General features: G+C 47.4%; 55 protein-coding genes and 1 tRNA gene. 21 read left to right on the top strand and 35 right to left on the bottom strand.

Features of this window, described 5'->3' with window-relative positions:
* The first annotated feature begins 517 nt into the window (after nt 1-517).
* Nucleotides 518-2149: a chemotaxis protein CheB gene (locus NC997_RS00280; RefSeq protein ID WP_190524242.1), complete on the top strand. Its 1632-nt coding sequence runs from the start codon at nt 518-520 to the stop codon at nt 2147-2149.
* An 82-nt stretch (nt 2150-2231) separates the two neighbouring features.
* On the opposite strand, the gene NC997_RS00275 is transcribed toward NC997_RS00280, so the two are convergent.
* Nucleotides 2232-3821, bottom strand: a complete 1590-nt coding sequence (locus NC997_RS00275) for a DUF1565 domain-containing protein (protein WP_190524238.1) — start codon at nt 3819-3821, stop codon at nt 2232-2234.
* Nucleotides 3822-3989: 168 nt separating this feature from the next.
* Nucleotides 3990-4538 (bottom strand): DUF2808 domain-containing protein, encoded by a 549-nt coding sequence (locus tag NC997_RS00270; protein WP_190524236.1) that lies wholly within the window; start codon nt 4536-4538, stop codon nt 3990-3992.
* Between the two features lie 294 nt (nt 4539-4832).
* Here NC997_RS00270 and NC997_RS00265 point away from each other — a divergent pair, with 294 nt between their 5' ends.
* The 3 genes from NC997_RS00265 (at nt 4833) to NC997_RS00255 (ending at nt 6699) form a co-directional block, all read left to right on the top strand.
* Nucleotides 4833-5642: a hypothetical protein gene (locus NC997_RS00265; RefSeq protein ID WP_190524232.1), complete on the top strand. Its 810-nt coding sequence runs from the start codon at nt 4833-4835 to the stop codon at nt 5640-5642.
* Nucleotides 5643-5807: 165 nt separating this feature from the next.
* Nucleotides 5808-5981 carry a 50S ribosomal protein L32 gene (rpmF, locus tag NC997_RS00260; protein ID WP_190410231.1) on the top strand — a complete coding sequence of 58 codons (174 nt, stop codon included), beginning with the start codon at nt 5808-5810 and terminating at the stop codon, nt 5979-5981.
* 124 nt (nt 5982-6105) lie between these two features.
* Nucleotides 6106-6699 (top strand): sulfite oxidase-like oxidoreductase, encoded by a 594-nt coding sequence (locus NC997_RS00255; protein WP_190440199.1) that lies wholly within the window; start codon nt 6106-6108, stop codon nt 6697-6699.
* 112 nt (nt 6700-6811) lie between these two features.
* On the opposite strand, the gene NC997_RS00250 is transcribed toward NC997_RS00255, so the two are convergent.
* Nucleotides 6812-8188, bottom strand: a complete 1377-nt coding sequence (locus tag NC997_RS00250; protein WP_190524229.1) for an aldehyde dehydrogenase — start codon at nt 8186-8188, stop codon at nt 6812-6814.
* Nucleotides 8189-8266: 78 nt separating this feature from the next.
* The gene (locus NC997_RS00245) at nt 8267-9406 is read right to left on the bottom strand and encodes a hybrid sensor histidine kinase/response regulator (RefSeq protein ID WP_190410228.1); all 1140 of its coding nucleotides are present in this window, start codon (nt 9404-9406) and stop codon (nt 8267-8269) included.
* 610 nt (nt 9407-10016) lie between these two features.
* On the opposite strand from NC997_RS00245, the gene NC997_RS00240 reads away from it, so the two are divergent.
* A complete protein-coding gene (locus NC997_RS00240) occupies nt 10017-10451 on the top strand; it encodes a hypothetical protein (protein WP_190426776.1) in 435 nt (144 codons plus the stop codon).
* 59 nt (nt 10452-10510) lie between these two features.
* Here the strand turns inward: NC997_RS00240 and ureC are convergent, their stop codons facing one another.
* The 7 genes from ureC to NC997_RS00205 form a co-directional block, all read right to left on the bottom strand.
* Entirely contained in the window at nt 10511-12235 is a 1725-nt protein-coding gene (gene ureC, locus NC997_RS00235; protein ID WP_190410226.1) for an urease subunit alpha, read from the bottom strand.
* A 98-nt stretch (nt 12236-12333) separates the two neighbouring features.
* Entirely contained in the window at nt 12334-12870 is a 537-nt protein-coding gene (locus NC997_RS00230; protein ID WP_190410271.1) for a DUF1349 domain-containing protein, read from the bottom strand.
* A 12-nt stretch (nt 12871-12882) separates the two neighbouring features.
* Nucleotides 12883-13347: a cupin domain-containing protein gene (locus tag NC997_RS00225; RefSeq protein WP_190410225.1), complete on the bottom strand. Its 465-nt coding sequence runs from the start codon at nt 13345-13347 to the stop codon at nt 12883-12885.
* 20 nt (nt 13348-13367) lie between these two features.
* Complete coding sequence (locus tag NC997_RS00220; protein ID WP_190524225.1) at nt 13368-13673, bottom strand: urease subunit beta; 306 nt, start codon at nt 13671-13673, stop codon at nt 13368-13370.
* A gap of 137 nt (nt 13674-13810) precedes the next feature.
* Nucleotides 13811-14368, bottom strand: coding sequence for a DJ-1/PfpI family protein (locus NC997_RS00215; RefSeq protein WP_190410223.1), 558 nt, complete (start codon nt 14366-14368; stop codon nt 13811-13813).
* A gap of 27 nt (nt 14369-14395) precedes the next feature.
* The gene (gene ureA / locus NC997_RS00210) at nt 14396-14698 is read right to left on the bottom strand and encodes an urease subunit gamma (RefSeq protein WP_190410222.1); all 303 of its coding nucleotides are present in this window, start codon (nt 14696-14698) and stop codon (nt 14396-14398) included.
* A 49-nt stretch (nt 14699-14747) separates the two neighbouring features.
* Entirely contained in the window at nt 14748-15635 is an 888-nt protein-coding gene (locus NC997_RS00205) for an urease accessory protein UreD (protein ID WP_190410221.1), read from the bottom strand.
* A gap of 112 nt (nt 15636-15747) precedes the next feature.
* Between NC997_RS00205 and NC997_RS00200 the strand changes: the two genes are divergently transcribed.
* Nucleotides 15748-16569 carry a hypothetical protein gene (locus NC997_RS00200; RefSeq protein ID WP_190524222.1) on the top strand — a complete coding sequence of 274 codons (822 nt, stop codon included), beginning with the start codon at nt 15748-15750 and terminating at the stop codon, nt 16567-16569.
* A 123-nt stretch (nt 16570-16692) separates the two neighbouring features.
* Here the strand turns inward: NC997_RS00200 and NC997_RS00195 are convergent, their stop codons facing one another.
* From NC997_RS00195 to holA, 11 genes are all read right to left on the bottom strand, one after another.
* A complete protein-coding gene (locus tag NC997_RS00195) occupies nt 16693-18813 on the bottom strand; it encodes an ATP-binding protein (protein ID WP_190524219.1) in 2121 nt (706 codons plus the stop codon).
* 175 nt (nt 18814-18988) lie between these two features.
* Complete coding sequence (gene urtE, locus NC997_RS00190; RefSeq protein ID WP_190410218.1) at nt 18989-19690, bottom strand: urea ABC transporter ATP-binding subunit UrtE; 702 nt, start codon at nt 19688-19690, stop codon at nt 18989-18991.
* A 62-nt stretch (nt 19691-19752) separates the two neighbouring features.
* Nucleotides 19753-20532 carry an urea ABC transporter ATP-binding protein UrtD gene (gene urtD / locus NC997_RS00185; protein ID WP_190410217.1) on the bottom strand — a complete coding sequence of 260 codons (780 nt, stop codon included), beginning with the start codon at nt 20530-20532 and terminating at the stop codon, nt 19753-19755.
* Nucleotides 20507-21637, bottom strand: a complete 1131-nt coding sequence (gene urtC, locus NC997_RS00180; RefSeq protein ID WP_190410216.1) for an urea ABC transporter permease subunit UrtC — start codon at nt 21635-21637, stop codon at nt 20507-20509. Before urtC ends, urtD begins: the two co-directional genes overlap by 26 nt.
* Before the next feature lie 63 nt (nt 21638-21700).
* Complete coding sequence (gene urtB / locus NC997_RS00175; protein ID WP_190410215.1) at nt 21701-22861, bottom strand: urea ABC transporter permease subunit UrtB; 1161 nt, start codon at nt 22859-22861, stop codon at nt 21701-21703.
* Between the two features lie 295 nt (nt 22862-23156).
* Entirely contained in the window at nt 23157-24494 is a 1338-nt protein-coding gene (gene urtA / locus NC997_RS00170) for an urea ABC transporter substrate-binding protein (protein ID WP_190524216.1), read from the bottom strand.
* A gap of 141 nt (nt 24495-24635) precedes the next feature.
* On the bottom strand, nt 24636-25253 hold the full coding sequence (gene ureG / locus NC997_RS00165) for an urease accessory protein UreG (RefSeq protein WP_190524213.1): 618 nt from the start codon (nt 25251-25253) through the stop codon (nt 24636-24638).
* A gap of 92 nt (nt 25254-25345) precedes the next feature.
* A complete protein-coding gene (locus NC997_RS00160; RefSeq protein WP_190524210.1) occupies nt 25346-26047 on the bottom strand; it encodes an urease accessory protein UreF in 702 nt (233 codons plus the stop codon).
* Between the two features lie 146 nt (nt 26048-26193).
* Complete coding sequence (gene ureE, locus NC997_RS00155) at nt 26194-26637, bottom strand: urease accessory protein UreE (protein ID WP_190410211.1); 444 nt, start codon at nt 26635-26637, stop codon at nt 26194-26196.
* 98 nt (nt 26638-26735) lie between these two features.
* Nucleotides 26736-27215 carry a DUF4168 domain-containing protein gene (locus NC997_RS00150; RefSeq protein ID WP_190410210.1) on the bottom strand — a complete coding sequence of 160 codons (480 nt, stop codon included), beginning with the start codon at nt 27213-27215 and terminating at the stop codon, nt 26736-26738.
* A 339-nt stretch (nt 27216-27554) separates the two neighbouring features.
* Nucleotides 27555-28574: a DNA polymerase III subunit delta gene (gene holA / locus NC997_RS00145; RefSeq protein ID WP_190524208.1), complete on the bottom strand. Its 1020-nt coding sequence runs from the start codon at nt 28572-28574 to the stop codon at nt 27555-27557.
* Nucleotides 28575-28608: 34 nt separating this feature from the next.
* On the opposite strand from holA, the gene NC997_RS00140 reads away from it, so the two are divergent.
* The 3 genes from NC997_RS00140 (at nt 28609) to cbiE (ending at nt 31436) form a co-directional block, all read left to right on the top strand.
* Entirely contained in the window at nt 28609-29394 is a 786-nt protein-coding gene (locus NC997_RS00140; RefSeq protein WP_190410208.1) for a DUF1868 domain-containing protein, read from the top strand.
* A gap of 52 nt (nt 29395-29446) precedes the next feature.
* Nucleotides 29447-30064, top strand: coding sequence for a cobalt-precorrin-8X methylmutase (locus NC997_RS00135; protein WP_190524205.1), 618 nt, complete (start codon nt 29447-29449; stop codon nt 30062-30064).
* A gap of 94 nt (nt 30065-30158) precedes the next feature.
* Nucleotides 30159-31436 carry a precorrin-6y C5,15-methyltransferase (decarboxylating) subunit CbiE gene (gene cbiE, locus NC997_RS00130; RefSeq protein ID WP_190524202.1) on the top strand — a complete coding sequence of 426 codons (1278 nt, stop codon included), beginning with the start codon at nt 30159-30161 and terminating at the stop codon, nt 31434-31436.
* A 17-nt stretch (nt 31437-31453) separates the two neighbouring features.
* Here the strand turns inward: cbiE and NC997_RS00125 are convergent, their stop codons facing one another.
* Together NC997_RS00125 and NC997_RS00120 are read right to left on the bottom strand one after the other, a co-directional pair.
* The gene (locus tag NC997_RS00125; protein ID WP_190524199.1) at nt 31454-32335 is read right to left on the bottom strand and encodes a type II CAAX endopeptidase family protein; all 882 of its coding nucleotides are present in this window, start codon (nt 32333-32335) and stop codon (nt 31454-31456) included.
* Between the two features lie 225 nt (nt 32336-32560).
* A complete protein-coding gene (locus tag NC997_RS00120; RefSeq protein ID WP_190524196.1) occupies nt 32561-32989 on the bottom strand; it encodes an AbrB family transcriptional regulator in 429 nt (142 codons plus the stop codon).
* 453 nt (nt 32990-33442) lie between these two features.
* Here NC997_RS00120 and NC997_RS00115 point away from each other — a divergent pair, with 453 nt between their 5' ends.
* Complete coding sequence (locus tag NC997_RS00115) at nt 33443-34462, top strand: succinate dehydrogenase/fumarate reductase iron-sulfur subunit (RefSeq protein ID WP_190524192.1); 1020 nt, start codon at nt 33443-33445, stop codon at nt 34460-34462.
* 30 nt (nt 34463-34492) lie between these two features.
* Nucleotides 34493-34693 carry a chlorophyll a/b-binding protein gene (locus tag NC997_RS00110; RefSeq protein ID WP_190524190.1) on the top strand — a complete coding sequence of 67 codons (201 nt, stop codon included), beginning with the start codon at nt 34493-34495 and terminating at the stop codon, nt 34691-34693.
* 148 nt (nt 34694-34841) lie between these two features.
* Here the strand turns inward: NC997_RS00110 and NC997_RS00105 are convergent, their stop codons facing one another.
* From NC997_RS00105 to NC997_RS00080, 6 genes are all read right to left on the bottom strand, one after another.
* On the bottom strand, nt 34842-36029 hold the full coding sequence (locus NC997_RS00105) for a TRC40/GET3/ArsA family transport-energizing ATPase (RefSeq protein WP_190524187.1): 1188 nt from the start codon (nt 36027-36029) through the stop codon (nt 34842-34844).
* Between the two features lie 33 nt (nt 36030-36062).
* Nucleotides 36063-36464 (bottom strand): DUF2358 domain-containing protein, encoded by a 402-nt coding sequence (locus tag NC997_RS00100; RefSeq protein ID WP_190524184.1) that lies wholly within the window; start codon nt 36462-36464, stop codon nt 36063-36065.
* A gap of 23 nt (nt 36465-36487) precedes the next feature.
* Nucleotides 36488-37057, bottom strand: a complete 570-nt coding sequence (locus NC997_RS00095; protein ID WP_190524181.1) for a hypothetical protein — start codon at nt 37055-37057, stop codon at nt 36488-36490.
* A 99-nt stretch (nt 37058-37156) separates the two neighbouring features.
* Nucleotides 37157-38425: a DUF4912 domain-containing protein gene (locus NC997_RS00090; protein WP_190426891.1), complete on the bottom strand. Its 1269-nt coding sequence runs from the start codon at nt 38423-38425 to the stop codon at nt 37157-37159.
* A 731-nt stretch (nt 38426-39156) separates the two neighbouring features.
* Nucleotides 39157-40119 (bottom strand): AEC family transporter, encoded by a 963-nt coding sequence (locus tag NC997_RS00085; protein WP_190524178.1) that lies wholly within the window; start codon nt 40117-40119, stop codon nt 39157-39159.
* Nucleotides 40120-40207: 88 nt separating this feature from the next.
* On the bottom strand, nt 40208-42646 hold the full coding sequence (locus NC997_RS00080) for an IMS domain-containing protein (RefSeq protein WP_190524174.1): 2439 nt from the start codon (nt 42644-42646) through the stop codon (nt 40208-40210).
* Between the two features lie 169 nt (nt 42647-42815).
* On the opposite strand from NC997_RS00080, the gene pdhA reads away from it, so the two are divergent.
* The 3 genes from pdhA (at nt 42816) to purF (ending at nt 48051) form a co-directional block, all read left to right on the top strand.
* On the top strand, nt 42816-43850 hold the full coding sequence (gene pdhA, locus NC997_RS00075; RefSeq protein ID WP_190410195.1) for a pyruvate dehydrogenase (acetyl-transferring) E1 component subunit alpha: 1035 nt from the start codon (nt 42816-42818) through the stop codon (nt 43848-43850).
* A gap of 185 nt (nt 43851-44035) precedes the next feature.
* Nucleotides 44036-46393, top strand: coding sequence for a phosphoribosylformylglycinamidine synthase subunit PurL (gene purL / locus NC997_RS00070; RefSeq protein ID WP_190524170.1), 2358 nt, complete (start codon nt 44036-44038; stop codon nt 46391-46393).
* A gap of 164 nt (nt 46394-46557) precedes the next feature.
* Entirely contained in the window at nt 46558-48051 is a 1494-nt protein-coding gene (gene purF / locus NC997_RS00065) for an amidophosphoribosyltransferase (RefSeq protein WP_190410193.1), read from the top strand.
* A 260-nt stretch (nt 48052-48311) separates the two neighbouring features.
* On the opposite strand, the gene NC997_RS00060 is transcribed toward purF, so the two are convergent.
* Both NC997_RS00060 and NC997_RS00055 read right to left on the bottom strand, forming a co-directional pair.
* Nucleotides 48312-48935, bottom strand: coding sequence for a chorismate lyase (locus tag NC997_RS00060; protein ID WP_190410192.1), 624 nt, complete (start codon nt 48933-48935; stop codon nt 48312-48314).
* A 173-nt stretch (nt 48936-49108) separates the two neighbouring features.
* A tRNA-Leu gene (locus NC997_RS00055) sits at nt 49109-49189 on the bottom strand.
* 192 nt (nt 49190-49381) lie between these two features.
* On the opposite strand from NC997_RS00055, the gene accC reads away from it, so the two are divergent.
* The gene (accC, locus tag NC997_RS00050) at nt 49382-50734 is read left to right on the top strand and encodes an acetyl-CoA carboxylase biotin carboxylase subunit (RefSeq protein ID WP_190410191.1); all 1353 of its coding nucleotides are present in this window, start codon (nt 49382-49384) and stop codon (nt 50732-50734) included.
* Nucleotides 50735-50795: 61 nt separating this feature from the next.
* Here accC and NC997_RS00045 read toward each other — a convergent pair whose 3' ends face one another.
* On the bottom strand, nt 50796-51089 hold the full coding sequence (locus NC997_RS00045; protein WP_190410190.1) for a YggT family protein: 294 nt from the start codon (nt 51087-51089) through the stop codon (nt 50796-50798).
* Nucleotides 51090-51360: 271 nt separating this feature from the next.
* Between NC997_RS00045 and NC997_RS00040 the strand changes: the two genes are divergently transcribed.
* From NC997_RS00040 to NC997_RS00015, 6 genes are all read left to right on the top strand, one after another.
* Nucleotides 51361-51480 carry a photosystem II reaction center X protein gene (locus NC997_RS00040; protein WP_190410189.1) on the top strand — a complete coding sequence of 40 codons (120 nt, stop codon included), beginning with the start codon at nt 51361-51363 and terminating at the stop codon, nt 51478-51480.
* 238 nt (nt 51481-51718) lie between these two features.
* Nucleotides 51719-52537: a Ycf66 family protein gene (locus tag NC997_RS00035; protein ID WP_190524167.1), complete on the top strand. Its 819-nt coding sequence runs from the start codon at nt 51719-51721 to the stop codon at nt 52535-52537.
* A 163-nt stretch (nt 52538-52700) separates the two neighbouring features.
* Nucleotides 52701-53195, top strand: a complete 495-nt coding sequence (locus tag NC997_RS00030) for a PD40 domain-containing protein (RefSeq protein ID WP_199292210.1) — start codon at nt 52701-52703, stop codon at nt 53193-53195.
* Between the two features lie 2 nt (nt 53196-53197).
* Nucleotides 53198-53722, top strand: coding sequence for a PD40 domain-containing protein (locus tag NC997_RS00025; RefSeq protein ID WP_190524164.1), 525 nt, complete (start codon nt 53198-53200; stop codon nt 53720-53722).
* A 214-nt stretch (nt 53723-53936) separates the two neighbouring features.
* Nucleotides 53937-54422, top strand: coding sequence for a PD40 domain-containing protein (locus NC997_RS00020; protein ID WP_190524445.1), 486 nt, complete (start codon nt 53937-53939; stop codon nt 54420-54422).
* 128 nt (nt 54423-54550) lie between these two features.
* Nucleotides 54551-55990, top strand: coding sequence for a trypsin-like peptidase domain-containing protein (locus NC997_RS00015; RefSeq protein WP_190524162.1), 1440 nt, complete (start codon nt 54551-54553; stop codon nt 55988-55990).
* Here the strand turns inward: NC997_RS00015 and dnaN are convergent.
* Both dnaN and NC997_RS00005 read right to left on the bottom strand, forming a co-directional pair.
* Nucleotides 55987-57159, bottom strand: a complete 1173-nt coding sequence (dnaN, locus tag NC997_RS00010) for a DNA polymerase III subunit beta (protein WP_190524159.1) — start codon at nt 57157-57159, stop codon at nt 55987-55989. The genes NC997_RS00015 and dnaN overlap by 4 nt on opposite strands.
* A 412-nt stretch (nt 57160-57571) precedes the next feature.
* The coding region (locus NC997_RS00005) for a transposase (RefSeq protein WP_190524156.1) at nt 57572-57671 on the bottom strand (100 nt) is incomplete at its 5' end.

Here is a 57671-nt window from a genome sequence, read left to right as displayed (position 1 = left end):
CCTCTTCTAGGGTAATGGAACTTTCCCGATCTCATCAAAGAGAAAGCAAAGAGAAAGCGATCGCTTGTGCAAAAACTTATAAATTATTTATTTTGAATCCGCAGCAACGTCTGCTGGCTGCTTCAAGACGCAATTTAATAAAAAGCAGCCGCTAGTACCAAGCTTCTAGTGCTGTAAATCATCAAGGCTTTTTGTATTTATGGTCACTTATAAAGTTCATAGTGAACTCATTCCCCAGCTAGAAGATGGGTGCAACACGAGTAGTTACATTAGTTATAAGTAAGCCAAAGCTTTAAAAATTCCACTGCCTTGCAAGCTTTACAGGAAAGGCAGAAAATAGTGGTTCTCTCAAGAAGATGCTTGGCGAGAGAAGGATAGAGCTTCTCGCCAAGCACATTTTCCTTGTAGAAATTCAGCTAAAACCGCCGTAGGTACAATCATCACTAATTGAGCAGAGTTTTCACCCCATTCCATCAATCGGATGGATTTTTCCGCAGTGTTCCATCAGGAGAGGCAAATGCCTGGTCACGACATTATCGTTATTGGAGCTTCCGCCGGGGGGGTAGAAGCCTTGACTCAATTGGTCGCTGATTTGCCGTCGGATCTTCCGGCTGCGATTTTCGTCGTCGTTCACTTTCCAGCGTGGGGTAAGAGTATTCTGCCGCAGCTTTTGAATGGTTCCTTGCACGCAGACCATGCTAAAAACAATGAGAAGATTGAGTATGGGCGAATCTATGTAGCACCGCCAGATTATCACCTGCTGGTGAAGCGCGGATATATCCGCTTGGTGCAGGGGCCAAAAGAGAACAACGCTCGTCCGGCAGTCGATCCCCTGTTTCGCACCGCAGGGAGGGCGTATAAACGCCGGGTAGTCGGGGTGGTATTGTCGGGTACCCTCGACGATGGCACGGCGGGACTGATCGATTTAAAGCGGCAAGGGGGCGTGGCAGTCGTTCAAGACCCAACGGACGCTTTTTTCTCAGGGATGCCAAAGAGCGCCATCGAACACGCAGATGTTGATTTTATCCTGCCGCTGTCGTCAATCGCCCCTGCTTTAGTGCGTCTAGCCCATGAAACTGTGGCAGAGGAAGGAGCCAGCACTGTGTCTAGCGAAAGCGAATTTGATACGGATACCGATATTGTGGAAGTGGATGGAGCCGCTTTACGGGAACGGGGAAAGCCTGGAACCCACTCAAGCTTCACTTGTCCAGATTGTGGCGGGAGTTTGTTCCAACTGAATGAGAGAGGATTGCTCCAGTACCGCTGTCGCGTGGGGCACGCTTATTCAGCAGAGACTCTGGTAGCGGGGCAGTCCCAGGCTCAGGAGGAGGCGCTGTGGGCCGCAATCCGTTCTCTAGAAGAGCGTGCGGAGCTGATGTATAAGATGGCGAAGTATTCGCGAGATCGCAACAAAACTTTGTCAGCACAGCGTTATGAAGCAAAAGCTAAAGAAGCGGAACAACGCTCTGATTTCATCCGGCAGGGGCTTTTCCAAGGTCAATTGCCTGCGACAGTACCCCTAGCCCAGAGTGAGGAATCAGGCGAGAGTGCAGACGGAAATGGAAATTCGCACTCCCCTTTCAAAGTAGTGGTGCTAGCGGCATCTGAGGGGGGGCTGAGAGCCTTAAGCCACATCCTGCCTGCCTTCCCCTCGGACTTTCCGGCAGCGATTATTGTGGTGCAAAAACCCGACATTCAGTCTGCCTCCAGTTTGATAACCGACGCTTTAAATCGCCCTACGACCTTGCCACTCAAGCAGGCACAAGAAGGAGAGCTATTAAAACCGGGGATGGTCTACGTGGCTCCTCCAAATCAGCATCTACTCGTCACCCCGGAGGGGACTTTTTGCCTGTCTGGGGCGGTACTCGTTGACTTTGCACGCCCCTCTGCTGACTTGCTATTGCAGTCACTGGCGGCGAGTTTTAAAGAACGGGCGATCGCGGTTATTCTCTCTGGAATTGGCAGCGATGGTGCAACCGGGGTGCAGGCAATTCATAAGATGGGTGGATTAGCGATCGCCCAAGATGAAAGTACATCGGAATTTTTTGAGATGCCTCGCGCCGCCATTGAGACGGAAAGTGTAGATTTCGTTCTCCCCCTCCACGAGATCGGGTCTACCCTCGTAAATCTCGTGGTTTCTCCAGTGTAGATTTGAGAAGTAGAGGCGAACAACTGTTCGCCCCTAAAGGCGGTCGAAACATTTAATCAAGGTGAAGCAGTTTCAGCCTCGATCAAGCCGTCACGATATAGGGTGAGTTGATAGCTGAGACTCGGTTAGCATTCACCAAGGCTTGATAAACGATTGCCGCTACTTCCGCCCGCGTCGCATCGCGGGTGGGGTTAAGTTTTTTGAGCGTTGGATGATTGACAACCAGCTGCTTTTGAGCGGCTGTTGCGACCTCATCTTTGGCATAGTCTGGAATGCCCGTGCGGTCATCGAAGAAGTTTAACGCGGTGAGAGCGCCCCCGGTTAACTTCAGTCCATTAACCAAAGAGACAATCACTTGGACGCGCTGGACATTGTCGTTTGGTTTGAAGGTTTTGTCGGGGAAACCAGAGAGAAATTCGCCGCGATAGGCTTGTTGAATCGCAGCGTAACCCCAGAAACTGTTTGCCACATCTTTGAAAGCGATCGCTTCTCTTTTGGCAGGTGGAGTAAAGGCTTTGGTCAATAAGGCAGCATATTGCGCCCGCGTCAGACTCGCATCAGGTCTAAAGGTTTTGTCAGGAAACCCGCTGATAATCTCTTGCTTCACTAATTCCTGAATAAAAGTCTCTGCCCAATGACCTTTAATATCGGTTAGCTCAACGACTGTACCACCGCCGCCACCAGTACCGCCGCCGCCAGTGCCACCGCCACCAGTACCGCCGCCGGTACCACCGCCGCCAGTACCGCCACCAGTACCGCCGCCAGTACCACCGCCACCTGCCGTGTCAGTCGGAGGAAGCTGATTATCGAGCAAGTTTACGCTTCCCTTTACTTTGTCCGGATTTATTTGATTTCCCGCTACAATTAGCTGGTTTGAGCTGCTATTTTGTAAATCAAATTTAGTGTTATACCGCAGGATATTTTTGCCTGCGTCGTTGGCACTGCCCAGATCCGGTAAAGCATTGCCAATTATCGTCACACCATCGTCAGTGTTTCGTTCGCTCAGATTATTCCGCAGCTTGGGACGCGCATTTCCAGAGATGACAATGCCCGAACGGTTCCCAGAAATTTGGTTATCTACCACCAATGGAGAAGCACTCTCCGCAATGCTGATACCATAACCCGTATTTTGGCAGGTATTGCCTCGAATCTCGCCTTTGGCATTTCCCGCTAGCGAGATGCCATTACCCAGATTTTTAGTAAATACATTATTGGTAATGACCGGGTTGCCATCACCAGTCACAAAGACTCCCTCGCGCTTGCTATTGGTGAAGGTGCAATTGGCAACCGTGGAGCCGTTCGATTCTATCCAGACGGCAGTTCCGCGTGTAGCCAGATTGGTCGCAGTTACGCCCCGGAGTTGAGCATTATTGGCTAAAGTGACTGTCACATTTTGACCCCCAGAAGAGTTAGGGCTACTGTAGGTTCCACTTCCTTCAATCAAAATGCCGCTGCCTTTATTGGCTTCATTCCCCACAACCTTGACCCCAGTTGGCACCTTGAGGGGAAAGACTTCACCGCTGGCTGTATTGTAGTTCCCAGCTGTTAGTTGAATTGTCGTATCGGATTGTGCTTGCTGGAGAGCTTTGGTAATTGTCTTGAACGGCGCTGACTGGCTGCCAGCAGCGCTATCATTTCCGGTCGCTGGATTGATAAAAAAAGTTTGAGCCATAGTGATATTGAAACAGAGTAATTCGGGGGTGTGGCAACAAAAATCTGCAACCAGAGTAGCGATCGCTTGCAAATTTACTTGTTTTATGCAAGCAATTCAGACGCCTACATCCCCTATAAGAGCCTATCCGGAAAATTCAGCAATGATGTTTAAGAGAAAGACAAGCTTTTAAAAGGGCGAATAGAAGTGCAGGCGTCCCACGCCCAAATCTAAACCATAAGCTTTCTCTCCGGCGGGAAAAGCTTTGATTCGGAACAGGTAGACGCCGCTGCTGAAGGGGTTACGTACTGGATCGAGACCAATCGTAACGGTTTTACCTGGAGGTATCGGAGGATCAAACATGACTGAAATGGTGTTTGTCTGGCTATCTCTTGTGACTTTTCCCAGCGCTAACTTCTCGCCTTTGTTTCCCGGCTTCCCTTCAAATGCCTCGCTGTCGTCAAGTTTAAACCGAATTTTATCTAATCCCTCGTTTTGGGTAATCGTCACTTGCCCAAGCGGTTCACCAGCATTTTCTGGCAGACTAACAGTGAAATAATAGGTAGCTCCCCAGACATTAATCCGGTCAAAGGTAGTCGTAGCATTTACTAAGCGAGGCGGTTTTTCAAAGGAAACAGTTCCATCTGCTAGCTGAATCGCCCTAGTTGAAGGACTGAAGACTCCCCAAATGCTAGCTATTACCGCTAGGGTTGAGCTGAAAACTAAAAAAGAACGCATAGCTAAGTACCAACGACAAGAAAAGATTCATTTACTCGGAACTATTTTGAATTCAATTTTGTCGTGATCTATGGCAAAATCCCTCTACAGTGGGAGGTAATTCTCAGCCATGATGTAGATGAACTACATTTTTGTTGGGCATTATCTTCAAAGTAGGAAGGCTAAAATCGGTGATTCTTAGGGCGGGGCAAAAACCGGGTGGCAACTATGCACGAATTAGGTTCTGATGGTTTGAACGTTGTATCAGCAATCGAGTTTCAAAGGAGATGCTGGAGTCAGAGGACTGCTAATTTGATGAAGTCTTTTGCAGCTAAGCGAATTGCACCCATTAGTTTAGTGACATTGCTCGGTTGTGGGGGAGCAACTTGGCTGGCAACGGCTGCTTTTGTACCGCAGATTGCCCAAGCTTACACTGCTCGCTCTGAAGTTGCCTTGGTTCGTCAGCCAGCAGAAACTTACGAAGGTTTTGTCCGCAGAGCCGAGGTAGTAGCTAGGGCGGCGGCGCAGCGTAGCTTTGACCGCGACATCTTAGTGACTGATGTTGCCGTGATGATTCTAGGGCAAAATCAGGGAGCGATCGCGCCGATTCTTTCTTTAAAAGTAACTCGTGGAGCCTGGAGAAGCCGCCCCGATACCCCCCGCTGGGCAACCTACTTCCCCAATACTAAGTCTTTACTCGGTTTTGTGGATGACGTGACGCCTTCCGATCAGCCCGTTCCCGCTACTGCCGAACCCCCCCCAGCACCAGCACAGGGTGCACCTGCTACGCCTCCCCCACCAACCGCAGTGCCCGGTAACATTAGGGATGTCGCGCCCGGAGCGGCTACAGGGACTCCTCAGAACCAGACACCGGGAACAGCCGCTCCCGCAGCCCCCGGTACTCCTCAGAACCAGGCACCCGGAACCGCAGCCCCAACTGCACCAAATGCACCAACTGCTCCCACCTCGCCAACGATTCCCTCTTCACCAGCATTTCCTGGCGGTAATGTAAATCCCACGGAAACGATTCCCAATCCAACAGAAAACATTCCCAATCCAACAGAGAACATTCCCAATCCCACTACGCCAACCACTGGAACGGGAACCACCGGACAGGGGCGATAAAAACCGCGCAAACCAGCGTGTGAACTACCGCGCACACCTCTCTGCTCACTGCCTCATCGGGAACGAACAAGGGTGAGACAGTCGAGAAATTCGCCCGACTAGATGGAACTGGTCAAGGGATCTCTTAGAATAGGAAGGCTGTAAACGATTGCTGGAGTTACGATCATGGCGGTTCCTAAGAAGAAAACATCAAAATCCAAGCGCGATAAGCGCAAAGCCACCTGGAAGCACAAGGCGACAATTCAAGCTCAGAAAGCTCTGTCTTTGGGCAAATCGATTCTGACTGGGCGTTCTAAGTTTGTGTATCCAACCCAGGAAGAAGAAGCCGAAGAAGAATAATTATCCTAGAGGTTGCTTTTCGTCTCAGCCTCCTAGAATTTCCGAGCGCCTTTGGGCGCTATTTTTTTGGATATAAGTGCATATTAAGAATTAGAGTACACAAAACGCCATCTCTACTAGACTCATGCTAGGAAAATTTTTCAAAAAACCAGAATCGGAGCAGAGCGAACGGGTTCCTCCCGGTCAATATCTGACGAAAGGCTTCCCGGTGCTGACCTACGGCAACACTCCGCAGATCGATACTGACAACTGGCAATTTCGCGTCTGGGGTTTGGCAACCGAAAAGACTTTCAGCTTGGCAGATTTTATGGCTCTGCCCCAACATAACTTTACTGCCGATTTCCATTGCGTCACCCGCTGGTCTAAACTCGACGTGCAGTGGACTGGCGTTAAGGTGACAGACTTTATGAAGCTGGTGGAAGTTGACCCGAAAGCTGTTCATGTTATGGAACACTGTTACGGCGACTACACCACGAATATTCCTTTAGAAGACTTTCTGCGAGAAGAAAATTTTTTTGCTCACACTCTATTTGGGGAACCGCTACCGGCGGAACATGGCGGACCGATGCGGCTAGTTGTCCCTCACCTTTATGCCTGGAAAAGCGCCAAATGGATTAACGGCTTAGAATTTCTCCCGCAAGAGGAATCGGGTTTTTGGGAGCGCAATGGCTACCACCGGCGGGGAGAACCGTGGGCAGAAGAGCGATATAGCTATTAAGGGACTAGGAAAAGAGAGTTTTGAGTTTTGAGTTATAAAAGAATTCTTTAATTCAAAACTCAGACGCAATAAATCGCGCCTCTACAATTTAAAACTTTTTTCTCATTACTAATTATTTCATTAGCCACTTCAGGATCTTGAGCTTGTCTTTATAGGGAGCGTATCTCAACTTCATATCAACGAGAAAAGATTTGTTGAGTACGCTTTTTTGATGGGAGAATGTCTCAAAACTTGCCTTGCCGTGATAACGACCGATGCCGCTCTCTCCGACGCCACCGAAGGGTAAATCTAGGACACCAACCTGCATAACGGTATCGTTGATGCAAACACCGCCTGAAGAGGTTTGTTGCAAGACGGTTTGTTGCTTTTGTTTGTCTTTCGAGAAGAAGTAGAGGGCTAAGGGTTTCGGTTTGGCGTTGACAAGCGCGATCGCTTCGTTCAACTCTGTATATTCTAGGACTGGCAGAATTGGACCAAAGATTTCTTCTTGCATGACTGGATCTTCCCAGCCAACGCGATCGATGACGGTAGGAGCAATGTATCGCTCAGATGGATTAGTCTCTCCACCAATCAAAACATCCCCATCTAGATATTTACAAAGACGGTTAAAGTGTTTTTGATTAATAATTCTGCCATAATCAGGGCTTTTTTCCGGTTCATCCCCATAAAAATCGTGAATACAATTTTTGATTTGTGCGAGTAAATCTCTTTTAATTTTTTTATCTACTAAAAGATAATCTGGGGCAATACAAGTTTGACCTGCATTCATGAATTTACCCCAAACAATCCTTTTGGCAGTGTATTCCAGATGAGTATCGGCATCTACAATACAAGGACTTTTGCCACCCAATTCCAGGGTAACGGGCGTCAGATGTTTGGCTGCTGCCGCCATAACAATTTTTCCGACTTCGCTACCGCCTGTAAAAAAGATATAGTCAAACTTTTCTTCGAGTAACTGTTGGCTAGTTTCAATACCGCCTTCTACAACAGCCACTACTTCAGGATTAAAGTATTTAGGGATAATCTCAGCTAACAGATGGGATGTATTTGCAGCTATTTCTGAAGGTTTTAAAATCGCACAGTTACCGGCTGCGATCGCACCCACTAGAGGGGAAATTAGTAGCTGCAAGGGATAGTTCCAAGCTCCCACGATTAGAACTACACCCAACGGCTCAGAATAAACCTGAGCGGAGGCTATAAATTGGGTAATTGGTGCCTTTATTTTCTTGGGTTTTGTCCAGGTATTAATATTTTTTAACGCATAATTAATTTCTTCTAAGCAAACTCCTATTTCTGATAAAGCAGCTTCAAACACTGATTTGTTTAGGTCGGTTTGCAAAGCCTTAAAAATAGCGGCTTCATTCTCTAATAATGCTCTTTTTAAAAGCTTTAAATGTTGAATTCTAAACGATATGTCTTTAGTTTTTCCGGTTGCAAAAAACGTTTTTTGCTGAGATACGATATTACTAACTTTTTGTGGTACTAGCATTTTTTCTCCAATGTTGGATTTTAAATTTTAGACTCTATACCCTTTGAAATCCAAAATCTAAAATCCAACAATAAAATTTCATATTTGAGCAGGCAAGCGAACTCTAAATAAACTACCTTTACCCAACTCGGATTTGACTTCTATTTCACCTTGATGAGCTTCCACAATTCTACGCGATAGATGCAGCCCTAAACCGCTGCCAGAACGCTTGTGGTTCCCTTGGCGAAACCGCTCAAATAAAACTTTCTGGTCTTCTAAGGTGATGCCAGGACCTGTGTCGTTAACGTCAATCACGATGGCGGGATTAGCGGAGTTACTTGTATGGGAACCTACCGACGCATGGACAGCAACTGAACCGTTATCTGTAAATTTGATAGCATTTCCGATTAAGTTCGTTAAAACCCGATGGATTTCCATGCGATCGCCGACTACTTTGAAATCAAGCGGATGATTGTCGGCGCTGTCCCCTAAATCCAGCTTCAGGGTGAGGTTCTTTTCCTCTGCTAAGGGAGAAAGTTCTTGAACTACTTCCTGAAGTAGTTTCCGCAGGTCAATTGGTGAGAAGCTCAGGGTTTTACGACCGGCTTCATAGCGATAGACTTCTAATAAAGTATTCACCATCGCCAGCAAGTTGCGGTTGCTGCGATCCATTGTAGCGATCGCTTCTTGCATTCCTGGTGAGAGTTCTCCTAAGGCTCCTTGCCTAAATAAAGCCAGCATCCGCTCTGCGGCGACGATCGGCGTCCGCAAGTCGTGGGTGAGCCAGGAAACGAAATCTTCTCGCTGACGGGCAATTTGATCGCGTTCGTCCACACTATGCTTGAGCCGCAGAAGCGATCGCACCCGCGCCAGCAATTCGTCAACTTGCACTGGCTTGCGAATAAAATCATCTGCTCCAGTATCTAATCCCTCTACCACGCTGGCGTGATCGTGGGCTGTGATCAGTAAAATCGGGATAAATGGCAACTTAGTATTATCACGGACTCGCCTCGTGACTTCATATCCATCCATCCCCGGCATCATCACATCCAACAAGACCAAGTCTGGTGGAGATTGTTCAATCTCGTTTAAGGCAGAACGACCATTTTCCGCCAAGGTAATTTGATATCCCTCTTCTTCTAAAATGGTTTGAACCAAAAACAAGTTATCGGGAGAATCATCCACAACGAGAATGCGGTCAGTTTTAGAAGGTTGATTGAGACTCGAATGATTCTTCATGGAAGCGATAGGTTAACAACTCAAGTTTATTGAAATTAATTTTTGTAAATTAATCGTGCATCACGTAACATTCTTTACGCCTAAGGTATCATTTTGCCTCATTCTACAGAAGGATTGTTGGCGATCTTTACCGAATCTTTGCTTCTTTGGCTTCTATCCAGTGTCTGGACTAGCCAAATGACCTTAGCAACAGAAAATTAATTATAAACCTTTAGGATGACGGTCATACTTTTCTGCCATCTGATACATCTGGCTGCTCATTGCTGGAAAGAAAAAATCGCAGATATCTAGTTTATTTACATCTATAAATTAAGCAAAACGGGAAAGATAGGCAGTAGCGAAGTCAATTTCCTCGTGCGGATGGATAGGTAAAAGAGGTCTTTTGGGCGATCGCGCTCAAGATAAAAATTTGAGTGGTTGGTAATGAGACAGCTTTATCTACAGGATGGACGTGGAAGCGATCGCTTTAAACGCTCCGCTACTTAGCGGTCTGCGTTCTATGTTGACTGCGTTGTTTCCCCACTCTTTAAATTTTTACGCCTCCGGATAGATTGACCGACCCCCCCAATTTCAGTCATCAATTGAAGAGAAGATTCTAAAGTTGGAAAGTATGGGTCGCTTAGCACCTGAATCTAGTCGAACCATTCGCAAACAACAACGCCCTGATTACCGTCCTTCGCCTAAAGTTCCTGTAAAACTGATCGCGGGCATCTACTTTTCTATACTTTTATCTATCTTTCTAGGGGTGCTACTGCTGAGCAGTGGCAGGATGACGATTGGCGGGGTTCCGTTGCCAATCTTGATGAGCTTCTTGAGCGATGATGCGGCACGAAATGCTTATTTAGCAGGAGAACCCGCAGCACTTCACGACCGTCTTGAGGTGATGGGCATCGAGGAGCAAATCAAAGAATATTATCGACCTCAAATTTCTGATGAAGCAAAACTAGACCAACACATTCACCAAATTCTGTATGACCGCACTGGTTATGTGGGGGCACAATACGAGGTGAATCCGGAAGGGGTATTAGTTTTGAAAAATAGATAAGTAGAGAAGCGATTAGTTGCATCTCTAGCAAGTTAATCGCTTCTCTACTACCAATTTAATCAGAATAAAAAGTAGCGTTGTGCTAATGGGAGAACGGTTGCCGGTTCGCAAGTCAGCAATTCCCCATCGGCTCGCACTTCGTAGGTTTCCGGATTTACTTCCATGTGAGGCAGGGCATCGTTTAATTTCATGTCTCGCTTACTGAGCTGCCGCGTACCGCTGACGGCAACGGCTGGCTTTTGTAGCTTAAGCTGGCTGGGAATCTCTTGTTCGAGTGCCGCTTGGGAAATAAAAGTTAGAGAAGTGGCAGCGATCGCGCCTCCAAAACTGCCGAACATTGGGCGCATATGCACTGGTTGCGGTGTGGGGATACTAGCGTTGGCATCGCCCATTTGAGCGTAAGCGATCGCACCCCCTTTGATGACTATCTCTGGCTTGACGCCAAAAAATGCCGGACGCCAGAGGCACAAATCCGCCAATTTCCCCACTTCTACCGAACCAACATACTGCGAAATCCCGTGGGTAATGGCTGGATTGATTGTATATTTAGCAACGTAGCGCTTTGCCCGGAAATTATCCGCCCTCTCTTGCCCCTCTCCTGGTAGCAATGGGGAAAGGTTTCCCCGCTGCACTTTCATTTTGTGTGCCGTTTGCCAGGTGCGAATGATTACCTCGCCGACCCGCCCCATCGCCTGAGAATCAGAGGAAATCATGCTGAATGCGCCCAAATCGTGCAGGATATCTTCAGCGGCAATGGTTTCCCGGCGAATCCGGGACTCGGCAAAGGCGACATCTTCGGGAATGCTGGGGTCGAGGTGATGACACACCATTAGCATATCCAGGTGTTCGTCTAGGGTATTGACGGTATAAGGGCGCGTCGGGTTGGTGGAAGAGGGCAGGACGTTCGCTTCGCCGCATACTTTGATAATGTCCGGCGCGTGACCTCCACCGGCTCCCTCGGTGTGGTAAGTGTGAATAACGCGATTCTTAAATGCGGCGATGGTGGTTTCTACAAAACCGGCCTCGTTCAAGGTATCGGTATGAATGGCTACCTGCACATCATAATTATCCGCAACGCTCAAGCAAGTATCAATCGTCGCGGGTGTGGTGCCCCAGTCTTCGTGCAGTTTTAAACCTATCGCCCCAGCTAAGACTTGTTCGATTAGTCCTTGGGGTTGGCTGCTATTGCCTTTCCCTAAGAAGCCTAGATTTACCGGGAAGGCGTCAGCGGCTTGCAGCATCCGGTACATATTCCACGGGCCAGGAGTGCAAGTGGTCGCATTTGTACCCGTAGCGGGGCCAGTACCACCGCCGATCATGGTGGTGATGCCGGATGCGATCGCGACTTCAATTTGTTGCGGACAAATAAAGTGAATGTGGCTGTCAATCCCGCCAGCGGTGAGAATCATTCCTTCCCCGGCAACGACCTCAGTTCCAGGGCCAATAATAATCTCTACGTTGTCTTGAATGTAAGGATTTCCAGCTTTCCCAATTTTAAAAATATTGCCATTTTTAATACCAATATCGGCTTTGACAATCCCCCACCAGTCGAGGATTAAGGCGTTGGTAATTACCAGATCGACGGCACCGTCGGCATTAGAAATAGGAGATTGTCCCATGCCATCTCGGATGACTTTGCCGCCACCGAATTTCACTTCATCGCCGTAGGTCGTGAAGTCTTGTTCGACTTCGATGAATAATTCGGTATCAGCAAGACGAACGCGATCGCCGACTGTCGGACCATAGGTTTCGGCGTAAGCGCGGCGATCCATTCTGTAACTCATCCTTGACTCCTCTAGAGTGGTATATTTTTAACGCAAAGGTACGCAAAGGGAAGCGCAAAGGTACGCAAAGTTTTGGGCTATTCTTGGCGTTTTTTGGGTTACAAGCGATTAATTTTGAATCCCTCAAATTTCATTGAGAAGCCATTTCCCTCTGGAGAAGCACACATTATCCCTACATTCACCGTCTCAACTGGCGTGAGATAACCAAGGCGTAGCATCGTGTACTGGGTGCCATCCAGAGAGTATTGCACCTCTACAGCAGTGCCACGTCGATGTACGCGCATCCAAAGAGAAGTCGGGTTATCTGGTAGCGGGACAACAGACCAATCTGAGTAATCTCTTGTTACCACAGCGCTGACTTGTTGTACACCCTCGACAAATTCAATGCCACATTTTAACCAATTCGCCTCATCTAAGCGCAGCATCAATCCGGCTTGATCGTACAAATCTCGATACTCACCACTAACTTTCACCTCAACCATGAAGTCTTTGTTCGCTGGCTGATAAAAAAAGTGACCGTTATCTCGAATAAAGCCGTAGTGAGTTTCTCGCCAAAAATCAGTTTTCCCAGCGGCTGTAATGATAATTGTATTGCCTTGGACATTCCAAGTTGGCGGTTCGTTATACCATTCCATCGCCATTCTTTTCTAAATTTCTACTGGTTCCTGGTCGAATCCTCGCATTAACTCAAGCAAAGCTTCCCGATCGGGTTTTTGCCCGTCTTTCATCAGTTCAGCTAGTCCCTCAAAATATTTTTCGCGTTCTCCCCCCGGACAAAACATTATTAACAGCTTCGCTGGCTTTGTACTGTGGTTAGCGAACCCGTGAGGTGTACCGCGAGGGACAAGCACAAATGCCCCTGGTTGTCCTTTTACTGTTCTATCCCCGACGAGGATTTCCACTTCCCCTTCCAGGACATAAAACATCTCCTCCATCTGGCGATGGATGTGTGGTTGCGCCCCGGTTCCATCCGGTTCTAGGCTAAACTCAAACAGCCCTAAGTTCCCGTGAGTATCGGCACCAACCGCTTTAAATGTAGCTTCGCTGTTACCAATAGTAAGATGCCTGCCTTCTCCAGGCGCTAGTACAATTTCTTTTATCGGTAAAGTCATTTAATTATCCTCATTAATTGCTATAGCGAACCATTTATTTTGCCATTAAAGCCATATACTTGATGGCTACCAACAAATGGTACTAATTCCACTTCTTTTTCATCTCCAGGTTCAAAGCGCACGGCTGTACCTGCTGGAATGTTCAGGCGCATTCCCTTTGCTTGTTCTCTATCGAAATCTAAAGATTCGTTCACCTCATAGAAGTGAAAATGAGAACCAACTTGAATCGGGCGATCGCCTGTATTGGCTACTTGCAGTTTTATACTAGGGCGACCGGCATTCAGTTCTATTTCCCCTGCTTGTACAAGCATTTCTCCAGGAATCATTTCAACTTCCTCTTTGAGTTTTTTATAAAAACGGCTAACTATTGTATAAATTCACCCATAGGAACCGGCTCAGTGTCGTAAAATGCTGAATATAATTGGCTCCGTAAATTGCTCACACTTACCTAATTTTTCTAAGATTATGTTTGATAATCCATTTGTTTACGGATTTTCTCTTTAATCTCGTATCCGGCGAACTTTTCACAAAGATATAAACCCAAATCAATTGCCGAAGTAACGCCTCTGGCGGTAATTACGTCACCTTCATCAACCACTCTTTTGTCTACGACCGACTTACAATATTTTTGAAGGTCGTGGAAAGCATTGGGATGGGTTGTTGCTGTCTTTCCTTCTAAAAATCCCGCTGCACCGAGTAGTAAAGAACCTGTACACACAGAAACTTTGAACTTGCAAGGTGCTGAGGTTTTCAGCCATGTTATTAACTCAAGGTCGTTAACTAATTTTCTGGTGCCAATTCCACCCGGCATGATAATCATGTCATAGGATTGAAGAGATTCGCCTACTTTGTTCGGAGTAAAACGAAGTCCAGCGTTATCGCTTACTTCTTGAGAAGGGGCGCAAATATCCCATTCCAAATCGGGCATAAAATCCATTGTCTTGAGACGAGTAACTGGATCGTAAACTCCGATAAAATCTAAGGCGGTCATTCCGGTGTAAACGATAAATGCAACCTTCATAAACAATCCTTCAATCTACGGGATTCTCTAACGAATTGGGTTGTGAACTGTAACCAATTTTGTCCCATCGGGAAATGTCGCTTCTACCTGGACTTCATGCACCATCTCTGGCACACCTTCCATCACTTCTTCCCGTGACAGTAGCGTTGTCCCATAACTCATTAAATCGGCAACAGTACGTCCATCTCTAGCGCCTTCCAAAATACCAGCGGAAATATAAGCGATCGCTTCTGGGTAATTCAGCTTTAAACCTCTTTCCTTACGGCGTTCCGCTAACAGTGCCGCCGTAAAAATTAATAGCTTATCTTTTTCCTGTGGCGTCAGTTGCATTGATAACCTCTTAAACTCCTTCGTGTTCTCCGTGTTCTTTGCGGTTTGTTCAAATTTGCCATACTCTCGGTGGACAAGCAGGGCGTTCTAAAAAGTGCAATCGCAGCAAATTCCAAATATCTATAAACCAGTTTCGCACCTGGGAAGTAGAAGAACCGCGATAGCGACACAATAGCCCAGAAGGAAGACGAGTAATGCCTGCTTGGTGAATATTCCCCCCTGTTCCTTTCTTGAAAAAGGGTGAATGATTCCCTAGATTTCGTGCTTTTTCCACAATCTCCGGTGACACCGCTTGCCCAATCCAGACTAAACTCGCTACAACGGATTGCCCAGCTAAACCGTGAGGACTGTCGAGGATTTCTGTCCCGCCAGGTAGCCATTGCCTGTCAATCCACAGAGGGCGTCCTTGCTGCCAGATTTCGGTATGCGATCGCCACTCTCCGTGTAAGAATCTCTCCCCTCTGGCACTGCGTCCAAAGCGTGTAATTTCCCAACCCAGCCAACTTGCTTCTGGAGCTAATTCTACCCGCAAGTCTTGTCGATACATCGCACCGTCAAAAATAATTGTTTCCTGCGGTAGCCACTCCAAAGTAGCACCCGCGTTCACCTCGATTTCAATCGTTTGACTCGCTGGCAATCCATTACTGCGATAAACCTTACCGGCGGCAGCGGTAGTGATTAAGGCTTGGGCGTTGGGTTGGAGGTGGAAATTAAGCGATAAGCGATCGCCCCCCACAACACCCCCCGCTGTATGCAAAATTACACTATGACAAATCTCCGACCCTTCTGGATAAAATGGGCGCTGTACCTTCAGCGGTGCTTTTACGCGATCGCTAATCACCTGGGTTTTGCTTTGGGTTTTAGAAAACTCCAAGTTAAGAATGCCGTGCCATCCAGAGGATGAGGGATTTGCTACTGCCGGATCGAGGTCTTTCATTAAATTTGGTGTATAAATTGTTAATTTTTTACTCCGGAAAATCATCTTAAACAAAAATACCATTAAACTCGATTCAACCGAATATTCTTAAGTCTTTATACTGGAGATTCTTATGGCGGCTATCAGCTTTGAAAGCTTAAAAAACGAATACCAGCAACTCTTTGATAGCTGCAAAATCACTAAAAATAAAATTGAGCAAGTAAATAATATTTTAGATACCATTGATACAAATCGGGCTAGGTATGATGCGGTAGGGAAAAGACTGGCGATTCCCTGGTATGTGATAGCCATTATTCACAACATGGAATCTTCCTTAAATTTCAATACTCACCTGCATAATGGAGATCCGCTGACAAAAAGAACCGTACACGAACCAAAAAATCGCCCCTCTAATGGCGATCCTCCCTTTACATGGGAAGAAAGTGCTATTGATGCTTTAACTTTTGATAAATTTGACCAATGGAAAGAGTGGAGTCTTCCGAGCATTCTTTTTAAGTTAGAAGGCTACAACGGTTGGGGTTATCGCCTCTACCATTCTGATGTTCTTTCACCTTATTTGTGGAGTGCTTCAAACCACTATACTAAAGGAAAATACGTTGACGATGGCACCTGGTCAAATACAGCCGTATCGCAGCAATACGGTGCCGCCGTACTTCTGCGCCGAATGATCGATCGAGGAACCATTACTTGGGATAATCCAGAAACCAGTGAGGTTGGAGAAAAAGATGTAGATATCCAACCTGGCGAAAAGCAACCTTTGGTATATTATTCCCCAGATTCTAAGATTGATAACGGCAAAGAACTGCAACAGTTTTTAAATCAATTTTCAGGAATTTATTTAAGTGTAGATGGTTGCCTTGGTGATAAAACTTCCGAGGCTTTTAAAAAAGTTACTGGTTACTATCTCTTTGGAGATCCTAGAAATCAAAATTAATTTTAAATAGCAAATAAAATAGTAATTTTCTAATTGGTAAGTATTGCTTATCAAGTGCAAAAAATCCGATAAATTAAAACTTACTAGCTTGTTGATTGCTAAGAAAAAGGCAATCAGCACCTTTTAGGGATTACCAATTGGATTGTTTAACTTAATGGGTAATTCAATGATAACTTCTGTTCCCTGCCCCGGTTCGGAGATAATAGCAATACGTCCTTGATGATGTTCTAATATTTGATAACATACAGTTAGTCCTAAACCTATGCCTTTTCCGACAGGCTTGGTTGTAAAAAAAGGGTCAAATATTTTTGATTTAATCGCTGTTGCAATCCCGGAACCGTTATCTTTAATTTTGATAATTATTTGCTTAGCTGCACTAAATTCAGTTTTAATGTAAATCCGTTTTTCGGGTTGCTCTTTGAAAGTTTCCAGAGCATCAATTGCATTGCTGAAAATATTCATAAATACCTGGTTAAGCTGCGCCGGATAGCATTCAACGGGTGGCAGAACGCCGTACTGCTTAACTACCTGAATCTCTGGATTTCCCTCCGCCTTCCAGTCTCCGCCTGATTGCAAGCGATGCTGCACAATTAGCAAACTGCTATCAATTCCTTCATGAATGTTGACGCGCTTCCTTTCAGCTTCATCGAGTCGGGAAAAGTTTCGCAGTAATAGAATAATTTGACGAATGCGATCGCTGCCAGCCCTCATTGAAGTAATAATTTTAGGCAGATCGCCCGTCAAAAAATCGAGATCGATGTCCTCAATATATTGCTGTATTTCAGCATCAGGATAACTTTTTTGATAGCGTTGTACGAGGTTCAGTAGATTTTTTGTGTAGTCACTGATATGGGGAAGATTACCATAAATAAAATTAATCGGATTGTTAATTTCGTGGGCAATGCCAGCAACAAGTTGACCCAAACTAGACATTTTTTCAGTTTGAATGAGTTGCGCCTGCGCCCTTCCCAAATTGCGTAATGCTTGACTTAGCTGTTGAGCGTTGGTAGTTAATTCAGTATTCAGTTGCTGTAGTTGGTCGTGGGCTTGCTGTAATTGCTGGTTTTTTTGCGAAAGCTCTTCAGTACGCTGTTGCACCCGTTCTTCAAGAGTCTGACGCGCCTGTTCTAGTTCCTCAGTACGCTTTGCAACTCGTTGCTCTAGGTTTCCGATGAGGGCTTTTAGCGCCTGAGCCATTTCTTGATAAGCATGAGCAAGTTGACCGATTTCACCACCCGCGCCGATACCGGGAATGGGGGTAGTCAAATCGCCTGCGGCTAAGGTTTTACTGCGTTCAGAGAGCTGGATAATCGGGTTGCCGATTTGTTTGGCTAGCAAATGTGCGATCGCAATCGATAACAAGGTAGCCAATCCCAGTCCTAGCCAAATCACACGGTTTAGGTTGATGGAAGCTTGATTAAAATACTTTGAGACAATTTGAATTTTGGCAATGGCAATAGGCTGATTGCGGGAAGTAATCGGAGCATATATCGTATTCAAACCAGATTTTGGTTCGATCCGATAAACTGTTTTACCTTTTTGAATCTTGCGTAACACCTGCGACTTTAAATTTACTTGTTCCCAAGGCTCAATGCTGGATTTGGTATTGCTAGAAATGATTGATTTGCCATCTAGAGAAATAACTTGCAGTTTAGTGGTAGGTTGAGAGAAATTAAGAAAGTTACGCAACCAAGTTTCATCTAAATTTTGCCCTAAAATCAAAGTTCCGGGTGACTTCCCCGTACCATCGCTGTTGTAAACAGGCGCTGTTGAAAAGAGCAATATCTGAGGCAAGCCGCTATCAATCAACATCGTCGTTGGCTTGTTGGTAGCGATCGCATCTGTTATCCGCTCAGCTACATTCGGAATTCGCAAAGCGTCACCCCGCTCTCCCAAAATCTCTCCCCTACGATCCACCACTTTCACATGATCGACATCGGTAGAAAGAACAAGTTGCTCGGAGACTTCCTTTTTTATCCAAGCCTCATCTCGCTTCCCAATTGCGTTGTATAAATCTGTCCAGATTGCATAGCTAGAGGATAAATTTTGCAATCCTTTCTCAGTAGCCGCAGTGTATCCCCGAAAGGCTAAAACTTGATCGTCGAGCCGAGTCTTTTCTAAGTCGATGAGCGGCTGCTGCACAAACCGCCACGCTACAGCACTCAGGAACATCACGGGTAGCAAAGATGCCCCAAAGGTAAAAATTAGCAGCTTGGGTTGAAGCTGTTGCAGCCGCTTGAACATCTCTGAGTTAATATAGATGCGGTGTTTCGTCCTCCAGACAGATAATCTGTCATAAGGCTCTCCACAGTTTAGCGGCTGTGAGAGTAAACTGACCGCTCTATTTTCGGAGGCGTAAAAGCGCCTACCTTGGTTGCAAGTTCTACGGTTTATTCGCAAAGATTTTTAGCTATGTGCGTCAGACAGCCAGAAACCGTTGAATTACATCCTGACTGAGTTCGCTAGTCGAGCCAGACGCGACGATACCGCCTTTTTGCATCGCGTAGTACCGATCTGCTTGTCGGACAAAATGCAAGTGTTGCTCGACCAATAAAACAGAAATGCCGGTAGATTCAATAATGCGGCGCACTGCTGCTTCTATTTCTAAAATAATCGAGGGTTGAATACCTTCTGTGGGTTCATCCAGTACAAGTAACCGCGGCTTCCCCATCAAAGCGCGAGCGATCGCGAGTTGCTGTTGTTGTCCTCCACTTAAATCGCCACCCATCCGAGACAGCATCGTTTTTAAAACGGGAAAGAGGGAAAAGATTTCTTCTGGGATTTCTTCCTTACCATTTCTACCCTCCCGTCGCGCCTCCAAACCCAGCAACAAATTTTCTTTCACTGTCAATCGCGAGATAATTTCCCGTCCTTGAGGAACATAACCAATTCCTAGCCGCGCCCGTCGATCTGGAGATTTGTCTATTATTATCTCATCAGCAAAAGTAATCGTGCCGCTACGGGGTTTAAGTAGCCCCATAATTGTTTTGAGTAGAGTGGTTTTGCCAACACCATTACGTCCAATTAGACACACCATTTGCCCTAAGGGGACGCTCAAATCTACATTGCGGAGGATATGGCTTTCACCGTAATAGACATTTAAATTAGAAATTTTTAGCATTTTATTGTGCTTGGTTGAATAAGACGCGATCGTTTTTTAATTGCTTAATTTAGCGCTTCTTTTTACTCCTCAATTTCTTTAAGCGGTTCTCCCTGAGGATCTAACTGCTCTCCTAAATAAACTTCTATAACGCGAGGGTCATTTTGTACTTCCTCAATCGTGCCTTCACACAACACCGAGCCTTCATGCAACACAGTTACTTTACGAGCAATTTGGCGCACAAATTCCATGTCATGTTCAATGACCAAAATAGAATGACTGTGAGCTAAAGCGATCAGTAGTTCCCCAATATTGTCAGTTTCTTCATCAGTTAGCCCTGCAACGGGTTCATCCACCAACAATAAATCGGGCGACTGAGCAACTAACATTCCAATTTCTAAGCGTTGTTTCTCCCCGTGAGAAAGTAAACCAGCGCGGATATCTGCTTTTGCACTTAAACCAATCGTTTCGAGCAAACTCATTACTTTACTACGTTCGCCAGTAGCAGGACGCCCAAACAGTGTTGCTAAGACATTTTTATTACGATTGCAGCTAAGTTCTAGGTTTTCGCGGGGCGTCAGGTTGAGGTAAATGCGGGGGGTTTGGAACTTTCGCCCAATTCCCAATCGGGCGATTTGATGTTCGGAGAGTGCTTTCACGTTTCTCCCCTTAAATAATACCCGTCCCTCAGTTGGTTGTACTTTGCCAGTAATGACATCCAAAAAGGTTGTTTTCCCGGCACCGTTTGGACCAATTACGACCCGTAATTCTCCGACATCCATGCTGAAATTCAGATGGTTCAGTGCTTTAAAACCATCAAAATTAACCGTTAAATTTTCAGTTTCTAATATTTTCGCGTTCATGCTGTACCTCTGGATCTTCTTCAAGGCTGGGATAGGTTGCTACCTGCTTCCGTCCTAGAAGTGTCAGCAGGTGCTGGAAACCCTGATAGCGCAGCCAGCCGACTACACCATCGGGAAGAACTGTTACCACAATTAGGAATAATGCTCCCTGGAAAAATACCCAAATGCCCGGAAATTGTTCGCTCAAAAGACTTTTGGCAAAGTTGACTAATAGCGCTCCAAATATGGCTCCGATTAAGCTGGCACGACCTCCCACGGCTACCCAAATTACCATTTCAATAGAAAAGGCAATATCCATTGCTTTCGGTGAAATTAAACCAGATTGAAGGGTGAATAAAGCACCCCCAATTCCAGCCAAAGCAGCGGAAATCGCAAACACTACGACTTTAAATCCCGTGGGATTATAGCCAGAGAAGCGCATCCGGCTCTCATCATCCCGAATCGCAACCAGAACTCGTCCAAAGCGATCGCTAGTCAGCCACCGGCACAAAGCATAAGCACCTGCCAAAAATAAGACTGTTAGGGCGTAGAAAACAAATTGTGTCTGACTATTACTGACTGTTGCCCCTAATAATGTTTTGAAGTTTGTTAAACCATTGGTGCCATTAAAGAAGCCCTGCTGCCCGTTAAAGAAATTAAAAAATACAATCGTCGCTGCTTGGGTCAAAATTGAGAAGTAAACGCCCCGAATCCGGTTGCGAAATACTAAATAACCCAATATTGCGGCTAATACAGCCGGAATTATCACAACGGCTGCGGCGGCAAAACTAAACGAATAAAACGGCTTCCAGAACCAAGGTAGGTCTGTAATGCCGAAGAGGCTCATAAATTCTGGTAAACCGTTCTTGAGAGGAGCTAATTGCAAGTGCATTGCCAAGGCATAGCCACCGAGCGCAAAAAATACACCATGCCCCAAACTGAGCATACCCGTATAGCCCCAAATTAAATCAATGCCGAGGGCAGCGATCGCTAATGCCAAGAATCGCGCTAGCAAGTTGAGACGAAAGCCTGTGAGAACTGCTGGCATTACGAAAATGAGCAGCAAAGCGATCGCAATCGTTATCCCCACTTCCATCAGCACCGCTCGTCTACGTTGCTGCTTCATGCCCTTAACTTCAAGAACCGCATCCAAAATCATCGCCTTGAGCCTCTACTCGATTGTCTTTGTTTAAGCATCAACGCTACGTCCCTTCTGTGGAAAAATCCCTCCTGGACGCACTTGAAGGAACGCAATAATTAAGGCGAATACCATCACCTTCGCCATACTGGTTGTGCCGAAAAACTCAAAGAAATCCACTAAAGGCTTTATCGGTGCCACCATCGGCACTAAGACTTTAGAACTGATTAAGTAGTTAATCGTGCCAATTCCCATCGCTGCCACAATACTGCCCACCAGCTTACCGACGCCACCGACAACAACCACCATAAATGTATCGACGATGTAGTTCTGGCCTGTATTGGGTCCCACTGAACCCAGCAAACTAATCGCACAACCGGCAATTCCAGCCAATCCAGAACCCAAAGCAAATGTAATGGCATCAACTTTAGCAGTCGGAATTCCTAAACAGGCACTCATACTGCGATTCTGCATGACTGAGCGAATTCTTAATCCCCACGGAGACCGTTGCAAAAATACATAAATTCCGGCTACACAAACAATGGTTAGCGCAATAATAAATAGCCGCGTATAAGGCATCTGCAACGTACCCAACCGCAATCCTCCTCGTAACCAGTTGGGTGCCGTCACGTCTACATTTTGAGCGCCAAACCAAGGCTTGGTGACAGCCAGTTTATAAGTTTGTCCCAAAACTGCACTTGTGGCACTCGCAACGCCTAGAGATATCGGCAACATTATTGCAATTACCCAGTTACGAATACGCTCAAAATCTGGGCGGCGGGACAGAATCCAAAAAGCGCCAAAAAACAAAAGGCAAAATATCCCAATGCCAATGACTAACACCCAGCTAACACTGCGAGCGAATTGCTGCAAAATCAGACTAACGCCCCAAGTTGCGAGCAGTGTTTCTAGCGGGCGTCCGTAAAGATAACGAATCACTCCCCGTTCCAGAACTAATCCCACACCTGCTGTCACCAGGAAAGCCAAAATTAGGGCAAAAACAATATAGGTTTCAGACCAAGGCTTACCCAATATTTTGAAGCCATTTTGTACAACAAACGTTGTGTAGGCTCCTAGCATCATCAACTCACCGTGAGCTAAGTTAATGACACCCATGAGTCCAAAGACAATGGCTAGTCCCAGCGCTGAAATTAACAAAACCGCGCCGATGCTAATTCCATTAAAAATCCCATCCAGCAATCCTGCTATCACACCGCTTCCTCAGCCATTAATCATGGGTCATTAGTCATGGATCGTGAGTCATTAGTTATTAGCTTTCAAATCCCCTAGGTTGGGTTGAGGTAACGGATGCTGTTGGCATTAATTTTTGACCTCTCCCCACCCCAAACTCTTCCCTACAAGGGTAGAGGGTTCCAGACTCCCCCTTCCCTCATAGGGAAGGGGGATGGGGGGTTAGGTTCTTAATTAGCCAACACCATCAGGTAACGAAACCCAACCAATCTTCTCAAGATTGACGACTAATAACTAAGGACTAATTTTTAATCGCTTATATTTTGTACTGACCACCTTTTTTGGAATCTGACCAGTCGCATCCCAAACCCTTAGTTGCAGCAACGAATTGGTTCCAAGGAACTGGCTTCACTGCTGATTTCGTCTCATAGACAATCTTAAAGAGACCATCATCTGCGACTTCACCTAGCCGTACAAACTTAGAAATGTGATGGTTACTTTCCATCGTTACAGTGCCTTCTGGAGCCTCAAACTTCTGACCAACCGCAGCCTTTCGCACTGCCTCTAAATCGTCAGCGGTTTTTGCTTTCTCGACAGCTTGTTTCCACAGATAAACAGCAATGTAAGCTGCTTCCATCGGGTCATTTGTTACCCGATCTGGACCGTATTTTGCCTTAAAAGCTTCGACAAATTTTTTATTCGCCGGGGTATCTACCGTTTGGAAGTAATTCCATGCGGCATATTGGCCTTTGAGATATTCTGTGCCAATTGCTTTGACTTCTTCTTCGGCAATACTGACAGACATTACGGGATATTTATCTGGTCCCAACCCTGCACCTTGCATCTGCTTGAAGAAAGCCACATTACTATCCCCATTTAGGGTATTAAAAATGACGCCGCCATCAGGCAGAGCTGCTTTAATTTTAGTGATGATGGGCGTAACTTCTGTATTGCCTAGGGGTAAATAATCTTCACCGACGGTTTCGCCGCCTTTTGCCTTTAACTGCTCTTTAATAATCGTATTCGCGGTACGCGGAAAAACGTAATCAGAGCCAACTAGGAAGAATTTTTTGCCCTTATTCTGCAAGAGCCAATCGACTGCTGGCTCGATTTGTTGGTTGGGAGCAGCACCCGTATAGAAAATATTTTTGGAGCACTCTTGACCCTCGTATTGCACAGGATACCAGAGCATATGACCTTTTTCTTCAAATACTGGCAGCACTGCTTTGCGGCTGGCGGAAGTCCAACAGCCGAAAACGGTGACAACTTTATCCTGATCGATTAGCTTTCTCGCCTTCTCTGCAAAAGTAGGCCAGTCGGATTGACCATCTTCTTCAATTGCTTGAATTTGCTTGCCGAGGACGCCACCGGCTTTATTAATCTCCTCAATTGCCAACAGTTCGGCATCTACAACGCTGTTTTCGCTAATCGCCATCGTGCCGCTGCGAGAGTGCAGAATCCCCACTTTGATGGTGTTGCCTCCACCGGCAGCCGCAACGGTTGTCGCACTGGGAGAGGGAGACGCTGCTGTTGGGCTGGCAGTCTCAGAGGTGGAAGAGGGGGGAGTGCTGCTACAAGCTTTGAGAAGAATACTGGTTCCCAGAGTAGCAGAACCGTATAGAAGAAATTTACGTCGCCCTAATCGCCTTGCCATACCGTCACCGTACTCCTGGCTGAATCAGCCTAATGGTAGAGAACATACACAGTTAAGCAGTGATATTAGAGCGATGTTCTGGGAAAAAATTGTTATCAAAGATACAAAGAATCGAATTTTTGTATCTTTATCTAAGAAAGCTCAGCTTGCTGTTTTTGAAATTTCGCCCAGATTTAGGCGGATAAAGTCCACCACAGCGGTTAATCCTTGCTGAGTCTTCAAATTCGTAAAGATAAAGGGTTTTTCTCCACGCATCCTCCGCGCATCGCGTTCCATGACCCCTAAATCTGCTCCGACTTGAGGAGCAAGATCAATTTTGTTGATTGCTAAAAGATCGGATTTAGTAATTCCGGGACCACCTTTGCGCGGAATTTTGTCACCGGCTGCAACATCAATGACATAAATTGTCAAGTCTACAAGTTCTGGGCTGAAGGTAGCCGCTAAGTTATCGCCGCCACTTTCTAAAAACACTAAGTCTAAATCGGGAAATTGCTGTTCCATCTGTTCAATGGCGGCGATGTTCATGGAAGCGTCTTCGCGGATGGCGGTATGGGGACAGCCGCCAGTTTCGACACCCAGGATGCGATCGCTCTCCAAGGCGTGACTCCGCACTAAAAACTGGGCATCTTCCTGGGTATAAATATCATTCGTGACTACAGCAATTTGATATTTTTGCCGCATCGCCTTACATAAGGCTTCAACCAAGGCAGTTTTTCCCGAACCCACTGGGCCAGCTACTCCAACCCGAAAAGCATTCATAAAATTTTCTGAAAGCGAATGGCTAATTGCTCATCGTAGCAAGGCAATTAATCATTCGCTATTGACAGCTTTCACAAGCGGTTTGTCTTTGTTTAACTCCGAAATAAGCGCGTGTACTGCGTTTCGTGAGCTATACTCGCCAATGCTAATCCCCAACCGCAACTACTCAGGGCGTCATCTTCTAACCCTAAAATTTCCTTGGCAGCCTGAATCAGGGTAGGTTGTAGTTCTAGAAGTAGCTGTTGCCCAGCCGTTTGTCCGAGGGGAATTAATTTGACCCCGGCTGCGATCAAATTGGTTGCCCAGCTGTGTAAGTAGCCCAAGAGGGCAGATGCAGCGTCGATTTGCCAATGGGCGGTGGCAATGCCGAAAGCGATCGCATAATTACAAGGACTCCCAATTGCATCCACCATTGACCGAACCTGCGGCTGTAATTCCAAAAGCAATCGGATTAGCGATCGCCCCATCTGCCAACTTTGTGCTTGCAACTCCTGTGTTTCCTTAGCAGCAGATAACCAGACATTCCAGTAATTTAAAGCCTCTAAATCCCCGGCAATTGCCCCCCGATATCCCCGAATCATCACCGCTGCTTCCAACCGAATTGCCCCATAACCCAGTTCCTGTTTGAGCCAGTGTCCCAGATGTTGCAGGTTCTCAATTACACCAGCATCGACGAGGGTTTCCAGCCCTTCGGAATAGCTATAAGCACCTACCGGCAACGCGGGACTCACCAGTTGCATAAGACACAGCAGGTTAACTGGAGAATGGGGAATCGGTAATTGCTCGTTGGTCATTGTTGGTAGGTAGGGAGTGGGGAAGAGTTTTAGGATGAAGCCTAGAGTTTTGTATCGGTTCTCGTTAAAACTCAGACGCGATTATCGCGTTTCTAGAAATCAAAACTCAAAACTCAAAACTCCCCCATTACCGATTACCCAATTAACTAAGCGTGATGATGGTGTCCATAGGCACCCATTTCTGGATAAAAAGGCGAGATTTCCTCTCGTACCTCCATCCCCAGATGTTCTAGCATTGACTTTAAAACGGGGTCGGGAGACAACCGCAAATGAGTGGCAGCAATTTCTATCGGTACATGGCGATTGCCTAGATGATAAGCCGCCCGCAGCAAATCGAGGGGTTTTTGGGCAGTCGCAGTGAGAACGGGTTCCGGTTTAGCCACGATTCTCACGACGATATCACCGATTTCAGATTGAAGGAGATCGCGATCGCGCAACACGGTTCCTCTGGGTAAGCGCAGATACAAAGCTTGCCCCTCAGCAGTTTCAAAGCGATAGCGGCTGCGCGTGCGCTCCTCGGCAGTCAGAAAAAGAGTAAAGTTGACCGATGCATCCAAATTGGCGGGAAAGCGTTGCGTTATCGTTAGCATCACTGGAATCTTTAGTCAGCAAGTTATGGTGATGCTACTAACATCAGCACAGATGACATCAATATCCGAGTCAAGCAGGGTCAGCAAAAGTTTATTTTTTACTGAGCTTGCAGACGGATCATTTCATTTTTTATCTGTGCTGCTACCTCCGAATTTTTTTGCGCCTCCACCGTAATTTGATTAAATAATCCAATGGACAAACCGTTGCTCTCAACAATCTTTTGAGACTGTTTGCAGTAATTGATGGCAATGGCCTGGGCATTTCCTGGAAGCGATCGCAGGCTATTCGGCTGGCTGCAAGCAATATTTGGAGGACTGCCCACGATTCTTTTGATCTCGTTATAGGCAGCTTGGCGACCCGGTTCCATCGCCAAAACAGCCCTGGCGAAGTTGCTTAAGTCCTTAGAGCTGAAGGGTGATTGAGCGTATGCCTGAGAACTAAAGTCAAGGCTATGAGAGCGCTCGGATAGACCGGGTGCAAAACCTAACAACAGACTTAGAGCAGCGAGAGTACCAACACTCAGGCATTGAGATAAGACTCGATTCAGAGAGCGACGTGAACTGTATAAAGTCATCATGATCTAGTGCGACCAAAAAATAGAAAATCAAAACACACACGGATTACTTTTTCTGAACTGTTTTAAGGGTGAGAAGTTCCAGCTAGAGATGGGCATTCGTAGATTTACATCTCGTGTTGGTACCTCAGAAAACAGAAGCCTTCTCCCTACGGAGTAAGGATCGAGTAGTAATCTACAACTAACTACGGATATTATGAGTGTGAGAATTTTACCACACTTTCGCATAAAAAGCGGGGTGTTACCAAAGCTGTAACGATTGGGTGGTATAGGTAGCGCTTTCCTCCCTACCTCTAGGTGTAGAAGTAGGGAGGAAAGAAGTCTTCCTACGTGTTTATGCCTTCATTGATACAATTGACACAGTTCGATAACTTTCATTTGTAACGTTGAAATGGGGTCAGCTCCTCGCTTGAGGGCGACTTCCAATTCCAGGAGTAAGGGTAAGGTTAAGGTGAGTTGACGCACAGAGAAGTCTTTGACTTCTTGGCGCAGAAAGTAAATTCGTTTGGGGTTGCCGATTTCTGCCGCAGTGGCGATCGCTCGTTCATCTCGCTCACCGCTCTCTACCATCAGTTTCACCCACAACCAGGTACGAAATTGACCGATGAGGGTGGCGACAATCCGCAAAGCGGGTTCGTTATGACCGATTAAGTCGGCAACCAGCGAACAGGCGTGGGCGGTATTCCCCTTGGCGATCGCCGATGCGAGCTGCAAGCTGTTTTGGGTGTTAGAGGTTACTAGGGCAGCAACGACTTCGAGGGCGATCGCGTCTTGGGATACGTCTGCTTGGTCAGAAGCGGTGGGAAGAGGCTTCGGGATACCGGCGTAAACCTGCAACTTTTCCAGTTCGTTCCAAAGTTGTCTGGTATCATTTCCCACAGATTGGGCTAACAGTTCGGCAGCTGCGGGGGTTAGTTTTACACCGACTTGCTGGGCAACCTGACGCACCTTTTTTAGCAGTTCTTCAGTTTTCCAGGGCGGGATGAGCGAAAATTCTCGAATATCAGCATGGTTTTGCAGCAGCTTTGTAGACCGGAGACGCCCATCGGGTTTAGAGCGAGTCGTTAGCAAAAATACTGAAGACTCAGGAATCGCCGGTATCGTACGCTCCAGTTCAGCCAGCAGATCTTCCGAACAGTGCAGGCATATAGTAGTATCAACCAACCATACCAAACGGTAGGCGCTGCCAAAGGGTGGTGTCATTGCTTGGTTTAAAGCAGTGATGACCGCATCGGGTAGCGCTTGAGAAATTTTGTCATAGTTAAAGTTAGCCCATTGGGGGTCGAGAATGCGATCGCGCAGGGAGTCAACAGCTTTTTCCAGGGCAAAATCATCCTCACCCCAGTAGAGGTAAATTGGCATTAAAGCATCTCTGAAAAGTACGAGGCTATTAAGATTGGACGAGACTTATCACACTTATTTAAATCGGGTAGCACGGCTAACACTACCTGCAACCTACGAGTCCCAAGTACAGCATATACAGGAGTCTCCGAAGTTTAAGCCCTCCCCGTCAGGGACAAGACAAGCCGTGCCTTTCCCTGGTTATTCGGCGATCACGCCACCTGCGGGAGAAGAATCCGAGAATGCGACGTTTTACGAAAGCTTGAAAGCGTGCCAAGAGCAACTCCTACAGCAGCTAGATCCTGGTTTTATTGTGCCAGTCCCTGCTGAGAGTTTTCATGTGACCTTAGCAGATTTGATTTGGGACAGTGCTTATCGGCACACCACGAGTGAGAATCCGGAGTTTGAAGAACAACTGCGCGATCGCATTGCTCAAATTTTCGAGCAGTCCCAGCCATCTCTCACTGGCGGCAATCCGATGCTTTGGCAGTTGCTGGGGTTGATGGTAATGCCCCGTGCAGTCGCGGTTTGTTTAGTCCCCAAAGACGAAGGCACTTACGAGCGAATGTTGAAGTTTCGCCGGTTTATCTATCAAAGTCGGAGTTTGATAGAGTTGGGGATTGAACAGCAATATCGTTTTACTGCCCATGTGACGCTGGGCTATTTTGGCGATATTTCACCAGATTTGAACCGCGCTCGCTTGTGTGAAAAACTTTCTCAAATTAACAACCAATGGTTGGAAAATTCTCCAGAAATTTGGACACACCAAGCGCAATTGCGAAAATTTGACGATATGACCCGGTATTATCGGGAACCTGATTGGCCCGTTTTAACTTTTTAAAAACAATCGGCTAATAGCGGCTTACAAATCGCTATTAGCTGACTCCTGATTTATGAGCTTACCCATTCATCCCATCCTCCAGCAAAGTTTTGCTCTCATCGATCGAGAAATTGGCGAACACCGCTTTAGCCCCTCCGAGTACGCAATTGTACGTCGAGCCATCCACAGCACCGCTGATTTTGAATTTGCCCAATTAATTCGATTTAGTGAGGGGGCGATTGAAAGCGCGATCGCTGCCTTGCGGCGTCGCGTGCCGATTGTTACAGACGTTGGCATGGTCAAACAGGGAGTGGCGGGAATGGTGGCGCAAACCTTTAACAACCCCCTGGTTGCCGCTGTGGAACAAGCAAGCGTTGCTCTCCCTGGCAAGACGCGCACGGAAACCGGCTTACTAAAATGTTGGCAAGAATTTCCAGAGGCAATTTATGCGATTGGTAATGCTCCCACTGCTCTGCTGGCTTTGTGTGCAGAGTTACCCTCGGCACCCATTCAACCGGCTTTAGTGATTGGCGCACCCGTTGGATTTATCTCCGTCGTAGAGTCTAAAGCGGTACTAGAAAAGACGCCCGTACCCCAAATTCGGATTGAGGGGCGCAAGGGCGGCTCACCGATTACCGCGGCGATTGTGAATGCTTTACTCATATTGGCTTGGGAGGCAGAGGAATGTTAGGGATTCGCTGCCTATTTAGGGTCACGAAAAATCGATTTGCGTTGAGTCGGTATCGCAGCGACTTCCCGCCATCGGGTGCATTCAGCCGCTATTCATGACACTTGTACACGTTGTTGGAATTGGCTTGGATGGTGCAGATGGGCTGAGTCATAGTGTGCGGGAGATTGTAGAGCAAGCGATGCTGTTAATTGGGAGCGATCGCCATCTCTCTTACTTTCCCAATTCCTCAGCCCAACGTCTGATTCTGGGTGACTTGACAAAGGTAGTTGAGGAAATTCGCGATCGCCTGTCTGCGGGTTCTGGCGGCATTGTCGTATTGGTGAGTGGCGATCCCCTCTTTTTTGGACTAGGACGGCTGTTGGTGGCACAACTACCTTCAGCAGAATTAACGTTTCATCCGCATCTGAGTTCGGTTCAACTGGCTTTTAACCGGATTAAGGTTCCCTGGCAGGATGCGCGTGTCATCAGCGCCCACGGGCGATCGCTGGATGAGTTAACCCAAGCGCTGCAACAGGGCATTGAGAAGATTGCTGTATTAACCGATACTCAAAATACGCCGGAAGCGATCGCTCGTCTGTTACTCGCTTTAGATTTACCCAACACTTATCAGTTCTGGGTTTGTGAAAATTTAGGTGGTGCTGATGAGCGAGTTCGGTCTTTTCCCTGTGCCGGAAGACAATTAATGGCGTCTCTACAAGAGCAAAATTTTGCTTCTTTGAATGTCGTTGTCTTGCTACGTCCGTCTGATTCAGCGAGTAAGAGTGGGGACGCATTCCTACCGAATCTGGATGCCCTTCCGATGCTGGGAGTCCCGGATCGGAGTTTCTTGAGTTTTAGTGATCGCCCTGGCTTGATGACGAAGCGGGAAGTCCGGGTTCTTGTACTGGGAGAACTGGCGCTACAGCCGGGACAAATTATTTGGGATATTGGGGCAGGTACTGGCTCAGTTTCGATTGAAATTGCCCGTCTATTCCCCACTTCTCGCGTGTATGCGATTGAGAAAACGGCTGCTGGCACGATGTTAATTCAGCAGAACTGCGATCGCTTCCAAGTAGAAAATGTGATTTCTATTCATGGCAGCGCCCCAGAAGCTTTGTACAGCCTCCCGGCACCTAACCGCATCTTTATTGGCGGTAGCGGCGGCAATTTAACTGAAATTCTCGATACCTGCAATTCGCATTTAACGGCTTCAGGGCGCTTGGTACTGGCACTCGCCACGCTGGAACACCTGAATGAGACTTTGGGCTGGTTATCGCGTCAGCAATGGGATTATCAGTTGTTGCAAGTGCAGTTATCGCGTTCTGTGCCGGTGGGATCGCTGACTCGGTTTTCCCCGCTGAATCCCGTCACGATTCTGGCAGCAAATCGCTGATTTTAAAGATGCTCATTTTAAAGATAAATTTGCCAGATTAAAATCCCAGTTCCCAGCAGACAAAAAATTCCCGCCGCACCCGCCAGAGGCTTTTCTCCCAAACCAGTTACCCAAGCCGGAACAATGCCGGTGTAGCGAATCACTCTCGTCGTATCCAAACTTGCGATCGCCCAAATCCATCCGGCGTGAAGTCCCCACGCCAAGCCTAGATTCCCATCATCACAGACACGAGCCAGCACTAATACCATCCCCATCAGCCATAATCCTGGTAGCTGAGGCAATGTTTCCTGCTGTTCCCAAACCAAATGAAGCAGCGCAAAAATTAAACTAGAAACTGCCGCCGCTACCCAAGTTGAATAATCTTGCTGGAGTTCCGTAAGCAGAAATCCCCGAAAAATTAACTCTTCAATTCCACTAATCAATAATCCTAATAACAATGTTGGTAGTAAGACAGATCCGACTACCGACCACAGATTTTGCGGGGGGTTCTGTGTATCTTCATAGAGAGGATTCTCTTGAGATCGCCACTCAATCCAGCCCAACGCTTTTTGGATGCCAAATACCACTACCAGACTTAGCACCCCTAAAGCGAAGCCTTGTCCTAGTGAAATGAATATTGAAGCTTTCCAGTCCAACCCATAATCCGAAAAAAAAGCCCCCTCCACCCAAGCGGCACCCCAGACGATCGCAGGGGCAATTAAATAGAGCGAAGCTAATAAAGGAAGCTTTTGCTCTACAGCCAAGGGGTGAAAGGGTCGCCATTTCAGCACTGCTGCCAAAGGAATCGCAACTGGCAACCAAAGAACTAACCAGACAATGAAGAAAGCGATCGCCTTCAACACAGCAGGAGTTTGTGGAAGTGATACCAGCCACCAATCGGCTCGATCAAAAATAGGCATTGTTAAAGACAGCTTTCATTGGCTCAAGCGTAACACCTCAAGTTTGGAAAAAACTGCCTTATTTACCGCTGGGGGTAAGCATGAACCCCCGCAGCTTTTATGTCTAGTCCACAAAAGATGTATTTGCTTTCCCTAGGATGCTCCCTTGAAAGGAGAGGCAGTTGGTTCTTTCAAATTTCCCGATAAATTTGTTAGAAGCAACGCCATATCAGAAAGCATTACCGCTTATGATGCAGTCGCCTCCTCACTTTCGCTTTCATCACTGGTATCGTCTCCAGTCTTACTTCCGCCATCCACCTGAATTAGGTGAATATGCTTGTAACCCAGCTTAATTTCAAACTCATCACCAGGCTTTAATCCCATTGCCTCAGTGTAAGTTGCACCAATAACAATTTGACCATTTTTGTGTACGCTTACACGATAGGTTGGTTCGCGACCCCGACCATCTTTTGTTCCTTCTGGATCGAGGGGAACACCTTTCGCGCCTAAAACTGCGTCATAAAAGTCTGTTAAGTTGACGCGAGTCTGGTTGTTCTTTGTTACGGTGTAATAGCCACAGCGTTTTGCTGTTTCTCGCCGTGGTAAGTGTGAAAGCTCTTTTACTTTTTGAAGCAGTGCTTTCCCTGTCAATGGAGCTGTTGCGGTTTCACTCATCGCTATATGCAAAATACACTTCAATCTACAGTATAGTAAAGAGTGTCTAATGCCAATATTTGGCTGACTAAAAAAATATATCGTTAAATCACTCAACTTTCACAAGGATATTTACAAGAGCATCCTCCAAATTCTTAGATTGCAGCAAAATTGCATAATTGGGTAAAAGTTGAGGTTCTTACTACCAGATAGCAGATGGTTAAAGGACAGACTAGAGACTAGAGACTAGAGATTTTGTAAAGTTTAAAGTATAAAGTGTAAAGTATTTACTTCTGAAAATCTATCTTTTGGAGGGGAAGACAGGAGAGCTGTCTGTTTTATCCTTCAAGCCTTCGGCATCTAAAAATCAGCTACACCCCTTAGTCAAGTCATGCCAAACAAAGCTTGTATTTGTCTACAGATCCTAAATTCAGCTTTAGACTAGAAGTTAAGAGCAATGAAGAGCTTTGAAGCATGCAAGTCCTTTTTAAGGTCATCCGGCAGGAGCAAAATTCCTCTCCTGTAGTACAGACTTATACGTTGGATGTCGAGCCTGGTAACACAATTCTGGACTGCCTAAATCTTATTAAGTGGGAGCAGGATGGAAGTTTAGCTTTTCGCAAGAATTGTCGCAACACAATTTGCGGCAGTTGTGGAATGCGAATCAACGGTCGTTCCGCTTTGGCGTGTAAGGAAAATATTGGCAGTGAAGTGCAAAGGCTGCAACAGATAGCAGCGAGTGCTACCCTTTCAGATGCCCCGCAAAAACCTTTAGGTGCCATCCCAGAAATTACTATTGCACCAATGGGCAATATGCCGGTCATTAAAGATTTGGTGGTGGATATGCGTAGTTTTTGGGATCATCTTGAAGTAGTTGAACCCTATGTGAGTACGGGGGAAAATCCTATACCGGAACGAGAGTTTTTACAAACACCCGAAGAACGCGATCGCCTTAATCAAACAGGCAATTGTATATTGTGTGGTGCCTGCTATTCTGAATGCAACGCCCGTGAGGTCAATTCGGATTTTGTAGGACCCCACGCCCTTGCAAAGGCTTATCGAATGGTAGCGGATTCTCGTGACGCCGAAATAGAATCCCGTTTGGAAAATTACAACGAAGGCACCAAAGGCGTCTGGGGTTGTACCCGCTGTTTTATGTGTAATACGGTTTGTCCGATGGATGTGGCACCAATGGATCAAATCGGCAAAATTAAACAGCAAATTCTCGACCGCAAGGACGATCAAGCCAGTCGTTCAATCCGTCACCGGAAAGTATTAATTGATCTAGTGAAGGAAGGTGGTTGGATTGATGAACGTCGGTTTGGTTTACAAGTCGTGGGAAATTCTTTTAGAGACATCAAGGGGATGATTAGCCTGGGGCCACTCGGATTAAGAATGCTGGCTCGCGGTAAGTTTCCTTTGGGGTTTGAGCCGTCTGCTGGGGCTGAGGTAGTGCGATCGCTCATTGAATCTGTCCAAAGCCTTGAGTCTTAATCATATTGAATCACGATTGAAGTAAAAACAATGAATCCTGAAACAACTTCCTCAGAACAATCACCCATAGAAACACCCGCAGAAAATTACAACCAACCAGAGCCTGCTTTCGGCTGGACGCTCTACTCCGAGCAAATCAACGGACGATTCGCAATGGTAGGGTTTGTTGCTTTATTGGTGCTGGAATTTTTCACCCATCAGGATTTTTTTACCTGGCTGGGTTTGCGCTAATCCGCACTTAAAGACATGGATTGGTTAACCGCCAATTCCATTCGTAGGGGCGTGGATTTGTGAGTTGCTAATTCCATCCGTAGGGGCATGGTATAAACACGCCCCTACGCATCTAGATTCTGCCTTAATATCTACCCAAATTAACTGGCTATACCTGAACCGGAGTGCTAAACCGGATTTTAAGATAATCATTCTCCATCTTTGCTCCAGCTGGTTGCAGGGCTGCCAAGGCTTGCGGTAACACCAAATTGCGGCGGTGATTGCCTATCGTAATGTTTAATTCATCGCCGGTTTTACTTAGTTGGATATTATCTTTGGCAATACCGGGCAAGTAAAGTTCTAAGCTGTAGTTATTTTGGTCTTGCACAACCCTCAGAGTGGTTTCCTTGTAATACACCTGAGTGGGATCTTCATCTTTATAGAGCGTTTCCTTTAACCGTTCTAAAGCCTCTAACCCACACATTTCTTCTGAGTAAAGCGGAACTTCCTTGACTGGTAAGGGATGGAAGTTTTCGTGAATTTCCTGCCGATATTGCTGCTGGCTTTCTTTCCAACGTTGAAAGAAAGGGTCGGTCACTTGATCGGGGATAATCCGATTTGCCACCACTAAATCCGTAGCAACATTGTATAAACTCAAATAAGCATGGGCGCGGAGAGACTCTTTAATCACCATTTTTTCGGGATTGGTGACGAGACGGACCGAAGTCTGAGTATTGTCACTCAATACTTTTTCTAAAGCTTCAATCTGCTCGTAGAATTCAAAGGGAGCGTCCATTACCTCTTTATCGGGCAAGGAAAAACCGGCAATTGGTCTGAAGATCGGTTCAACTAGAGGTCTGAGCGCTACTGATATCCCCTGTAGCGGCTTGTAAAAACGTCTCATATACCAGCCGCCGACTTCCGGTAGACTGAGCAATCTTAGAGCCGTACCAGTAGGAGCTGAGTCAATAATTAAAACGTCAAACTCGCCTTCATCGTAGTGGCGCTTCATGCGTACCAAACCGAAAATTTCATCCATACCGGGAAGAATTGCTAATTCTTCCGCTTGTACGCCTTCCAAGCCTCTTGCCTGCAAAACTTGGGTAATATAACGCTTAACTGCGCCCCAGTTGCCTTCTAATTCCATCAGAGCATCTAATTCAGCCCCCCACAAGTTTGGGCGAACCTGTCGCGGATCGTGCCCCAGTTCCAAGTCAAAACTGTCGGCGAGAGAGTGAGCGGGATCGGTACTTAAAACAAGGGTTTTGTAACCGAGTTCGGCACAACGCAAGCCAGTAGCGGCGGCTACAGAAGTTTTGCCAACACCACCCTTGCCGGTCATCAAAATTACGCGCATGAATGCTTTTTTCCTATCTGAGAATTGTTTACGTTACTTATTATTTTTTCCCTGTTTTAAGGGTAACAAATGTTGTTTCAACACATCAAAACGCGAACATTTCCAGTAGTCGATATGGGAAGCAATCATTCCATCAGTGTTGAGTTTCAACTCACTCCAGCCTGGGATGGCGATACGAGGTTTCCACGGCAGAGGGGTATTCCAGCTCAAAGTCCACTCAAGTTGGATTGTATCTCCGGATTTGCGAATGTCATGTAAATCCATCTTGACGTTCATAAACCAGGTTTTGATAAAGCCAATCATGAGTTTGTAACGCTCAAGACCATTAAATTTGTTCAGCGGATCTTTGAAAAAAACGTCTTCTGCATAGATGCTGTAGGTTTGGTTTTCTGGAAATCTTTGGTAGTCGTCTTTGAGGATTTGAATGATGTCCATAAGACTTAGAGGGTGACAAGAAGCTACGGTTCGATTTCAGTCCAGAGGCGTTCTAACTGACGCCGCCATGCTGCCAGCACTTCTTCACGAGCCTCTGGAGGCAGATCCAAATCGCCCATGAGACCTTCTTCGTAGAATCGATCGAGGGTTTGGAGTGTGGCTTCGAGGGATTGTCCTTGCTGCTTGGCAGCCAGGATAATTTGACTAATTCGACTTTCAACGAGCTGATTAAAGCAGTCAGATAAACCTGTCTGATGCAGAGAAATCAGTCGCGCGATCGCTCCTGAAAAATCCTCTACATTTAAAGTCTCAAGATTGTGCTGAAATACACCCCATAGCACTCCCTGATTCAGGGCGTAACGAGTCTCCTGAGTGTCATCAAAATTGGCTTCCAGCATCTGTTCTACAAACGGTTGCGCTTCTTGAGCGGGTGCAATCGGTAAGAGAACTCGCAGCCAAGAACTGTCATCGGAAAGCAGCACCAACAGACGCATCTGAGTCGTTTCTACTTGCCACAAGCCGGGGGCAGTTGCTTCAATCGCTGCGGCATCAAATAGTTCTGTAAGGGTTTTGGTAATGTCTTCAGGTTTCATAATTTCCAAATAATAAACCCCCAGCCTTAGCCGGGGGAAACTTCAAAAGACAGAAGATTGAGGACAGAAGGAGGAATTTATTCCTCATCCTTCATCTTTTCAAGAGAGCCATTCCTCAACAGCATCTTCTTTGGTGTTGGTATTGCGCGATGGCGTTTCGCGGTTAAACTTCATGTGAATCGAGCGAGTTTGCTCGCCATCAGCCGCCACTGCCATAATTGGGTAGTCAATCAGACCATCTTGGAAGGACATCTGGAAGCGGAAGGTGCCATCTGGATTCAGCTTGATGGGACGACCGCCAATTGTGACTGTAGCATCTGGCTCGGTAGCACCGTAAACAATGAGTTCAGCATCGGCAACCAACCAGAACTGGCGAGGACGCATCGGGATGCCGGAACCTGAGAAGCCAGCGCCGGACATTCCCACACCAGACATGGTAAGACCAGATACGGTAGGAACTGCCCACATCCCAACGCCAGAGGGGAAGACGTAGGAACTCAGAGCTTGTTCGGCAAGGGACACTGACTGCATCGAACCAGGTACTTGCTGCATGGAGCCAAACAACGAACCGGCTACCCGTTGAGCTTCGACGGTCTGAGCCATGCCGAAGATTTCGTCGTAAATAGGATTGCCACCTGTGGCTACACTACCGTAGCCAGCCATTGCCATTTTCTTGGCGGGGGGAACCAGTTCGAGGAAAGTCTTACCGCGTAGGTCTTCTTCCCAAGCAACGGTGATGAATTGGTCTTCAATCCAATCTGAAGGATAAACGGGAGGAACGCGGACGGGAGCGGAACGAGCTAAGACGAGCCAGCGACCATCAGCACAACGGTAGCCGATGTCTACAGCATAGTCGCGATCGCTCACGGGCATTGGCAAATACCATTCCCGCGCTAGCTCATCGCAAGGATATTCCTGAATGCTGTGAGGGCTTTGATATTCCAGATTCACGTCGGTGACATCATAGAGTCGCAGCGCGAGTTGTTGTCCTCCCTGACGGCGTAAATCTTCTTTATGATCGTTGGGGATATCCCAGTAGGTGTATGCCCATTGGGGGTCGCGAGGCATCAGGACAACCCGGCTTTCACCGTAGCCACCCGGAAGATCCCCTAGACCTTCATCTACGGATGCAAGGGTTCCACCTGTGCGATCTTCCTGACCCAGTTCAAATTTTGCTGCTTCCACTTCTTCTTGCGCCTCCACTATACGAGTTGAACCGAGAGAAATCTTGGTGCGTTGAACTTCTTTAATTGCTGTTAGCAGTTGCTCTTTACGCATTCTGCTGTATCGAGAGATGCTGCATTCGCTAGCAACTTTACGGAGTTGCCTTAATGTCATCTCTTCCAATGGTGGGCGTTCTTTTGCCATAACAAATAGTCTCCGGTAGTTTGGGCGGCAGTTAGGTTACTTCTCTAGAGACTGACTAGCAAAGCAGCACAAAATGCTATTTCGCATCTCTTCAACTTCGGAAGGTTGTGCCATGTTATCCCCTTGCTGAAATCCGTAACGTCTCAATGGTTAGCTGCGGTCTTGAATGAGCCGGTGTCAGTCTTGAATAGGGGCTGCTTTTGTGACGCCAAGAAGACTGACTGGCTTTCTTGGCTGGATTGAGAATCTAACTGAGCGCCCAGGATTTTAGAAATTTGCTGATTAGAGCATTTCTTTGGGATCGCGGGATCGCTTTGTTAATTTCATGTTGCAGAAAAATACCGGGTTAGGTCAAGGGGTGTTTCAGCCGATTATAGGTATATCTACGAAGTTATAAGGGACTTGGGGATCGAATTGTCATGATATTTTGACATTGCAAACGGATTGGGATCGCCGTAACTTGTCAATTTGTCGGAAACGTTCCCATGCAGATCTACAATGTCAGAAAATCTTGACAAAATAAGCGAAACCCATTCACTTTTTTGGGGCAATCGTTGAAATCTGTCCTTGCCCCAATCCTTCCCCAATCATTAGAGGCAAAGAGAGATTGGTCTCATTCTTAAGCTCCCCTGCCTTGGGAACGCTTTCTTCAGAGGCTCAATTTTTGGTAATCGGCAAGAAAGCTAGATTAATTAGGCAGAAACGAGAACTCCTGTATTGGCGTTTTCGGATTAACCATATACAAGCAGCCAAACCGGAATCATCAACAGTAGCAGTCCGATACTTAGGACAATACTGCTGGCGGCTAAATCTGGGTCGAGATCGTACTCCTCCGCCAGGATCAAACTTGCAAAGGCAGTGGGCACACCTGCCATGAGAACCATTGCCAAGCGGGCATCGCCCGATAAACCAATTAGGGTGGCTGCAATACCCACCAGTCCTGGCATCACCACAACTTTCACCAGGGCAGGGAGTAAGGCAACCCGAAAACTCTTCCATCCTTGCAGCTGAGCGAGCCGTATCCCCATTAGCACAAAGGAGCTAGCAATGACAAACCCTACAGAAGCTTGCAGTCCTGATTCTAGTAGAGTCGGCAGTTCAACCGAGCGAGTGAGGTATCCGAAACTAAATGTCCACAAGGCAGGAACGGTCAAGATATCTCGAAGTTGAATCCACCAATGATTTCGCTTTGCGGGTCGCCCAAAGTAGCTGGCGATAAAGACACCAATTCCATAGGTACCAATGATGTTATTCGTGACGCTGTAGAAGACGGCTAGACCCACAGCTTGAGCGCTAATCAAAGAAGGAGCGATCGCTAACCCCACAAAACCTGTATTGCCCAGCATGGCAGACAGGATGAAACTCCCACAGTGAGGTCGGTCTAAGAAAGGCAGGACAGAAGACTTTTTACTGTCGCCATTTTCACGGCTGAAGCGTTTCCAGACCTGCAAACTTAGCCATGCAAAAGTAAAACCGACCGCCAAAGCTCCTATGGCGATTAGCGGCACCACTCCAGCATTTTCCGATAAGTTTGCCTGACGAGCCAGCGTCAGAATTTGTAGCGGCACCCCAACCCAATAAAGACCGCGACCCAGCAACCTGGGTAAGGAACTGGGGATAAACCTAAAGAGTATGAAACCGAGTACCGTCCACAGGATGATGGGGGTATAGGCATGAAATAAGGTTTCGGTCATTCGTTATTAGCCACTGGTTATCAGCCACGGTCAAGCGTTAACAATCGGTCGCCTAATGACGAGCCGACTCATGACTAATCCCCAATGACTACCTCAGAACCTTCATGTCCTGGATCAGCCACTGACCATCTTTGCGTACCAGGTCATAACGCACGCGCAGGCTTTCATCATAGGAAGAAGCTTGATTGAGCTTACCTGCTTTATAGAAATCTGCGGCTTCATTCACCTGTGCATCCACTTTGGCGCGATCGGGATTGCGATCGCTCATTTCAACAGATTTTACCTCGACCTTGTGCCTGTACTTCCAGTACGAGTTACTGTTCTTTGTGCTTTGAGAACGTTTTTGCCAACGAGATAAAGCGGGATCGGCAAGGATTTGCTGTAATTTTTCGACGGTATGCTCTTCACCCAAGGCATCGGCTTTACTAGCAAGCCAAATCTGAACCAATTGTCGAGCCGTCTCCTGGGTTAGAGGGCCAGATGGACTCAGTATTTTACTGCCTGGTTCGGGAATGGGTACTGGAGGAGCAGCTAGCTGTACCATTGGTTGCTCTCCTTCTAAGAGCGGGCCTGAGAAACTTCTCTGGAGCCAACTGAAAGCAGCGGTCGCTAGCATCAGCAAGACTCCCAAACTGAGAATCCCGGCAAGTCCCAGTAAAAGAAGCCGTCCGGTTTTTGCCGAGCGCAAGGAAGCTGTAGAACGTTGAAGACGACCACCTGAACGACGAGCTGATACATCTCCTCCTGTGGGGGATGCCTTGGACACAGAATCTGGTCTCCGCAACCGACTCGCGATTGTTGCCCGTGGTTGTTCATTTTGTTCCGGTGAATTCCCTCGGCGGCGCTGACGCTTCGAGGCAGCATCCCCAGCCAAGCCCGGATCGTTTCCTTCTGGTTCTGGAGACCGAGAAACTCGTTCTGCCGCCGGTAAATTCGATCCTCCCCCTGTTTGCGGGCGATCGATTGTAGCGGTCATTGTCGCCGTTCGATGAGCCGCACCAGATTGCTGTTCCACCAATTGTTGAAGGCGATCGCGCGAGGAACTGTCTTCAGCATTGGGACGCAAGGGCGCATTGCTTGATGCCGCATCGCTCATCCTGCCCCCATTCTCTCCACTGCCGTTCCGCCCACTGGAGCGAGATACCACACTCTCCGGCCTGCGAAATCCTGGGGAGTCACTTGTCCCTCGCGAGACGGGAGTCGCAGCATAAGATACTTGCTGAGTCGGCAATACCGCCCACTCATTGGTTGTATCTTCCTCTACTGGCAATTCTTCTAAGTACCCCTGAACCTGGTCATCGGCAAAGTAATCTTTTAAAGAAGCTCGCACCGATGCCAAATCTCGGAAGTGGGGAAACACTTCTGCTTGCAACCAACGCTCCCCGTACAAACACAACCCAGGTAACAAGTCTGGGGCACCCTGAGAATGTTCTCGAATGAAGGCGAGGGGTTCGTACTCTTGGCTGAGTTCCAAGGCGCGACTGGCTTCTTCCGTCTGACCGAGAAGAAGGGCGCACACCGCCTGTTCCAAATGCACATCCTGACGCTTGCCTAAGCGCATCAGCATCTGCTTAGCTTGTCTAATTAGACCCGGCTGTCGTTGGGCAAACCCCCGACCTAGTAAAGCATAAACCGCTAAATAGGTAGCCACTGCCGAGGGACGACGCGCTTCTGCTTCAAAGAGATTCTGCTGTTCGGCGGAGGTCAAGTAGCTCCGCAGCTGCTGAATGAAGCGGAGAAAGTCATCAATGTTCAGTCCCGATTGATCGTCTCCGGTGCCATCGATGCCGCCGCGTTCTTGCAACATTTCTTGCAAATGCTGCAATCCTTTACGGCGTTCGGTTACTTTGTCTTCACTACTCGCGAGTAATTCCAAAATTCGGTACGGGCGAAGCTTGTAAAGATCCGCCTGAATTTCACCCCGCAGGCTGGCAAAGATACCTTCTCTCAATAGTAATTCTTGACCCGTCTCTAGGGAGGTGGCGGCGTTTTCATATTGACCTTGCTGCCATTGCTCTCGGCCTAGTTCCAGACACGCCAATGCCAGCGTCAACACAATATCTGGTTGCACTAGCTGAGGGTTGCCCAAACGACCCTTTTCGATACTGGTGCTAGCACGGCTGAGGAAGGGACGTCCCAGCTTCAGCACCAGTTCGTATTCTCCTAGCTCCTGTAAGATCAGCAATGCCCCAACGAATTGCTCATCTTGAATTTCGATGCTGGGCGTATAAGGGTCAAGGTCGGTGTCTGCTGTACCATTTCCTTCCTGACGAGTTGCTGTTCCTGATTCTGAATCCAGGTCGTATGTTTTTGTCAGAAATGTAGCGTCGTAAGCGGAACGCTGTTCTGGATCGCACAGAATCGCGTAAGCTTCGTCTAGCAGTTGTTTCCGGGCGGCGATCGTGATTTCTGAATACTCTCGTCGAGGAAGTTGCAGAGCGCGATCGCGATACGCTTGCTGCAACTGCTCAGCCGTAGCCTGAATCGGCAGGCCCAGAATCCGGTAGTAATCGAGCGGAATTCTCACAGTCTACTTCCTCAGCCCCAGGCAACTAAATTAATCTGTATCTGTACGAGCGAACATAAACGATAGAATAGGTGCGATAATTATACCCCCTAGCTTCTATAGTAGAAGCTTATCTTGGTAGATAAAAACCGCCGTTCAACCAATCACGTCAAGTTTATCCCTTAAATCAATGGTTCAGGAACGCATTTTACCCGTCTTTCACGCCGATCAAACCCAAATCACCAAAGAAGAAGGATTGATCCTTTACGAGGACATGGTCTTGGGGCGGTTTTTTGAAGATAAGTGCGCCGAGATGTACTACCGGGGCAAAATGTTTGGTTTTGTCCACCTATATAACGGTCAAGAGGCTGTGTCAACTGGCGTCATCAAGGCAATGCGCCAAGATGAGGATTATGTTTCCAGCACCTACCGCGACCACGTTCATGCTCTGAGTGCTGGGGTGCCTGCAAAAGAGGTAATGGCTGAGTTGTTTGGTAAGGCAACCGGCTGTAGTAAAGGGCGCGGCGGCTCGATGCATATGTTTTCCTCGGAGCATAAACTGCTGGGAGGTTATGCTTTTGTGGCTGAAGGGATTCCTGTTGCTACGGGTGCGGCTTTTGCCAGTAAGTACCGCCGCGAAGCCTTGGGAGATGCCGGTTCCGATCAAGTAACCGCCTGCTTTTTTGGCGACGGTGCAGCGAATAACGGTCAATTTTTTGAATGCTTGAATATGGCGGCGCTGTGGAAACTGCCAATTTTGTATGTTGTGGAAAACAACAAGTGGGCAATTGGTATGGCGCACGAACGGGCAACTTCTGTACCAGAAATTTTCAAGAAAGCCCATGCCTTTGGTATGGCAGGTGTTGAGGTTGATGGGATGGACGTGTTAGCAGTTCGTGCAGTCGCCCAGGAAGCGATCGCGCGTGCCCGTGCGGGTGAAGGGCCAACCTTGATTGAAGCCCTAACCTATCGCTTCCGAGGTCACTCTCTGGCTGACCCCGACGAACTTCGTTCCAAGAATGAGAAGGAATATTGGTTCGCCCGCGATCCAATCAAAAAGTTGGCTGCTCATCTTGTAGAACACAATCTGGTAGACCAAGAAGAACTCAAGGAAATTGACCGGAAAATCCAAGCCGTCATCGACGATGCGGTGAAGTTTGCCGAGGAAAGCCCAGAACCCGATCCTAGCGAACTGTACCGTTATATTTTTGCCGGTGATGATTAACAGTTAGCGTTAATAACGGTAGTCAAATATAGGGTAGGCAATGCCTACTCTATTTTTTTAGATGCGCTTTAAAAGTCCTTAAAATTGACACAATTTTATATCCGTTAAAGTTACAAGCACATTTACCGCATAAGTAGCGGGGAAATATCGATACAATAACCCTGTGCCGTTCGTGCAAGGGTTCCATGTCTACAATCTCATCCGCTCCGTTTACCCCCGAAGAAATTGCCGCAGAAGGTATAAAACCAGAAGAATACGAAGACATTGTCCAACGGCTAGGGCGTCATCCGAATAAAGCTGAGTTAGGGATGTTCGGCGTCATGTGGTCGGAGCATTGCTGCTACAAGAACTCACGACCATTACTCAAGCAGTTTCCGACAGAAGGCGATCGCATTCTCGTCGGGCCAGGAGAAAATGCTGGTGTTGTAGACTTGGGCGACGGACTGCAACTCGCATTTAAAATTGAATCTCACAATCACCCCTCAGCAGTTGAACCGTTTCAAGGGGCGGCGACGGGAGTCGGCGGGATTCTCCGGGATATTTTTACAATGGGTGCGCGTCCCATCGCCTTGTTAAACTCTCTTCGCTTTGGTTCTCTGGAAGATGCCAAGACGCGGCGACTGTTCAATGGTGTGGTATCGGGAATCTCCCATTATGGCAATTGTGTGGGAGTCCCCACGGTGGGCGGTGAAGTTTATTTCGATCCAGCTTATTCTGGCAATCCACTTGTGAATGTCATGGCCCTGGGATTGATGGAAACTCCGGAAATTGTCACCTCTGGAGCCGTAGGGATTGGAAATCCAGTGCTGTATGTGGGTTCTACGACTGGGCGAGATGGCATGGGCGGGGCGAGTTTTGCGAGTGCAGAACTCAGTGATGAGTCGATGGATGACCGTCCAGCGGTACAAGTGGGCGACCCTTTCCTAGAAAAATCCCTCATTGAAGCTTGTCTGGAAGCGTTTAAAACGGGTGCTGTCGCCGCCGCACAGGATATGGGCGCAGCAGGCATTACCTGTTCCACGTCAGAAATGGCAGCTAAAGGTGGCGTTGGGATTGAACTGGATCTAGACAAAATTCCCGTGCGGGAAACGGGAATGGTGCCTTATGAATATTTACTCTCTGAATCTCAGGAACGGATGCTGTTTGTTGCTTACAAGGGGCGCGAACAGGAGTTAATTGATATTTTCCACCGCTGGGGTCTACAAGCTGTCGTTGCAGGCACTGTGATTGAGCAGCCGATTGTGCGGATTTTGTTCCAAGGCGGCGTGGCGGCAGAAATTCCAGCAACGGCTTTGGCGGATAATACGCCCATTTATCACCGAGAATTGTTGACTGAAGCGCCAGAGTATGCGCGTGTAGCTTGGGAGTGGACAAGCGATCGCCTTCCGACTTGTACCAGCGCAGGCATTGAAATTCAAGGTTGTTCTCTCACCTGGAATGAGATTCTCTTGACTTTGTTAGATACTCCCACAATTGCCTCTAAGCGTTGGGTTTATCGTCAGTACGACCATCAGGTGCAAAACAATACTGTAATTGTTCCAGGTGGTGCAGATGCAGCCGTGGTGCGGGTGCGTCCGCTAGAACCTTCCCCAAATTACTCGATTAACCAGGGGGACAATAAAGGGGTGGCTGCCACTGTCGATTGCAATGCTCGTTACGTCTATCTTGACCCCTATGAAGGAGCCAAGGCAGTCGTCGCAGAAGCGGCTCGTAATCTTAGTTGTGTAGGAGCCGAACCTTTAGCAGTCACGGATAACCTAAATTTTGGGAGTCCAGAAAAGCCGATAGGTTATTGGCAACTGGCAAATGCTTGTCGGGGAATCGCGGAAGCTTGTCGGGAATTGGGAACGCCAGTGACTGGCGGCAACGTGTCTCTCTACAATGAAACCCTGGACGCTGATGGGAATCCCCAGCCAATTTATCCGACGCCCGTGGTGGGGATGGTGGGGTTAATTCCTGACATTACACGAGTTTGCAGCCAAGCTTGGCAAGCCGAGGGAGATTTAATTTATTTACTGGGAAAACGTTTGGATTCACCAGAGGGAGTCACGTTAGGTGCTTCCGAGTATTTGTCAGCCATTCATGACATTGTCGCTGGTAAACCGCCCACCGTAGATTTTGATTTGGAACGCCGGGTACAAGCTGCTTGCCGCGAGGGAATTCGTCAAGGTTGGATTCGCTCAGCTCACGATTGTGCTGAGGGAGGAGTTGCGATCGCTCTCTCGGAAGCTTGCATCGCTAGCAATTTGGGAGCCGAAATTCACTGGAAACTTCCTCCAGAACCCTCTGTACGTTGGGATTGTATCCTTTTTGGTGAAGGGGGAGCGCGAATTTTAGTTTCTGTCGTGCAAGAACACCAAGAAATTTGGGAATCCTATTTAAAGGAGCAACTGGAAGATTGCTGGGAACAAATGGGTCGTGTCGGAAAACCGGACAGCGAGTTACGGGTTTTTACGACTCAAAGCCAAACTTTGATAGACGTTAGCATTAAGAAAATGGGCGATGCTTATCACAATGCTATCCAACGCCGTTTAACCGTTTAGCCAACCTTCCCCAATTTACTTCCAGAAATCGCTGACCCAGACAGAGCTAAATTCCTGGTCTATGTCTTCGGCTAGCGACATTAACGCTTTGTTATGAGATTATTAAGAATTACTAAGCCTGGTTAGTTTTTCTCTGCCTCAACAAGTAGGAGCCAAGTTCTCAAATGATTCCCAACCATCCCTTTGCAAGTGATGAGTCTCCAGCTGAGTCTAACCACTTGAACGATCAGCGACCTGATAAGCCAGAGGAAGCCTGTGGCGTTTTTGGGGTTTATGCACCAGGTGAAGATGTCGCCAAACTGACCTATTTTGGTTTGTATGCGTTACAGCACCGGGGTCAGGAATCTGCTGGTATTGCCGCTTTTGACGGTAAGCAGGTTCATTTACACAAAGAGATGGGCTTGGTCTCCCAAGTCTTCAACGAATCCATTTTGAACCAGCTACCAGGGAACTTGGCAGTTGGTCATACCCGTTACTCCACGACGGGTTCCAGCCGCGTTGTTAATGCTCAGCCAGCAGTTGTAGAGACTCGGTTAGGAACCCTTGCGCTGACACACAATGGGAATTTAGTCAATACTGGGAAACTGCGGGAAGAGTTGTTGCGACGCGACTGTAACTTAGTCACGACGACGGATTCTGAGATGATTGCCTTTGCGATCGCAGAAGAAATTAACGCAGGCAAAGACTGGTTAGAAGGAGCGATCCGAGCCTTTCGGCAATGCGAAGGAGCCTTTAGTCTGGCAATCGGAACGCCAGACGGCTTGATGGGTGCCCGCGACTCCAACGGTATTCGTCCCTTAGTGATTGGCATTTTAAACACGAATCCTCAGCGCTATGTCCTCGCATCAGAAACTTGTGGCTTAGATATTATTGGGGCTGAGTACCTGCGGGATGTTGAACCGGGCGAGTTAGTTTGGATTACCGAAGAAGGTATGGCTTCCTTCTTCTGGGCAGAACAACCCAAGCGGAAACTATGCATCTTTGAAATGATTTACTTTGCTCGTCCGGATAGCGTCATGCATGACGAGAGTCTCTATAGCTACCGGCTGCGCTTAGGACGGCAACTCGCTCAGGAATCTCCAGCGGATACCGATATCATTATTGGCGTACCCGATTCCGGCATTCCCGCCGCGATTGGGTTTTCCCAAGCATCCGGTATTCCTTACGCCGAGGGATTGATTAAAAATCGCTATGTTGGTCGCACTTTCATCCAGCCGACTCAGGCAATGCGAGAGTGTGGCATCAAGATGAAACTCAATCCTCTTAAAGATGTGCTGAGTGGGAAACGAGTCGTTATTGTTGACGACTCTATCGTGCGAGGAACGACTAGCCGCAAACTTGTCAAAGCCCTCAGAGATGCTGGTGCCACCGAGGTTCATATGCGAATTTCCTCTCCACCCGTAACTCATCCCTGCTTTTATGGCATTGACACGGATAGCCAAGATCAGTTGATTGCGGCAACAAAGTCAGTCGAAGAAATTGCCGAACAAATAGGTGTAGACTCGCTAGCGTATCTCAGCCGCGAGGGAATGTTGAAAACTACCGGCGAAGATCCCAACAATTTTTGTTCTGCTTGTTTTACGGGTGACTATCCCATCTCAATTCCAGAGCAAGTTAAGCGTTCTAAGCTGATGTTGGAAAAAGCAGCTAGCTGTTAGCTTTTTGTCAGTGGTTAAATAAGTTTGAAAAACTTACACAGGAAAGAGGTCAAAACTTCATTCCCGTGTAAGTTTTTCACTTTATGTTTGCTTTGCGTATTTATGCCGGAGAGTGTCAAGAAGATGGGAGAACTGAATAAAACTCCGTCATTTTGAAGTTTGGGCGATTGTCCACCCAACATTGTCAAACCAACATTGACAAAGGTTCGATAGTTTCGCTCCTGCTCTACCCATCCTACAAATTAATGAAGTTTCTCTAATTAATCCCCTGGCTTCACCGGCTGCATTGGCCCCAAGTAGTTTGTCAAATAGGGTGAAAAAACTTCATAAATCAGCGTCAGCGGACGCCCATGATGCCAAAATAGGTAGTGACGCCCCCAGAATGGTCCTGTTTGTCCAAAGGCAGATTCTAAAGCATCGGACTGACCATAGTAAATTCCCTGGACATCCCGATATAACTCGGTACGCAGGCGAGCCAAACTTGCCCAAATTGGCAAGGAACGGTTTTGTAAATACTCATCTACATGGCTGGCTTCCCACCAGGAAGTCGCGTAAGCCAGCCGCTGACCGGAGGTGGTACGCAGCCATACCTGTCGTCGCAACCTAGGTCCTGGTACAGCCTGGATTTGATTGGGTGCTGCATCAGCATCCATGCCAACAGGCGACATATCAATGACATCTACTTCTGTTGGTTCACCCGTCAAAAGTTGCAGGTGACGGGTCGGGGAGCCATCTCCCAGTAAAAGCATCTGCCATGCTGGTGCTAGCTGTGTGTGAGGCAGTCCTTGCTGCACCACTTCTTCGCCTCCCTGCCAAAGCGGACTGAGAGCATACCAATCTCTTGGTAAGCTAATGCTGTTTGTGGGTATAACAGTTGAAGTCAAAGCTCTTTACAAAACTTCATTTTCTTATATAAAATTATAAACAATTTCTTGCCGGAAACCTATTCCAGCAAAAAAATTGAGTGGTGAGTTTAGTTCTTTTGCAATTTCAGTTCTTAGTGCATACTATGCGTTGATGCGCTTGCAGCACTGAGAACTGAAAAAGGAAAAAGTAATGCGGATGGCGAGACTCGAACTCGCAAGGCAAAGCCACACGCCCCTCAAACGTGCGCGTATACCAATTCCGCCACATCCGCTTGCATATATACCAATTGTATCATCTTTGAGGCAATTTCGTTCTCTTTGGAAGAAACAAGACTTTCAATCAGTATCAATAACTGTTCTAATGCGAGGTGATGCGATCTATATATTGTACTGATGCTGAAGGCAACATCCTGAAATAATAATGATTGTTCCTTTCGCTACCCCATTTCTCTAAAAACTAGAAGATGCGTTTTTCAAAGATTTTAATTGCTAACCGAGGGGAAATTGCTCTCCGCATTCTCCGTACCTGCGAAGAAATGGGGATTGCGACTGTTGCAGTTCACTCGACGATCGATCGACACGCCCTTCATGTGCAACTGGCTGACGAAGCCGTTTGCATTGGTGAACCCCCCAGTATCAAAAGTTATCTGAATATTCCCAATATTATTGCGGCAGCTTTGACGCGCAATGCGATCGCTATTCATCCGGGCTATGGTTTTTTGGCAGAAAATGCCCGATTTGCGGAAATCTGCGCGGATCACCAGATTTCTTTCATTGGCCCAACGCCGGAAGCGATTCGGGCAATGGGAGACAAATCCACTGCGAAAGAAACGATGCAACGGGCGGGTGTGCCTACAGTGCCGGGAAGTGATGGGATATTAATGTCCGATCGGGAAGCATTAGCGATCGCGGATGAAATCGGCTATCCTGTCATGATCAAAGCCACCGCCGGAGGTGGAGGGCGAGGAATGCGTTTAGTGCGGGAAGAAAGCGAACTCGTCAAGCTCTTCCAAGCTGCACAGGGAGAAGCAGAAGCTGCATTTGGCAATCCAGGCGTCTATCTGGAAAAATTTATTGAACGTCCCCGTCACATCGAATTTCAAATCTTAGCCGATAGCTACGGCAACGTAATTCACCTGGGTGAACGCGATTGCTCTATCCAACGGCGTCATCAAAAGTTACTAGAAGAAGCCCCTAGTCCAGTTCTCAGTTCAGAACTGCGCCAAAAAATGGGCACTGCCGCTGTTATGGCTGCTAAGTCTATCAACTACACGGGTGCCGGGACTGTGGAGTTTCTGCTTGCACCCTCTGGGGAATTTTATTTTATGGAAATGAATACTCGGATTCAAGTCGAACACCCGGTGACAGAAATGATCACTGGGTTAGACTTGATTGCCGAGCAAATCCGCATTGCTCAAGGGGAGAAATTGTCGCTGACTCAAGATCGAATCGTTCTCCGAGGCCATGCCATTGAATGTCGAATCAATGCGGAAGACCCCGACCACAACTTCCGTCCTCATCCGGGGCGGATCAGCGGCTATCTGCCTCCTGGCGGCTTTGGTGTTCGGATGGATTCTCATGTCTACACGGACTACGAAATCCCTGCTTACTATGACTCCCTGATTGGTAAGTTAATTGTTTGGGGTAGCGATCGCCCTACTGCAATTAAGCGGATGAAACGGGCATTGCGGGAGTGTGCCATCACGGGTTTGCCCACCACCATTGGCTTCCATCAAAAAATTATGGAGACACCGGAGTTTTTACAAGGCGAGGTTTATACCAATTTTGTTGAGCAATTAATGCAGTCCCAGCAGTAAGTAAGGAGTGGGTAATCGGTAATTTTTTCCGTTACCCACTTTTACTAACCTCCGGAGCGCCTTAATGAGTATGAGCAAACATCGTCAGCAGTCCTTGCTGACCCAAGAGAATCTCTCGCACTAGGCTAAAGATCCCTACCCAAACGATTGGGGTAATGTCCACACCACCGATAGGCGGCACAATTTTCCGCAATGGCACTAAAAAAGGTTCTGTAGGCCAAGCAATCAAGTTAAAGGGAAGCCGATTTAGGTCTATCTGAGGATACCAGGTAAGGACGATCCGAAAGATAAACAGCAAAGTCATCAAGCCCACAAGCGGGCCAAGAATCCAGCTAGCAAGCGAAACAGCGTCCATTGGTTCTTAATCAAGAATATTTCCGGGTGTCAAAACTTTAGCCATGTCGCGTATTTGTCATGCAACTGACGCCGTAAGGCATTATAGTTAAAGTTTTATAACCAAACTCTCATTATTCTAACGCAGCGTGGCACTCAATCCTATTCAGCCAGACTGGTACAGGGGTAGAAGAGACGTAAAAACAAAATGAAGCGACAAATAGGCTTCTCAAGTTCATAACATATCGTTAAAATTGATCAAAAGAAATCGTTGTCAAAGCGAGCGAAAAAAAATGACGCCTTCATTAGCGAATTTTCTCTATAGTCTGCTCTGGGGTGCTGTAATTGTTGTCATCCCAGCCACGGTGGCGCTGATTTTTATTAGTCAGAAGGATAAAATCCAACGTTCCTAGATTGTCGGAATAGCCGGAAACCTCAGTTTGTCGAGAGAGTAATTATTAAATTAGTTGCTCCCTCTAAAAAAACTGAGGTTTTATATGTTAAAGGGAGAAGAGCTGATGCGATGCAGCAAGCCAGTTTCTGCCCGCTCGTTCTCCTGCTGACCCAGGATACTTAGAATTAAAATTCCCAACCTGCGTACCAATTTCTGCGGTTAACTCGTTAACATAGATTTGTCTTGGGAAAACAGCAATGGTAAACTTCGGGCTTAACTCAGCCAGTCTTCTGGGTATTTTTCTGGCAGTGGCAGGGGCAGCACTGTACTTTCTGCGTACCGTGCGTCCAGAGCTAGCGCGAGATCACGATATCTTTTTTGCCGCAGTTGGTCTCTTGTGCGGCTTTATTCTTTTATTTCAAGGATGGCGACTCGATCCGATTTTGCAATTCGGTCAATTTTTGTTGACCGGCTCTGCTATCTTTTTTGCATTTGAAAGTATTCGGATGCGTGGAGTGGCGACGGAGGTTGCAAAGCGAAATACGCAAATTGTGGATGACGACCGCCCCGTAAGCCGCGTGTATCGAGCCGAGTTGGATCAACTCGAACCGATGGATGAGGAACCACCGAGACGGCGGATTCGGGGAACGCAAGAATCTCGCAATAGCCGGACGGTAGAAACTTACGAGGATGAACCGCGCCGCCGTCCATCCAGTCGGAGTAATAGCAATAGTAGTTCTGAAAGGCTGGGACAAGGAGACCGTCCTCGCAAGCGTCGTCCCCGTCCAACAGAAACTCGCCCAACCGAACAACCGGACGATTGGGAAGTTTCAGACACATGGGAGGAAAAACCGTCTCGCAGTAGCCGTCCCAGCTCAACTCGTCCACCCAGCCGAGATCCGGAGACTGCCTCCAAGCCAAGAAGAAGTCGTCCACCTAAAGGAGAATCGTCAGAGCGATCGCCCAATCGGGAGAGTCGGGAGGACGTAGAAGCAACCCCAACCGACTATGTGGACTACAAACCGATAGACTACCCGGAAGAAGGGGACAACTCAAGCAATTTTGACCAAGAATGAGTCAGGAAAGGGCGGTTCCTTCGTGTCCGTTCGACGTTTCATGAGACGCGGCTGGTTCATTGGGTCAGGTTATTTTTGCAAGCAACAATGCAGCTTTGACGTGAAAAGATTGGCGTGCGGTTTGGGAATCCATACCTGGGTCAAATGGGGAATCTGGTTTAGTATGGCTGGGTTAGTTGTTGCCTGTACCCCAGTCAATCGCTCAACAGGGCCAGTTGCTCTTAACAGTCGTTATACAGATGAGCAACCGGCTTTGAGCGGCAATGGTCGGTTGCTCGCCTTTGTTTCTAACCGCAATGGCAGCCGACAGATTTGGCTGTACGACTTGCAGCAGCGGCAGTTTGTAGATGTACCGCGCTTGAACCGACAAGACGCGATCGCAGAAAATCCCAGTCTCAGTCAGAACGGTCGTTACATTGTCTACATTGCCAGCGACCAAGGACGCCCGGAAGTTGAACTTTACGATCGCAGCACCAAATCCTCACAAATTCTTACAATGGGCTATCGCGGTTGGGTGCGAAATCCTAGCATTAGTCCAGATGGTCGCTATATTGCCTTTGAAAGCAGCAGTCGCGGTCAGTGGGATGTAGAGGTGCTAGACCGGGGGCCTAATATTGAGTTAGATATCCCCGATGGCAGTCCATCTGCCTCTCCCTGAGCGTGAAACGTAACCTTTTTCTATCAGTCTTTGTTGCCTTAGCCAGTTTATTGAGTAGTTGTACTGGCTCAGGTCGTCTTATGAGTTTTCCCTTTGATTCAGCAGGGCGAAGTTTAAATAGCCCAGCTTCTGACATTAATCCTCAAATCGCCAGTCGGTACATTGTGCTAATTTCTGACCGGCGCAGCAGTCAGGATGTTTACCTTTTCGACACGGTGGATCGGCGTTTGATTGATTTGCCTGGATTAAATTCCCTGGATGCGATCGCATCTGACCCTGCTGTTTCCGCTGATGGTCGTTACATTGTCTTTGCTGCAAGTCGTCAGGGTCGGTCGGGAATCTATCTCTATGACCGCGAAACTCGCCAGTTAAGAAATCTCGCGCAAAACGTGCAAGCAGAAGTAAGAAATCCAACGATTAGCGCCGATGGCAGTATGATTGCCTTTGAATCTAGTGAAAATGGTCAATGGGATATTGTGGTTAGCGATCGCTCTGGACAAACACTAAATCTTCCAGCACCTCCTTGAGGATAAAAGTGCTGAGTAGTTGGGAAGGAATGGCGGGAAAAAGCAAATACCCGCTGATCAGAATACACAGCTTTGGGAATCAGGGGATATTTTTAGCCTATCTAGACAGGCTTGGTTCGTGTAGTCGCACTTCACAGCTACAGTCATCAGGTATTTAGGCGCAAGTGATATGAAATGGCTAATTAACTGGCGCTGGCTAACGATTTTATTCACAATGGGGCTAACTGGTTGTCTTGATACCCAGCTCTTCAACCCGCCGCAAATACTGACTGGCGGTATCAACAGCCAGACCCCTGACGAATATCCCGCCTACAGCAGTGACGGTCGCTATCTCGCCTTTGCTTCTGACCGCAATAATAATCGAGACATTTTCCTTTACGACTTGCAGCAACACCGTCTCGTTGATCTTCCCAATATCAATCGTCGCGACTCCAGACAGGATCAACCCGCTTTGAATGCTGATGGTCGATTTATTGCTTATGTTTCTAGCGAACGAGGCAAGACGGATATCTTTGTCTACGACCGTCAAACTCAACGCTCCGAATTGCTCACTAGCAGCATCCGAGGCTCGGTACGCCATCCCACTATTTCCGGTGATGGTCGCTACGTGGCGTTTGAAACTAGCCAGTTAGGCCAATGGCATATTGCAACTGTAGAAAGAGGAACTTCAGCAACAAATTCTGGCTCTTTACAACAGTAGAAGATCGATGAAATTGGCGAGTTCCTGCACGAGCGAGTCAGAGGCTTCTTCTATGGAAAGAGCATTGCTTGAGAGTGATCGCTACTAAATATGCTAGAACAGTCAAAAAAGCTTAAAAAATTAACATAATGAGTACCAAAGTTCTGCGTATTGCCACTTCGGGCATCATCGCAGCCGCCGCTGCCATTGGTGCTAATGCAATCGACGCAATCGTTCCCTTTAACTGGCAACAGTCAAATATCGCTGTTGCCCAAGACGCTGAAGAACAAACAAATATTCAGGTTTATAGACGCGCTAGTCCAGGAGTGGTATCCATCCAGGCTGGTGACGGTAGCGGCAGCGGTAGCATCATTAGCCGAGACGGCCTGGTATTGACCAATGCTCACGTTGTGGCAAATGGTCGCCAAACTGTCACCGTTATTCTCTCAGATGGCAGAAGACTCCCAGCCGATATCATTGCTTTTGCTAACAACAGTCTAGATTTAGCTGTCCTTAAAATTCGCGGACAGAACAATTTGCCCACTGTTGCGATCGCTCCTCTGAACTCTGTACAAGTCGGTCAGCGGGCGTTTGCGATTGGGAATCCTTTTGGTCGATTTCAAGGAACCTTCACCGTTGGTATTGTTAGCCGGATTGACCAACAGCGCGGTTTAATCCAAACCGATGCAGCCATCAACCCAGGCAATTCCGGTGGTCCTCTTCTCAATAGCCAAGGAGAATTGATTGGCGTCAATACTGCTATTTTTACCAGCGGTCAGACTGCGGGAAACATTGGCATTGGATTTGCGATTTCTGTAGACCGGGTACAGCCGTTCTTGACCGCTGTGCGCCAAGGACGCGCCCCTACCACTGCTCAACGGCAACAACCCACTTCTGGAAGACAACCGCCTCAGCCCATTGCTTTGAATGGTACGGTGATTAACGCCACTCTTGGTAGTGGTGATAATGTTCTCCGTGCGGATAATAGCTATTTTGACCTTTACACCTTTCAGGGGAGAGCCGGTCAGCAAGTCAGAATTGATATGGCGAGTCAGCAGATTGATTCCTACTTAATTCTACTTGGGCCCAATGGCAATGAAGTTGCCCAAGACGATGATAGGGGCGGTAGGGGAAACGCTAGCCTTGTGGCGACACTGCCTGCAAGTGGCACTTATCTAATTATTGCCAATTCCTCTGAGGGAAGACAAGCGGGTGCTTACCGTCTTCGAGCAGTGGCGACTGCCGGAGGCGAGCGCTATCAAACTTCCCAAAGTCGTTTGCTGATGCGGCAAGCGGGTATTCTGGGTCGGGGTGCCAAGGTGCTTTCTGATGGCAGTTTGTTTCAGGAATATTCCTTTCAAGGTCGTGCCGGTCAGCCTCTGACGATCGCACTTGCCAGTCCTGATTTTGATACCTATCTGATTTTGGTCGATCAAAATGGTCGGAAGATTGCTGAGAACGATAACATCAGCCGCAGCAATCCCAATTCTCAGATGAGTGTGACTTTACCCCGAACAGGCGTTTATCGAGCGATCGCCACCGCCTCAAATCCGCGCGGTCGAGGTCGCTATCTCTTAACAATTCGTTAAGCGCGAATCTGCACCGGCATCACTAAGTAAGTCATTTTTAGACCTCCAAGCGGTGTCAGAATCACCGGACTATTCCCTGTATTCATCTGCATTTGAATCTCGGAGGATTGCAGCGCCTTCAGTCCATCTCTGAGATAGGTAATATTGAAGGCAATCTCTAGATCCTTGCCCGATATCTGTGCAGGTAGAGATTCGCGCCCGCTACCAACATCCTGTGCTTCCACTGATAAGGCAATCTGCTGGTTAGTGCTGTCTATCGTGAATTTGACAATATTATTTTTTTGGTCAGCTAGCACGGCAATTCGTTCTAATGCATTGAGCAACTGACGCCGATCGATTGTCACCTGCCGCTCAAATTGTTGGGGAATCAACTGACGATAGGCGGGATATTGACCTTCTAGGGTGCGGCTAGTCAAACGTTGATCGACCAACTCAAATACGACCTGCCCTTGGTCAAGATGGAGAGCGATCGCTTCCGCCGACTGGCGCATTCCTAAGATTCGTTCTAGTTCTCGCAGTGCCCGTGCTGGAATCGTGACTTCTAACGGAGCTGCCTGACTAATCGCCTCAGAGGGTTCTTCATCCGTTTGACCTTGGTTAGTCGTTTCGACAACCGATAAACGATGACCATCTGTCGCGGCAAATTCAAGATACTCTGGTTTGACTGTTAAATGGATGCCCGTGAGAACCTGCTTCGTTTCGTCTGGACTGGTGGCAAATAAGGAACCCCGCAAGCCATCAATTAATGCAGCGGCAGGCAATTGAGCAGCTTCGCCATTTTCTATTACTGGCAGTTCTGGAAATTCTTCTGCGGTCATACCCCGGACTTTATAACGCCCAGAGGCAGAAGTCAGTGTGGCAATAATCCCTTCACTTGTCCCTTCCTCCCCTTTATCCTCTAAAGTAATTTCTCCCTCTGCTAGACGGGAAACAATATCGTTTAACAGCTTAGCGGGTAAAGTGAGATAACCTTCCTCTTCCACTTGTGCGGGAAAGCTGGTCTGAATGCCAAGGCTGAGATCGAATGCCGTCAAACTGACGAGCTGAGTTTTTTTGTTAGCTTCCAGCTTGACATTTGCGAGGACAGGATGTGTCGGGCGCGATGGCACTGCTCGGCTGACGAGAGAAAGGTTGGTACTGAGATCGTTTTGGGTGCAAACCAGTTTCATAGATGTTCAACCTTGGAGTTGTTCAGCCAAACGACGCTCATAGCGCGGTACTTTTGGCACAGAAGGAGATCGTAGCACCCTTGTCCTCAGCAATCCAGATTACCCTGCTTACCTGCTTTAGGCAAAACTGCTGAAGCTGTGGAAAATGTGGAAAATGTTGTCAAATGAATTTCCCGTGAATGTTTTAGCAGCTCTAATGAATTGTGGGAACCTTGTGGAAAAGCGACTCTTTTTTCCACAAGGTATTTATACTTGTCATTGTTTTTCACTAATGACACAAAGTTTTTCACGGCTTTACCACAAGCTTTTCCACAGAAAACTAGGAGTTTTCCACAACCCTTCTGGAGGTGAATCATTCTTTATAAGTAGTTTCCAAAAACTTAAATCAACGGCTGCTGACTAGGGCGTGTCATCAATTAAGCCAGATGACCGTAGCAGCTAGATAAATACCGCCCAGGAAACTCTCCGCCAGCTTGTCGTAGCGTGTAGCGAGCGCTCGATACTGTTTGAGT

This window comes from Trichocoleus sp. DQ-A2, from assembly GCF_039961915.1.
In the GTDB taxonomy this organism is placed as follows: Bacteria; Cyanobacteriota; Cyanobacteriia; order Cyanobacteriales; family FACHB-T130; genus FACHB-T130.
The sequence above is the reverse complement of the archived record's forward strand: the minus strand, read 5'-3'. Positions and strand labels throughout refer to the sequence as shown.

Coding starts and splice junctions, on each gene's coding strand:
- NC997_RS00280 (WP_190524242.1), top strand. CDS start 518: ATGCCTGGTCACGACATTATCGTTATTGGAGCTTCCGCCGGGGGGGTA.
- NC997_RS00275 (WP_190524238.1), bottom strand. CDS start 3,821: ATGGCTCAAACTTTTTTTATCAATCCAGCGACCGGAAATGATAGCGCT.
- NC997_RS00270 (WP_190524236.1), bottom strand. CDS start 4,538: ATGCGTTCTTTTTTAGTTTTCAGCTCAACCCTAGCGGTAATAGCTAGC.
- NC997_RS00265 (WP_190524232.1), top strand. CDS start 4,833: ATGAAGTCTTTTGCAGCTAAGCGAATTGCACCCATTAGTTTAGTGACA.
- rpmF (WP_190410231.1), top strand. CDS start 5,808: ATGGCGGTTCCTAAGAAGAAAACATCAAAATCCAAGCGCGATAAGCGC.
- NC997_RS00255 (WP_190440199.1), top strand. CDS start 6,106: ATGCTAGGAAAATTTTTCAAAAAACCAGAATCGGAGCAGAGCGAACGG.
- NC997_RS00250 (WP_190524229.1), bottom strand. CDS start 8,188: ATGCTAGTACCACAAAAAGTTAGTAATATCGTATCTCAGCAAAAAACG.
- NC997_RS00245 (WP_190410228.1), bottom strand. CDS start 9,406: ATGAAGAATCATTCGAGTCTCAATCAACCTTCTAAAACTGACCGCATT.
- NC997_RS00240 (WP_190426776.1), top strand. CDS start 10,017: ATGGGTCGCTTAGCACCTGAATCTAGTCGAACCATTCGCAAACAACAA.
- ureC (WP_190410226.1), bottom strand. CDS start 12,235: ATGAGTTACAGAATGGATCGCCGCGCTTACGCCGAAACCTATGGTCCG.
- NC997_RS00230 (WP_190410271.1), bottom strand. CDS start 12,870: ATGGAATGGTATAACGAACCGCCAACTTGGAATGTCCAAGGCAATACA.
- NC997_RS00225 (WP_190410225.1), bottom strand. CDS start 13,347: ATGACTTTACCGATAAAAGAAATTGTACTAGCGCCTGGAGAAGGCAGG.
- NC997_RS00220 (WP_190524225.1), bottom strand. CDS start 13,673: ATGATTCCTGGAGAAATGCTTGTACAAGCAGGGGAAATAGAACTGAAT.
- NC997_RS00215 (WP_190410223.1), bottom strand. CDS start 14,368: ATGAAGGTTGCATTTATCGTTTACACCGGAATGACCGCCTTAGATTTT.
- ureA (WP_190410222.1), bottom strand. CDS start 14,698: ATGCAACTGACGCCACAGGAAAAAGATAAGCTATTAATTTTTACGGCG.
- NC997_RS00205 (WP_190410221.1), bottom strand. CDS start 15,635: ATGAAAGACCTCGATCCGGCAGTAGCAAATCCCTCATCCTCTGGATGG.
- NC997_RS00200 (WP_190524222.1), top strand. CDS start 15,748: ATGGCGGCTATCAGCTTTGAAAGCTTAAAAAACGAATACCAGCAACTC.
- NC997_RS00195 (WP_190524219.1), bottom strand. CDS start 18,813: ATGTTCAAGCGGCTGCAACAGCTTCAACCCAAGCTGCTAATTTTTACC.
- urtE (WP_190410218.1), bottom strand. CDS start 19,690: ATGCTAAAAATTTCTAATTTAAATGTCTATTACGGTGAAAGCCATATC.
- urtD (WP_190410217.1), bottom strand. CDS start 20,532: ATGAACGCGAAAATATTAGAAACTGAAAATTTAACGGTTAATTTTGAT.
- urtC (WP_190410216.1), bottom strand. CDS start 21,637: ATGAAGCAGCAACGTAGACGAGCGGTGCTGATGGAAGTGGGGATAACG.
- urtA (WP_190524216.1), bottom strand. CDS start 24,494: ATGGCAAGGCGATTAGGGCGACGTAAATTTCTTCTATACGGTTCTGCT.
- ureG (WP_190524213.1), bottom strand. CDS start 25,253: ATGAATGCTTTTCGGGTTGGAGTAGCTGGCCCAGTGGGTTCGGGAAAA.
- NC997_RS00160 (WP_190524210.1), bottom strand. CDS start 26,047: ATGACCAACGAGCAATTACCGATTCCCCATTCTCCAGTTAACCTGCTG.
- ureE (WP_190410211.1), bottom strand. CDS start 26,637: ATGCTAACGATAACGCAACGCTTTCCCGCCAATTTGGATGCATCGGTC.
- NC997_RS00150 (WP_190410210.1), bottom strand. CDS start 27,215: ATGATGACTTTATACAGTTCACGTCGCTCTCTGAATCGAGTCTTATCT.
- holA (WP_190524208.1), bottom strand. CDS start 28,574: ATGCCAATTTACCTCTACTGGGGTGAGGATGATTTTGCCCTGGAAAAA.
- NC997_RS00135 (WP_190524205.1), top strand. CDS start 29,447: ATGAGCTTACCCATTCATCCCATCCTCCAGCAAAGTTTTGCTCTCATC.
- cbiE (WP_190524202.1), top strand. CDS start 30,159: ATGACACTTGTACACGTTGTTGGAATTGGCTTGGATGGTGCAGATGGG.
- NC997_RS00125 (WP_190524199.1), bottom strand. CDS start 32,335: ATGCCTATTTTTGATCGAGCCGATTGGTGGCTGGTATCACTTCCACAA.
- NC997_RS00120 (WP_190524196.1), bottom strand. CDS start 32,989: ATGAGTGAAACCGCAACAGCTCCATTGACAGGGAAAGCACTGCTTCAA.
- NC997_RS00115 (WP_190524192.1), top strand. CDS start 33,443: ATGCAAGTCCTTTTTAAGGTCATCCGGCAGGAGCAAAATTCCTCTCCT.
- NC997_RS00110 (WP_190524190.1), top strand. CDS start 34,493: ATGAATCCTGAAACAACTTCCTCAGAACAATCACCCATAGAAACACCC.
- NC997_RS00105 (WP_190524187.1), bottom strand. CDS start 36,029: ATGCGCGTAATTTTGATGACCGGCAAGGGTGGTGTTGGCAAAACTTCT.
- NC997_RS00100 (WP_190524184.1), bottom strand. CDS start 36,464: ATGGACATCATTCAAATCCTCAAAGACGACTACCAAAGATTTCCAGAA.
- NC997_RS00095 (WP_190524181.1), bottom strand. CDS start 37,057: ATGAAACCTGAAGACATTACCAAAACCCTTACAGAACTATTTGATGCC.
- NC997_RS00090 (WP_190426891.1), bottom strand. CDS start 38,425: ATGGCAAAAGAACGCCCACCATTGGAAGAGATGACATTAAGGCAACTC.
- NC997_RS00085 (WP_190524178.1), bottom strand. CDS start 40,119: ATGACCGAAACCTTATTTCATGCCTATACCCCCATCATCCTGTGGACG.
- pdhA (WP_190410195.1), top strand. CDS start 42,816: ATGGTTCAGGAACGCATTTTACCCGTCTTTCACGCCGATCAAACCCAA.
- purL (WP_190524170.1), top strand. CDS start 44,036: ATGTCTACAATCTCATCCGCTCCGTTTACCCCCGAAGAAATTGCCGCA.
- purF (WP_190410193.1), top strand. CDS start 46,558: ATGATTCCCAACCATCCCTTTGCAAGTGATGAGTCTCCAGCTGAGTCT.
- accC (WP_190410191.1), top strand. CDS start 49,382: ATGCGTTTTTCAAAGATTTTAATTGCTAACCGAGGGGAAATTGCTCTC.
- NC997_RS00045 (WP_190410190.1), bottom strand. CDS start 51,089: ATGGACGCTGTTTCGCTTGCTAGCTGGATTCTTGGCCCGCTTGTGGGC.
- NC997_RS00040 (WP_190410189.1), top strand. CDS start 51,361: ATGACGCCTTCATTAGCGAATTTTCTCTATAGTCTGCTCTGGGGTGCT.
- NC997_RS00035 (WP_190524167.1), top strand. CDS start 51,719: ATGGTAAACTTCGGGCTTAACTCAGCCAGTCTTCTGGGTATTTTTCTG.
- NC997_RS00030 (WP_199292210.1), top strand. CDS start 52,701: ATGGCTGGGTTAGTTGTTGCCTGTACCCCAGTCAATCGCTCAACAGGG.
- NC997_RS00020 (WP_190524445.1), top strand. CDS start 53,937: ATGGGGCTAACTGGTTGTCTTGATACCCAGCTCTTCAACCCGCCGCAA.
- NC997_RS00015 (WP_190524162.1), top strand. CDS start 54,551: ATGAGTACCAAAGTTCTGCGTATTGCCACTTCGGGCATCATCGCAGCC.
- dnaN (WP_190524159.1), bottom strand. CDS start 57,159: ATGAAACTGGTTTGCACCCAAAACGATCTCAGTACCAACCTTTCTCTC.